The organism is Mesorhizobium sp. M0698 (assembly GCF_040320455.1).
In the GTDB taxonomy this organism is placed as follows: domain Bacteria; phylum Pseudomonadota; class Alphaproteobacteria; order Rhizobiales; family Rhizobiaceae; genus Mesorhizobium.
On the sequence record NZ_JAMYPQ010000021.1, the window covers coordinates 1 to 57,671 of the forward strand.

Annotated in this window: 49 protein-coding genes, 1 pseudogene and 1 riboswitch (1 of these 51 running past the window's edge); of the genes and pseudogenes, 15 read left to right on the forward strand and 35 right to left on the reverse strand. The window is 62.6% G+C overall.

The features are described from left to right. Positions 1–188 (forward strand): annotated as a pseudogene (locus tag NKI16_RS28520) (LysR family transcriptional regulator); the annotation flags it as partial. 161 nt (positions 189–349) lie between these two features. Here NKI16_RS28520 and NKI16_RS28525 read toward each other — a convergent pair. From NKI16_RS28525 to NKI16_RS28560, 8 genes are all read right to left on the reverse strand, one after another. Next, complete coding sequence (locus NKI16_RS28525) at positions 350–1,159, reverse strand: MBL fold metallo-hydrolase (RefSeq protein ID WP_023679475.1); 810 nt, start codon at positions 1,157–1,159, stop codon at positions 350–352. Between the two features lie 184 nt (positions 1,160–1,343). Then, positions 1,344–1,535 (reverse strand): YdeI/OmpD-associated family protein, encoded by a 192-nt coding sequence (locus tag NKI16_RS28530; RefSeq protein ID WP_031212580.1) that lies wholly within the window; start codon positions 1,533–1,535, stop codon positions 1,344–1,346. A 70-nt stretch (positions 1,536–1,605) separates the two neighbouring features. Further along, positions 1,606–2,400 carry a helix-turn-helix domain-containing protein gene (locus tag NKI16_RS28535; RefSeq protein ID WP_352623095.1) on the reverse strand — a complete coding sequence of 265 codons (795 nt, stop codon included), beginning with the start codon at positions 2,398–2,400 and terminating at the stop codon, positions 1,606–1,608. A 75-nt stretch (positions 2,401–2,475) separates the two neighbouring features. Then, positions 2,476–2,820 (reverse strand): hypothetical protein, encoded by a 345-nt coding sequence (locus tag NKI16_RS28540; protein WP_023679472.1) that lies wholly within the window; start codon positions 2,818–2,820, stop codon positions 2,476–2,478. Positions 2,821–2,965: 145 nt separating this feature from the next. Beyond that, complete coding sequence (locus NKI16_RS28545; protein WP_023679471.1) at positions 2,966–3,736, reverse strand: type 1 glutamine amidotransferase domain-containing protein; 771 nt, start codon at positions 3,734–3,736, stop codon at positions 2,966–2,968. A gap of 8 nt (positions 3,737–3,744) precedes the next feature. Continuing rightward, positions 3,745–4,089 (reverse strand): antibiotic biosynthesis monooxygenase family protein, encoded by a 345-nt coding sequence (locus NKI16_RS28550; protein WP_023679470.1) that lies wholly within the window; start codon positions 4,087–4,089, stop codon positions 3,745–3,747. 9 nt (positions 4,090–4,098) lie between these two features. Next, entirely contained in the window at positions 4,099–5,604 is a 1,506-nt protein-coding gene (locus tag NKI16_RS28555; protein ID WP_023679469.1) for an aldehyde dehydrogenase family protein, read from the reverse strand. Further along, positions 5,597–6,241, reverse strand: a complete 645-nt coding sequence (locus NKI16_RS28560) for an NADPH-dependent F420 reductase (protein WP_023679468.1) — start codon at positions 6,239–6,241, stop codon at positions 5,597–5,599. The genes NKI16_RS28555 and NKI16_RS28560 overlap by 8 nt, the downstream gene beginning before the upstream one ends. Positions 6,242–6,622: 381 nt before the next feature. Continuing rightward, positions 6,623–6,738, forward strand: a riboswitch (guanidine-I (ykkC/yxkD leader). 101 nt (positions 6,739–6,839) lie between these two features. Here NKI16_RS28560 and NKI16_RS28565 point away from each other — a divergent pair. From NKI16_RS28565 to NKI16_RS28595, 7 genes are all read left to right on the forward strand, one after another. Beyond that, complete coding sequence (locus tag NKI16_RS28565; RefSeq protein WP_023679467.1) at positions 6,840–7,904, forward strand: putative urea ABC transporter substrate-binding protein; 1,065 nt, start codon at positions 6,840–6,842, stop codon at positions 7,902–7,904. 38 nt (positions 7,905–7,942) lie between these two features. After that, entirely contained in the window at positions 7,943–8,821 is an 879-nt protein-coding gene (locus tag NKI16_RS28570) for an ABC transporter permease (protein WP_023679466.1), read from the forward strand. Next, the gene (locus tag NKI16_RS28575) at positions 8,818–9,627 is read left to right on the forward strand and encodes an ATP-binding cassette domain-containing protein (protein ID WP_023679465.1); all 810 of its coding nucleotides are present in this window, start codon (positions 8,818–8,820) and stop codon (positions 9,625–9,627) included. Before NKI16_RS28570 ends, NKI16_RS28575 begins: the two co-directional genes overlap by 4 nt. Before the next feature lie 10 nt (positions 9,628–9,637). Beyond that, positions 9,638–10,846 (forward strand): agmatinase family protein, encoded by a 1,209-nt coding sequence (locus NKI16_RS28580; RefSeq protein ID WP_352578214.1) that lies wholly within the window; start codon positions 9,638–9,640, stop codon positions 10,844–10,846. A gap of 2 nt (positions 10,847–10,848) precedes the next feature. Further along, positions 10,849–11,400 (forward strand): hypothetical protein, encoded by a 552-nt coding sequence (locus NKI16_RS28585; protein WP_352587442.1) that lies wholly within the window; start codon positions 10,849–10,851, stop codon positions 11,398–11,400. A gap of 34 nt (positions 11,401–11,434) precedes the next feature. Continuing rightward, positions 11,435–12,028 carry a HupE/UreJ family protein gene (locus tag NKI16_RS28590; protein WP_352587445.1) on the forward strand — a complete coding sequence of 198 codons (594 nt, stop codon included), beginning with the start codon at positions 11,435–11,437 and terminating at the stop codon, positions 12,026–12,028. 224 nt (positions 12,029–12,252) lie between these two features. Then, positions 12,253–12,489 carry a thiamine pyrophosphate-dependent enzyme gene (locus tag NKI16_RS28595; RefSeq protein ID WP_352587538.1) on the forward strand — a complete coding sequence of 79 codons (237 nt, stop codon included), beginning with the start codon at positions 12,253–12,255 and terminating at the stop codon, positions 12,487–12,489. A 414-nt stretch (positions 12,490–12,903) separates the two neighbouring features. Here NKI16_RS28595 and msuE read toward each other — a convergent pair whose 3' ends face one another. The 6 genes from msuE to NKI16_RS28625 form a co-directional block, all read right to left on the reverse strand. Beyond that, on the reverse strand, positions 12,904–13,494 hold the full coding sequence (gene msuE, locus NKI16_RS28600) for an FMN reductase (protein WP_352623096.1): 591 nt from the start codon (positions 13,492–13,494) through the stop codon (positions 12,904–12,906). A 72-nt stretch (positions 13,495–13,566) separates the two neighbouring features. Further along, positions 13,567–14,622 (reverse strand): aldo/keto reductase, encoded by a 1,056-nt coding sequence (locus tag NKI16_RS28605; RefSeq protein ID WP_352623097.1) that lies wholly within the window; start codon positions 14,620–14,622, stop codon positions 13,567–13,569. A 19-nt stretch (positions 14,623–14,641) separates the two neighbouring features. Continuing rightward, a complete protein-coding gene (locus NKI16_RS28610) occupies positions 14,642–15,589 on the reverse strand; it encodes an ABC transporter ATP-binding protein (RefSeq protein WP_352641063.1) in 948 nt (315 codons plus the stop codon). Next, positions 15,567–16,565, reverse strand: a complete 999-nt coding sequence (locus NKI16_RS28615; RefSeq protein WP_352621986.1) for an ABC transporter ATP-binding protein — start codon at positions 16,563–16,565, stop codon at positions 15,567–15,569. Before NKI16_RS28615 ends, NKI16_RS28610 begins: the two co-directional genes overlap by 23 nt. A gap of 2 nt (positions 16,566–16,567) precedes the next feature. Beyond that, positions 16,568–17,566, reverse strand: coding sequence for an ABC transporter permease (locus NKI16_RS28620; RefSeq protein WP_352621988.1), 999 nt, complete (start codon positions 17,564–17,566; stop codon positions 16,568–16,570). Beyond that, complete coding sequence (locus NKI16_RS28625) at positions 17,566–18,552, reverse strand: ABC transporter permease (protein WP_352449708.1); 987 nt, start codon at positions 18,550–18,552, stop codon at positions 17,566–17,568. Before NKI16_RS28625 ends, NKI16_RS28620 begins: the two co-directional genes overlap by 1 nt. Positions 18,553–18,867: 315 nt before the next feature. Here NKI16_RS28625 and NKI16_RS28630 point away from each other — a divergent pair, with 315 nt between their 5' ends. The 5 genes from NKI16_RS28630 to NKI16_RS28650 are packed head-to-tail and all read left to right on the forward strand — an operon-like array spanning position 18,868 to position 25,274. Continuing rightward, positions 18,868–20,478, forward strand: a complete 1,611-nt coding sequence (locus NKI16_RS28630) for an ABC transporter substrate-binding protein (protein WP_352621990.1) — start codon at positions 18,868–18,870, stop codon at positions 20,476–20,478. A 59-nt stretch (positions 20,479–20,537) separates the two neighbouring features. After that, positions 20,538–21,722 (forward strand): LLM class flavin-dependent oxidoreductase, encoded by a 1,185-nt coding sequence (locus NKI16_RS28635; protein WP_352621992.1) that lies wholly within the window; start codon positions 20,538–20,540, stop codon positions 21,720–21,722. A gap of 9 nt (positions 21,723–21,731) precedes the next feature. After that, entirely contained in the window at positions 21,732–22,769 is a 1,038-nt protein-coding gene (locus NKI16_RS28640) for an ABC transporter substrate-binding protein (protein WP_352621994.1), read from the forward strand. A gap of 16 nt (positions 22,770–22,785) precedes the next feature. Next, the gene (locus tag NKI16_RS28645) at positions 22,786–24,006 is read left to right on the forward strand and encodes an acyl-CoA dehydrogenase family protein (protein WP_352621996.1); all 1,221 of its coding nucleotides are present in this window, start codon (positions 22,786–22,788) and stop codon (positions 24,004–24,006) included. A gap of 8 nt (positions 24,007–24,014) precedes the next feature. Beyond that, on the forward strand, positions 24,015–25,274 hold the full coding sequence (locus NKI16_RS28650; protein ID WP_352622121.1) for an FAD-dependent oxidoreductase: 1,260 nt from the start codon (positions 24,015–24,017) through the stop codon (positions 25,272–25,274). 31 nt (positions 25,275–25,305) lie between these two features. Here NKI16_RS28650 and NKI16_RS28655 read toward each other — a convergent pair whose 3' ends face one another. Then, positions 25,306–26,397 (reverse strand): rhodanese-like domain-containing protein, encoded by a 1,092-nt coding sequence (locus tag NKI16_RS28655; protein WP_352621998.1) that lies wholly within the window; start codon positions 26,395–26,397, stop codon positions 25,306–25,308. Continuing rightward, positions 26,394–27,755 carry an LLM class flavin-dependent oxidoreductase gene (locus NKI16_RS28660; protein WP_352622123.1) on the reverse strand — a complete coding sequence of 454 codons (1,362 nt, stop codon included), beginning with the start codon at positions 27,753–27,755 and terminating at the stop codon, positions 26,394–26,396. Before NKI16_RS28660 ends, NKI16_RS28655 begins: the two co-directional genes overlap by 4 nt. 181 nt (positions 27,756–27,936) lie before the next feature. Between NKI16_RS28660 and NKI16_RS28665 the strand changes: the two genes are divergently transcribed. Then, positions 27,937–29,361, forward strand: coding sequence for an FAD/NAD(P)-binding protein (locus NKI16_RS28665; RefSeq protein ID WP_352622000.1), 1,425 nt, complete (start codon positions 27,937–27,939; stop codon positions 29,359–29,361). Positions 29,362–29,440: 79 nt separating this feature from the next. On the opposite strand, the gene NKI16_RS28670 is transcribed toward NKI16_RS28665, so the two are convergent. Together NKI16_RS28670 and NKI16_RS28675 are read right to left on the reverse strand one after the other, a co-directional pair. Next, positions 29,441–31,036 carry an ABC transporter substrate-binding protein gene (locus tag NKI16_RS28670; protein ID WP_352622002.1) on the reverse strand — a complete coding sequence of 532 codons (1,596 nt, stop codon included), beginning with the start codon at positions 31,034–31,036 and terminating at the stop codon, positions 29,441–29,443. Between the two features lie 97 nt (positions 31,037–31,133). Beyond that, positions 31,134–32,729: an ABC transporter substrate-binding protein gene (locus NKI16_RS28675; protein ID WP_023679442.1), complete on the reverse strand. Its 1,596-nt coding sequence runs from the start codon at positions 32,727–32,729 to the stop codon at positions 31,134–31,136. Between the two features lie 342 nt (positions 32,730–33,071). Between NKI16_RS28675 and gcvA the strand changes: the two genes are divergently transcribed. Continuing rightward, complete coding sequence (gene gcvA, locus NKI16_RS28680; protein ID WP_023679440.1) at positions 33,072–34,082, forward strand: transcriptional regulator GcvA; 1,011 nt, start codon at positions 33,072–33,074, stop codon at positions 34,080–34,082. A gap of 35 nt (positions 34,083–34,117) precedes the next feature. Here the strand turns inward: gcvA and NKI16_RS28685 are convergent, their stop codons facing one another. The 17 genes from NKI16_RS28685 to metH all read right to left on the reverse strand — a co-directional run. Then, complete coding sequence (locus tag NKI16_RS28685) at positions 34,118–34,978, reverse strand: NADPH-dependent oxidoreductase (RefSeq protein ID WP_023679439.1); 861 nt, start codon at positions 34,976–34,978, stop codon at positions 34,118–34,120. A 69-nt stretch (positions 34,979–35,047) separates the two neighbouring features. Beyond that, entirely contained in the window at positions 35,048–36,124 is a 1,077-nt protein-coding gene (locus NKI16_RS28690) for an LLM class flavin-dependent oxidoreductase (protein WP_023679438.1), read from the reverse strand. A gap of 74 nt (positions 36,125–36,198) precedes the next feature. Further along, complete coding sequence (locus tag NKI16_RS28695) at positions 36,199–37,554, reverse strand: LLM class flavin-dependent oxidoreductase (RefSeq protein ID WP_023679437.1); 1,356 nt, start codon at positions 37,552–37,554, stop codon at positions 36,199–36,201. Then, the gene (locus NKI16_RS28700; RefSeq protein ID WP_352924033.1) at positions 37,551–38,732 is read right to left on the reverse strand and encodes an acyl-CoA dehydrogenase family protein; all 1,182 of its coding nucleotides are present in this window, start codon (positions 38,730–38,732) and stop codon (positions 37,551–37,553) included. The genes NKI16_RS28695 and NKI16_RS28700 overlap by 4 nt, the downstream gene beginning before the upstream one ends. Before the next feature lie 4 nt (positions 38,733–38,736). Next, positions 38,737–39,078: a DUF3088 domain-containing protein gene (locus NKI16_RS28705; RefSeq protein ID WP_023679435.1), complete on the reverse strand. Its 342-nt coding sequence runs from the start codon at positions 39,076–39,078 to the stop codon at positions 38,737–38,739. Between the two features lie 7 nt (positions 39,079–39,085). Next, positions 39,086–40,441, reverse strand: a complete 1,356-nt coding sequence (locus NKI16_RS28710; RefSeq protein ID WP_352622008.1) for an LLM class flavin-dependent oxidoreductase — start codon at positions 40,439–40,441, stop codon at positions 39,086–39,088. Positions 40,442–40,456: 15 nt separating this feature from the next. Then, positions 40,457–41,632, reverse strand: a complete 1,176-nt coding sequence (locus NKI16_RS28715) for an acyl-CoA dehydrogenase family protein (protein WP_023679433.1) — start codon at positions 41,630–41,632, stop codon at positions 40,457–40,459. 24 nt (positions 41,633–41,656) lie between these two features. Continuing rightward, positions 41,657–43,096 (reverse strand): NAD(P)-binding domain-containing protein, encoded by a 1,440-nt coding sequence (locus NKI16_RS28720; RefSeq protein ID WP_023679432.1) that lies wholly within the window; start codon positions 43,094–43,096, stop codon positions 41,657–41,659. Between the two features lie 1,680 nt (positions 43,097–44,776). After that, positions 44,777–45,484, reverse strand: a complete 708-nt coding sequence (locus NKI16_RS28725; RefSeq protein WP_023679429.1) for a GntR family transcriptional regulator — start codon at positions 45,482–45,484, stop codon at positions 44,777–44,779. Between the two features lie 106 nt (positions 45,485–45,590). After that, positions 45,591–46,370, reverse strand: coding sequence for an aspartate/glutamate racemase family protein (locus NKI16_RS28730; RefSeq protein ID WP_031212558.1), 780 nt, complete (start codon positions 46,368–46,370; stop codon positions 45,591–45,593). An 11-nt stretch (positions 46,371–46,381) separates the two neighbouring features. Further along, on the reverse strand, positions 46,382–47,104 hold the full coding sequence (locus tag NKI16_RS28735; protein ID WP_023679427.1) for an ABC transporter ATP-binding protein: 723 nt from the start codon (positions 47,102–47,104) through the stop codon (positions 46,382–46,384). Then, on the reverse strand, positions 47,101–47,880 hold the full coding sequence (locus tag NKI16_RS28740; RefSeq protein ID WP_023679426.1) for an ABC transporter ATP-binding protein: 780 nt from the start codon (positions 47,878–47,880) through the stop codon (positions 47,101–47,103). The genes NKI16_RS28735 and NKI16_RS28740 overlap by 4 nt, the downstream gene beginning before the upstream one ends. A gap of 3 nt (positions 47,881–47,883) precedes the next feature. Further along, entirely contained in the window at positions 47,884–48,858 is a 975-nt protein-coding gene (locus NKI16_RS28745) for a branched-chain amino acid ABC transporter permease (protein WP_023679425.1), read from the reverse strand. 7 nt (positions 48,859–48,865) lie between these two features. After that, positions 48,866–49,732 (reverse strand): branched-chain amino acid ABC transporter permease, encoded by an 867-nt coding sequence (locus tag NKI16_RS28750; protein WP_023679424.1) that lies wholly within the window; start codon positions 49,730–49,732, stop codon positions 48,866–48,868. 83 nt (positions 49,733–49,815) lie between these two features. Then, complete coding sequence (locus NKI16_RS28755; protein WP_352924035.1) at positions 49,816–51,018, reverse strand: ABC transporter substrate-binding protein; 1,203 nt, start codon at positions 51,016–51,018, stop codon at positions 49,816–49,818. Between the two features lie 640 nt (positions 51,019–51,658). Further along, a complete protein-coding gene (locus NKI16_RS28760; RefSeq protein WP_031212556.1) occupies positions 51,659–53,185 on the reverse strand; it encodes an FAD-dependent oxidoreductase in 1,527 nt (508 codons plus the stop codon). Between the two features lie 730 nt (positions 53,186–53,915). Then, a protein-coding gene (gene metH, locus NKI16_RS28765) for a methionine synthase (protein WP_036239289.1) crosses the window boundary here: on the reverse strand, positions 53,916–57,671 show its 3' portion. Its footprint extends 54 nt past the window's final position; 3,756 of the gene's 3,810 nt are visible here — the last part of the coding sequence; its start codon lies beyond the right edge, outside the window; its stop codon occupies positions 53,916–53,918.

A 57,671-nucleotide genomic window follows, 5' to 3' on the forward strand; every position in this document is an offset into this window, starting at 1 on the left:
TCGTCGGTGACGGCGATCCGCGGCTGGTTCGCGTTGCTCAGCCTATCCCCGAACTTGAAACCGACCAATGGATCGTCACCCATCACGAGGAACGTCATTCCCCGCCGGTACGGAAAGTCGCCGACCGGATCGCCGCCTTGATGCGGGCGCACCAGCCGCTGTTTCGCGGCGAGACGCCGATCCGGTAAGCCTCAGGCATCGATCGGCCGCCAGTGGATCAAAATCAGATATTTTGGTGGGCCGGACGATGGCAGCGCCGCCGTTGAGGACGCCGGAGTGCGACGCGCTGCTCGTCGAGATCCTTGCCTTGGGCGAAGAGAGCGGTATAAACCGATCAGCACCGGGCCGCCTATCCGGTCACTCGTCCTCCTGCCGGCTCATAGCCGTATGCTTCGCCCTTACGCAGCACGCGGCCGATGCCCGGCCAGCCAAGGTGCGCGCCGGCGATCCACGTCCCCGCCTCGGCCGCGTCACTGAAAACCTTTAGGCGGGTTGCGCGCGCGGTCAGCTGATCGTCGTCATAGCCCCAACTGAACGCGGGATTGCCGAACTGCAAGGCCGGCACATGAACGACGTCCCCGAAGAATAGGAAACGGTCCTCGTCCGAGTCGAACGCGTAGCCGGTATGACCGGCAGCATGACCGGGCAGGGCGACCGCCCTCAATCGCTCACCCACCTGGTCGCCATTCTGGACAGGCTTCAGCAAGGGCCGGAACTGCGCAAGGTGCGCGTAAGCGAAAAAGCTCCCCACAGCCGCCTCGGGAATAGCGATCGCCTTCAAGTTTGGAAAGAGCACTCGGCCGTCGGGGGTCAAAAGTCCGTGCACATGATCCTGATGGGCGTGGGTGAGCGCCAAGACCGTGATCGAAGCCGGGTCGATCTTGGCTTCCGCCATGGCCTGCTCAAGACGCCCCACTGTCGGAGCCCAGCCCCCTCCTCCGCTGTCGATCAGAACGCCGTCAACGCCTGGACCTGCGAGCGCGAAGCAATTGACAGACAGGCGAAGCGCCCCTGCCAACGCAGCTTGCGGCACCGGATTATCCTGCGGGTCCCGCAGAAGGTCCGCCGGCATCTCGATGTAACCGTCCGAGAGCGACCAGACGCGCCACCTCCCTGACGTGCTGCCGAGCACGTTATTGGTTTGCGATGTCACGATCATATGGCCACCTGCCGCAAACGAAAATGGAGGATAGGTTCGATTGTCACTATTGGCTCCCTGCATAATCTGCGCAAAAGCGTGGGGAAACCGATGAAGATCAATGCGGAAAGCACCCGATCTCGATAGGCCACGGATCGGAAGATGATCGTTGACGGATCTGCTAGCTTCGCGGCGATGCCAGCTCTTATTGCATTCCCATGTAGATTCCTCCCTTCGTAAGCTCGTCAATCATCTGATTTATGCGCTTTCGGCGTGTTTCCGGGTGACGGGCGCGCTCGATCCAATGCAAGTAATCATTGCGCTGATAGGGAGGCCGTTGCTCGAAAGCAGTCATCAGATTTGCGGCCTCGAGCTCTGCACGCAAACTGTCGGGCATCTTAGCCAACGGACGTTTCAGCAACTCACATCTCCGCCATTCGAATCCTGATGCTGGAATAGATCACAAGTCAGCCGTCGCGCCTGCGAGACCGCAGCCGGCCTGGCGACAGCCCTTTCAATCGGGTCACGACGCGATTCATATGGGCCTGGTGAGTGAAACCCGCGTGCTGAGCAATCTCGGCCAGCGGCAGATCGCTATTTTCCAAAAGCTCGACCGCGCGATCAACGCGGCGGCGTAAAATGAATTGATGTACCGGCAATTGCGTCGCCTCGCGAAAGGCGGCGGTGAAGGCGCGTCGTGGTATTCCCGCGATTCCGGCAAGATGGTCGATCGACACCCCCTTTTCCAGATCGCCGTCAATCGCAGCGAGGACCCGGTCGAACCGCTGCGAGGTTAGGACCGGAGACTTCTGCTGCCGCTGGCGTGCATGCCCGAGACGGAGCAGGTTCGCGAAAACCAGGCCCAGCGTCCATTCGCGGACGATCGGGTTGGCTGGCGGGTCGCCTTCGAGGCGTCGGCACAACTCGGCCACCAGCGAATCGCGTATCGGTCGATCGGTCAGGATTGCCAGGTCCTCGGGGGTCCCGCCTGCGGATACCAGGAGCCTTGACGCCAGCGCGGAGTCAACGGTGATCATCGTCAGCTCTCGCGGCTCCTCGATCTTGAACCGCGTGGCACGCTCGGGAAGACTGAGCAGCAGGTCGCCGGGGCGGGTGAAGACGCGCCGCAGCCCGCGGCCAAGATCGATCTCTGCATAGGATGAACCGCTGCGAATCACACGCAGCTGAACGACTCCGGCCGGCGCATGGCGATAGTCGCCGGCAGGAAAGAACAACCTCTTTGCACTTGCCGCGGTCACCATCGTTGTACCGGGCGTCCGGACGCAAGTTCCTCCAGGACTTCGATGATCGATCGCCGCATCCTCGATCCTTGATGCCTACACTTTTGCCCGTTTGACTGGTCCACCAGGCGCATCATTTGCCAGGGCAGTCAGTTCACCAATCCGGGGCACAAAGATGTTGTGCAGTGTCTGGGTCATAATGGTCATTTCACGCTGAACTTGCAGTTCCTGTGCGGCGGGAAACAATGTGTCCTGCAAGAAGAGCTCCAGGCCTGCCTTGTCGTCCCATATCTCGATGATGCGATAACCATCGTCTGTGGCATGCGCGATGTGCTGGTAGATGCCGCCAGCGGGCCGTTTCTCCACGCCGATCCGATCGAGGATGCGGCTATAATCTTCGGCCGTCAGGCCGGCAATATCAAGTGTCGTCACTACGGCCATGGTTCATCCTCGCTGCTGATAGTGGTTGTTTGAGGTGGAGTTCTTGGACGGACCCGGATCCTATTGGGCCGATGTCGTTTGGCATCGCCCGCCCTGACGGCGAGTTTGTCTCCCGAACTTCACCGACAGGAGCGGTCTTTGGTCCTCAGCCACCGAGCGCCTCGATGACAAGACGGGCGGTCGCCGCTCCGGAGAAGTTCTGCTGGCCGGTGATCAAATTGCCGTCGCGCACGGCAAAATCGCGCCACAGCCCGGCCTGAACATAATTCGCGCCGAGCGCACGCATCTCATCCTCGATCCGCCATGGCATCAGATGCGTACCGTGTGGCAGCGCGCCCATCTCCCAGACGGCATTGTCGGCGAAGTCTTCCTCGACATTGGCGAAACCCGTAACAGTGCGCCCTTTGGCCAGCAGCTCGCCGGTTGAGAGGCGAGCGTAGCGCAGCAGCGCGACGCCATGACACAAGGCGGCCGCGACCTTGCCGGCCGCGAAAAAGTTGATGAACAGCCGCTGCAACTCAGTTGCGCCTTCGAAGGTGAACATCGGCGCTTGGCCGCCAGCGACGACGATAGCGTCGAACGCGTCGACCGACAGCTCTGCGATGGGCCGGGTCGTCTCCACCAGCGCCGCCAGTTTCGGCGTCGACAGGAAACCGAGCGAGATCAGATCCGTATCCGAATAGCCGGACGGATCGCGCGGGTCGCTCAACGCATCCGCCTCGCATTTGCCGCCCTCAGGCGAGAAGATCGCGACTCCATATCCGCGCTCGGTGAAGGCGAGCCAGGGATGAGTTAACTCGCTCCACCAAAACCCGACCGGCCAGCCTGTGGTGGTTGACACAGCCGGGTTTGAAAGGACCATCGCGATGTGTTTGGGCTGCAGCGGGTCGAGCGGGTTGGGATCGCGGATCGACATGCGTGATATCAGGCCGGAATGGGAGCGTTTGGGCGCAAAACCGCGTCCTCGACCAGCGGCGGCAGCTCCTCCAACCTGGGCGCGAAGATGTTGTAGAGCGGTTCGATCGTCACCTTTATCTCTCGGTTCAAGCCGATCGCCGCCGCCGCCGGCGCCAACCGCGTCTGCATGAATGCCTCGAATCCCTCGCGATGATCCCACACCTCGACGACGCGATAGCCGCCCTCAATCGGTGCGGTCAAATGCAGATAGATCCCCGGTTCGGGTCGGAGCTCTACGCCCATTTCATCAAGGATTGCGCGGTACTCCTTCGGTGTGATTCCGAGGACGTCGATCGTAGTGATATAAGCCATGATTGGTCCTTATTCTTTGGGGGTGGCAGGCACATGGTCAGACGAGATTCGCCCAAATCGTCTTATATTGGGTGTAGCTTTCCCACGCCTCGCGGCCCTGCTCGCGGCATAGCCGCTCATCTTCAAACCTCCGAACGGCGCATTAGGATGGTACTTGTGCCAGCAGTTCAGCCAGACCGTGCCTGCCTTGATCCGGTCGGCGAGCCGCAAGGCGCGGCCGAGATCGCTGGTCTGGATGCCCGAGGCGAGCCCGTAGCTCGTATCGTTGGCGATCCGGATCGCGTCCTCCTCGCTGTCGAATGGAATCACCGGCAGGACAGGGCCGAAAATCTCTTCGCGCGATATCCTTAGGTCGTTGGTCGCATCGGCGAAGATGGTCGGTTCGATGAAGAGGCCCTTGCCGTTGACCTGGCGGGTGCCGCCGCCCGCGGCCAGTCGCGCGGTGCGCTTGCCCTCTTCGACATAGCTCAAGACCTTGTCATACTCGCCCCGCGATGCGATCGGCCCGATCATCGTCGCAGGGTCCAGCGGATCGCCGAGCGTCGCCGACTTCGCAATGGCGCTCAGCTTCTCGACGACCTCGTCATAGCAGGCGCGTTCAACCAGCAGGCGCGATCCGGCGACGCAGACTTCGCCCTTGTTCCAGAAGATGCCCCAGAAGGCTGCCTGTATCGCGACATCGATATCGGCATCGGCGAAAACGATATTGGGACTCTTGCCGCCGAGCTCCATGGTCAGGTGTTTCATCGTCCCGGCACCGTTGCGCATGATGCCCTGGCCGACGGTGGTCGACCCGGTAAAGGCGATCTTGCCGACGCGGGCATCGTTGACCAACGCGTCGCCGATGGTGCCGCCCGGGCCGGTGACGAGATTGTAGACGCCTGGCGGCACGCCCGCGTCGAGGATCACTTGCGCCAAGGCGAGGGCCGTCAGGGGCGTGTCGGTCGCAGGCTTGTGAACGACCGTGTTACCCGCCGCGAGTGCCGGCGCGATTTTCGAACAGGACAGCGCGAGGGGAAAATTGAACGGGGTGATCGCAGCGATCACACCGAGCGGCTCGCGCCGCGTCAGGATCCTGATATTTGGTTCGTAGCTGGTACGATAGGCGCCGTCCATCGCGCTCATGGCGAGCCCGCCATGAAAGCGGAACAGTCCTGAGCAGTGCGGCATGATGATATCGCGGAAATCGCGATAGGGCATACCCATATCCATCGCCTCGCGCACCGCGAAATCCTCGGCCCGCTCGTCCATTAGATCGGCGATGCGAAACAGGATCTTGGCGCGCTCCTCATGATGCATCCGCGCCCAGGGTCCTTGCTCGAAAGCCCGCTGCGCGGCCGCGACGGCATCGCTCGTGTCGGTGACGTCCGCCTTCGCAATATCGGTGATCGCCGCCTCCGTGGTCGGATCAAAAGTCGTCGAAGTCTCGCCACTGACGGCATCGCGCCATTGGCCATCGATCAGCAGACGTCCTACTGGAATCGCCTTGCGCCGCGCGGGTAGATAATCAGTCATGAGTCCGTCCGTCCTGTCGAATGAGATTGAAGGAAATTGCCGGCCCCATCCCGCGCCGATAGGCGAGCTGGACCAATAGCAGCATCATCGGCTCGATCAGGCGCGAGGCCGTGAGATCGCCGACATCGACCGGTATTGTCGGCAGATCGGCGAGAAGCCGGCAAACCGCCGCCTTGGCATCTGCGTCATTGCCGGCGACATAGCTCGTCACCGGATCGCCGTTGAGACGCGGATCATCCCTGTCAAGCAATTCGGCAAAGGTCGGAATGCACTTGACGACAAGGGCGCCCCGCGCGCGCCTCTGAACCTCCTCGCCTACAGACGTAGTAGTGCCTAGCAGCATCGTGGAAAGGTCAGGTGCGACTGCATTGGTATTGTCCCAGACGATCTTGCCCGACAAATCGCCAAGCGCGTCCATCGCCAGCTCGAGAGCCGGCCATGGCGTCGCCAGGGCAATTACGTCGGCCCATCTCGCTACTTCGTCAGGGGCACCGAAGCCAACACGGAGGGTTGCCGCGATTGCGCGCAACTTGCCTTCGTCACGACTGAAGCTGAGGCGAATTTCGTGCCCGGCGAGGCCAAGACATTTCGCCAAGGCCTTCCCGAGCGAGCCTGGTCCGATGATCGCAACTTTCACAACTGCCTCCCGACACGCGATCGGGCTTGCCTAGCATCATTGCAGTCGCGCTTATTTCACGAATTGCCCTTGCACGATCGGGCGCACTCGTCACATGGGTCGGCGCCAATTGGCATCCGGATCCGCCGCGCGCTCACGCCCTTCCCGAACGTGTCCCTATTGGGCATGTATGTGTGGGCGACCATAGAGCAGGGTGCGATCAGCGGAGGTCCCCAGGGCACAAGCTTGCTCATATTGGTTGACGCTAGATTTTCCTTGCCTAATCCGTCGGCGTTGCGATGACTTTTGTGGCATCAGCATAACGCGATTGCCTGCAAATCCGGGGAAAGGCCGCCTCAGGACGGCTTTCCGGACTGGCACGCCCCTTGCTTCGTTATTCATGTGCAGAGCGTCTAGGGTTCCGGCCGTGTCGATCACGGTGCTGGTCCAAGAGACGCGACCGCTTGAGATGCATTGAGGCATCTGGCGGAACACGGCGGGCCAAAATCCCGGGAGAACCCTGCACGGGTTTGCTGGCGCGAACCTCTCCCGGATGCGCGCTCCGTGAACCCCCCAACAGACGTTCGGACGCAATCCGGATCGCAAACAGGGGTATGTAATGTTTCGCAAACTGGCCACAATCATCCTAGCCGCATCACTCAGCCTCCCCTTCATCTCAGCCGCGCAAGCGGCGCCCAAGAAAGACTTCAAGATTTGCTGGTCGATCTATGTCGGCTGGATGCCGTGGGGCTATCTTTCCGACAGCGGCATCATGAAGAAGTGGGCCGACAAATACGGCATCAATGTCGAGATCACCCGCATCAACGACTATGTCGAGAGCATCAACCAGTACACGGCCGGCGGCTTTGACGGCTGTTCGATGACCAACATGGATGCGCTTTCGATCCCGGCCGGCGGCGGTGTCGACACGACGGCCTTGATCGTCGGCGATTTCTCCAACGGCAACGACGCGGTCATCCTCAAGAACAAGACCGCGCTCAAGGATATTGCCGGCCAGAAGGTCAATCTCGTCGAGCTCTCCGTCTCACATTACCTACTTGCGCGCGCGCTGGAGACGGTGGAGTTGGCCGAAAAGGACATTACGGTGGTGAACACCTCCGATGCCGACATGGTCGCTGCCTACGGCACCAGCGACGTCACCTCCGTCGTCACCTGGAATCCGCTGGTCTCGGAAATCGCTGCCATGCCGGGCGCCCACAAGGTATTCGATTCGACTGAGATCCCCGGCGAGATCATCGACATGATGGTCGTCAACACCGCGACGCTGAAGGACAATCCGGCCTTGGGCAAGGCGCTTGTCGGTGCATGGTATGAAGCCATGGCGCTGATGACGTCGGGTACGCCCGAAGGCAAGGCGGCCAAGGAAGAGATGGCCAAGGCGTCGGGGACGGATCTTGCCGGTTTCGACGCTCAGCTTGCATCAACGGCGATGTTCTTCGAGCCGGCCAAGGCGGTCGCATTCACCAACGGCGCCGAACTGCCGAAGACCATGGATCTGGTGCGCAACTTCCTGTTCAGCCACGGCATTCTTGGTACCAACGCGCCGAGCGTCGACGTGATCGGCATGAGCTTCCCCGACGGCTCGACGCTGGGCGACGTCAACAACGTCAAGCTCCGCTTCGATCAGGCCTTTATGGCAGAGGCGGCGGGCGGAACGCTCTGACGCGGGAGCGCGACATGCTAGCCAGAGGAACCGGCATCATGCAGGCCGCAGCAGGCCCCGAAGTCGCGCGCCTGCAACTTAGCAGGTCGAAAGCGCGGCTTCGCCTCATCAACGCGACGGTCTCGCGCGGCGGAGCGTTGCTGCTTGGGACGCTGCCGTTTGCCGCCGTGGCGATTGCCTATCTCTTCGCTTCGTCGCAAAGGCTGGCGGTCAATCCCAGCGACAAGCTGCTGCCCTCCCCTGCACAGATGTGGTCGGCCTTTTCAGACCTGGCGACAGTGCCGGACAAGCGCTCCGGCGACCTGATCCTGTGGGCCGACACCTATGCCAGCCTGATCAGGCTGTTCGCCGGAGTCGGCATGGCCACGCTGGTGGCGCTCAGCCTCGGCGTCGCCATAGGTTTCATCCCGCGCGTCAGGGCCTTTCTGCTGCCCTTGGTCACAGTTGTCTGCGTCATCCCGCCACTGGCGCTGCTGCCGATCCTGTTCATTGCGCTCGGCCTCGGCGAAACGGCCAAGATCACCTTGATCGCTCTCGGCGTCGCACCGGTCATGGTGCGCGACATCGCCAACCGGGTGATGGAATTGCCGCCGGAGCTCGTCGCCAAGGCACAGACGCTCGGCGGCAACAGCTGGACCATGGTGCTCAGGCTGGTGCTGCCACAGGTCATGCCGCGCCTCATCACTTGCGTACGGCTGGCGCTTGGGCCGGCCTGGCTGTTCCTGATCGCGGCAGAAGCCATCGCCTCCACCGAGGGGCTCGGCTACCGCATCTTCCTCGTTCGTCGCTACCTATCGATGGACGTCATCCTGCCTTACGTCGCCTGGATCACGCTGCTTGCGGTGATGACCGACTGGCTGCTCGTGCGGCTCTCTCACATCATCTCGCCCTGGGCGCATCCGGTGCGGACCAGATGAGCCGGATCCTCGTCCATGGGCTGGAGAAGAGCTACGGCGACGCCCGCGTGCTGGAACGGGTCAATGTCTCCGCCGAAGCGGGTGAATTCCTGTCGCTGGTTGGCGCCAGCGGTTGTGGAAAATCGACATTCCTGCGCATCCTGCTTGGCCAGGAACAGCAAAGTGGCGGCGTGGTCGTCGTCGGCGACCAGCCGATCGTGCCGGAACCGACGCCGCAGCGCGGCATCGTCTTCCAGCGCTATTCCGTGTTCCCGCATCTGACCGCGCTGCAGAACTTGCTGCTGGTCGAGGACTTCCGTTCGGGCGGACCGTTCGGCCGCGTCTTCGGCGCCAGGCGCAAAAGCGCCAGGCAAGAAGCCGAAACCATGCTGGAACGGGTCGGGCTTGGCCATGCGCGCGATCTCTATCCGGCCACGCTTTCTGGCGGCATGCAGCAGCGGCTGGCGATCGCGCAGACCTTGCTCGGCCGGCCGCAGATCCTGCTTCTCGACGAGCCGTTCGGCGCACTCGATCCCGGTATTCGCATCGAGATGCATGAGCTGCTCACCGAGCTCTGGACCGAGCACGGCATGACCGTGGTCATGGTCACCCACGATATCGGCGAGGCATTCAAGCTCGGCACCCGCGTGCTGGTCTTCGACAAGGTGCGCCACGACCCCCAGTTCCCGTCCGCCTATGGCGCGACGATCACCTACGATCTGAAGCTCGACCGCAAGCACCGGGCTTCCGCACGAGACGTGGCCGAAGTGGCCGCGATGGTCGGGACGACCCGACTGGATAGCGCAATCGCGACGACGGCGTCGTGAAGGAGGTTTCATGCACAGAGATAGTCCAGAACGCCGGCATCGTCGCGCCGGGCTCACCGACCACCAGCCACGCCAACGCTTCCACCATCCGAACTTCGAGATCCGCGACATGCAGGGCTGGAAGTCGATCGAGGCGGAAGGAAAGCTGCCCGAGGATGGCTGGCGCAAGGAACAGAAATGGGCACTCGACATGGGCCTGCCCGGATCGGATTCGATCATCGACAAGTCGATCCCGACATTCGCGCGAGGCGAGTTGCCGCATTTCGCCGGCATCAACACCTTCCTCAAGGCGCCCTATGTCGAGAACGTCCGCGATGTCGGCAGATATGACGCTGCCGTCATGGGCATTCCTTTCGACAGCGGCACCACCTACCGGCCCGGAGCCCGCTTCGGGCCGCAAGGCATGCGCCGCATCTCGGCGCTCTACACGCCTTACAATTACGAGCTCGGTGTCGACCTGCGCGAGCAGATGACGCTTTGCGACGCCGGCGACGTCTTCACCATCCCCGCCAATCTCGAAAAGAGCTTCGACCAGATCACCAAGGGCGTCAGCCATGTCGCCTCTTCCGGGGCGCTGCCGATCATGCTCGGCGGCGACCATGCGATCGGATTTCCGTGCGTGCGCGGTATCGCCGACGTGACCTCCAAGCGCATCGGCATCATCCATTTCGACCGCCACATCGACATTCAGGAAAAGGATCTCGACGAACGTATGCACACGACGCCCTGGTACTGGGCAACCAACTTGCCGAACGTCTCGGCCACCAATCTGGTGCAGCTCGGCATCGGCGGCTGGCAGGTGCCGCGCTACGGCGTCGCCGAGGCGCGGAAGCGCGGCACCAACGTGCTGACGATTTCCGATATCGAACAGATGGGGCTGGAGAAGGCGGCGGAGATCGCGCTCGAGCTCGCATGGAAGGACACCGACGCCGTATACATCTCCTTCGATGTCGACAGCATCGATTGCGGTTTCGTGCCGGGTACGGGCTGGCCGGAGCCCGGTGGCTTCCTGCCGCGCGAGGCACTGAAGCTGCTCGGGCTAGTGTCGGCGCCCGGCATCTGCGGACTGGAAGTGGTCGAGGTGTCGCCGCCCTACGACACGTCAGACATCACGGCGCTGTTTGGCGTGCGGGTTGTCGTCGAGGCGCTGGGCTCGATGGTCGCGCACGGCAATCTCGGCAAACACAAATCCATCATCGACAAGCCGACGAGCTTTTGATCATGCACGATGATCATCACCACCACAGCCATGACCATGGCGACGGTCACCATCACGAGCCGAACGGTCATCATCACCATCCCCACCCCGTCGGCCACAACGGGCCGGCCGGCAAGCCGTTGCAATGGCAGACACCGCATCTACCGCACGACCATGCGCCCGAACCCGCCGACGCGCCGGCGACGGATCTCGATCTCCTCGAGATCGCGTTTCTCGAAGGGTTTTCGCGGGCGCCCGACCCCTCCAGTTTCCTGCGCCTCGCCGGGATTCCGTTCGTCGGCGAGACCGCCGACGGCGTGCGGCTGCATCTTCTGCGCGTCGAGACGCAGGACATGGTCGATGTCGGCGCCGTCATGCCGCTGATTGGTGGCGCCGGCGTCACCTATCACCCGCTGCCCGCGAAACTGACGTCGCGCCGGCGCCGCCTAGCCTTCGTCTACCACAACGGCAAGGCACAAACGCCCCTTGACTTCGGCGAGGCGCGGCTTCTGGCCGAGAGGTCCGGCGCCGCACAATTCACCATGCCAGGGGCGGACAATGAGCACCGGCCTTGAACCGATCGCACTCCTATCAAACAGGTCCAGAACCATGAACAGAACGCTTTCATTCTTCGACAGACTCGCCCTGGCAGCCGCCACAACCCTCATCCCCTCATTGGCCTTCGCCCATAGCGGCGGTTTTCATGCCCACGGCTTTGTAGACGGCCTTCAGCACCCGCTGACCGGTATGGACCACCTGCTTGCCATGATGGCTGTAGGCATCATTGCCGCTCGCGCCGGCGGCAAGGGGATCATCATCGTGCCGTCGTGCTTTGTCTCGGCGATGCTCGCTGGCGCCCTGCTCGGTATCGCCGGCATCGGCCTGCCCTCACTGGAAACCGGCATAACGCTATCGCTGGTGGTCTTCGGCGCCATGATGGCGCTTGCCAAGCCGCTTCCGCTCGCTGTGGCCGCCTCGCTGACTGCTCTCTTCGCCCTCTTCCACGGCAATGCCCATGGCCTCGAAATTCCCGAGACGGCCAGCGGCATCGCTTATGCGGTCGGCTTCGTGGTCGCTACTTCGGCTCTTCACGCGACCGGCGCGTTAGCCGCCCTAACACTTCGGCGCTGGCCGCGAGCCATCCGCACGGCAGGGGTCGGCACGTCGTTGGTCGGCGTGGCGCTGGCGGCACAGATCATCTGAACCGCAGCCCATTCATCTGCGATGAACAGGAGGCGAAGGCGTGATCAACCGGCTAACCGTTTGGCAGCGCATCCGAAACGTGCTGTACCAGATCCTGAAGACCCGGTCTGAGCGACTCTGATCTCATCCGGAGATTGAGGCTAGCAGCTTGCCGTACGCCGCGCGCGCGTACGGAGCGGTCCGCCGTGGGTCGCGATTAACTTGCTAGCTGCAGCCGGACGGTCTTGCCTGACGTCGCCGGCCTGTTCCCAGCTACGCCAAATGAACGCCGTCGTGAACTCCGCGCCGGCGAGCGTGACTTGGTCGTCACCGCTGCTGGCGGCCTCCCGGGCGAGGTCATGAAGAACTGGCGTGTCAAAGCGCCGAACACATTCGATCGCGAATTCGGCTTCTCACGCATGGGCTACGAGATCGCCGCAGGGTGGGGTGCGGCGATGGCCGATGTAGCATCCAGACAGTAATTCGAGGTTGATTGCCTACGGGACTATGGGCGGATTTCTATTCCGAACACCGTGCCGGCGTCGTTCAAGCACTTGATAAACGATCCTGACACTCCACCGGCGGCTGGCAACACATCTGCGGCCTCCGGAGGCCCACCATAAGTCAATAAAATCAAACGCTATGGACGGCGGTTCGCCAGTTATTACTTGGCTACCCGAACCAAAACACACCGCTAAGTCATTGATAAATAATAACAATGGTGGGCCCGGAGGATGCATCAAAAGCATTGATTTCATTGACTTTTTCGTGGGCCAAAATCAGAAATCTTCCCGTATCGTTCCGTATGGTTCCGTCGCCGATGTCGGCCAAAACACCGAACGTTCTGCTTATTTGGCCGTCCAAGGCATCCGGCACCTGCTCGAACCCGATATCCGTCAGCCCGAAGCCGCCCGGACCGGTTGGCTCTTCGGCTGGCGCGCTGAAAGCAGGGCAACGAATTGATCCACGGCCTGCCCGGCCCGCGCCAGGACCAGCGGATCCACAAGCTTGCCATCGGAAAAATCGCTGTCGCTGCCGTACACGGCGCTTGGCACGGTCAGCGCCGAGTAGAAGCCGAACAGCGGGCGGAGCTGGTGTTCGACCACCAATGCATGGCGCTGGCCACCACCCGTCGCGCCGATCAGGACCGGCCGATCGACGAGTGCCAGCGGATCGATGAGATCGAACAGATGCTTGAAGAGGCCGACATAGGACCCGTTGTAGACCGGCGTCGTGACGATCAGCGCGTCGGCATGCTCGACAGCCTCCACCACATCCAGCGCCTCCGGCGTCAATTCCTTTCGCGTAAACGCAGCACCCAGACCACGACCGGCATCGACAAGATCGAGGAAATTTACCGTGACAGACAATCTTTCGCGCAGCGCCTTGCCGAGATGATGCGCCAGCGTCCGCGACTTCGACGGCCTGTGCGTGTTGCCCGAAAGCACGACGATGTTCTGGCGCAGCCGTTCGACGTGGAAATTCATGGGCTTCTCATCTGTCCAAAGCAATTGGAAACGCGGGCGGGGCCGCCGGCCCCGCCATTTCGTCGGCGACCGTCAGGCGGCGCGCAGAGGCCGTGTCAGCGGGATCGGCGCGGCCGGCTCCGAACGCGGCACGCGGCCTTCGACCGGATGGCTCGGATCATTGAACCCATGCGTTGAGGCATGGCCGGCGGTGACGAGGCGGTCGACAAAGGCCTCGTCCTCGGCGCTCAGCCTGAAGTCCAATGCCTTCGCATAGCTGTCCCACTGTTCCTCGGTGCGCGGGCCGGCGATCGCCGCCGTGATCAGCCGGTTGTTCAACACCCAGGCCAGCGCGAAATCGGCGGCCGAGACGCCGCGTGACTTTGCGTGCGCCGCGATCTGCCTGGCGATCTCGATCGATTCCGGGCGCCACTCGGTCTCGGCGATGCGCTTGTCGCCACGGCCGGCCCGCGTGTCGGCGGCAGGCGCCTGGTTCGGCTCGTATTTGCCGGTCAGCACGCCGCGCGCCAGCGGGCTGTAGGAGACGACGCCAAGACCGTAATAGGCGGCCGCCGGCAGCTGTTCGGCCTCGGCGGTGCGGTTGACGATGTTATAGAGTGGCTGGCTGGCCACCGGCCGGTCGATGCCGAGTTCATCGGCCAGATGCGCGACTTCGGCGATGCGCCAGCCACGAAAGTTGGAGACGCCGAAATAGCGCAGCTTGCCCTGGCGGATCAGGTCGGCGATCGCCCGCACCGGCTCCTCCAGCGGCGCATCGAAGACGGCGCGGTGGAAGTAGAACAGGTCGATATAGTCTGTTCCCAGGCGCCGCAGGCTGTTCTCGACCGTCTGGATAACCCATTTGCGCGAATGGCCGCCGAGATTAGGCCCCTTGTCATGCGAGTTGACGAACTTGGTCGCCACGACCCAATGATCGCGCGTCGCCTTGATGCCGCGACCGACGACTTCCTCGGACTTGCCGTTGTGGTAGACGTCGGCGGTGTCAATGAAGTTGATGCCTTGCTCGCGCGCCTTGTCGATGATGCGATGCGCGACCGTCTCCTCGGTCGGCCCGCCGAACATCATCGTGCCGAGGCTGAGCGGCGAAACCTTCAGGGCGCTGCGGCCAAGATAGCGGTAGTCGGACATTTTTCTGCTCCGTTGAATTTCAGTTGATGGTTGGTTCGGCGTAGTGGCAGGCGACGTGGTGTCCGGGCGAGATCGCCCGGAATGCCGGCTCCTGCGAACGGCACAGGTCCGTCGCCAGCGGGCAGCGCGTGTGAAAGCGGCAACCGTTCGGGATGTTCTGCGGGCTCGGCAGATCGCCATGGATCGGCGCGGCCTGACGTCGGCGCGCCGGGTCCGGCACGGCATCCATCAGCGCGCGCGTGTAGGGATGCTTTGGCGAGGTCCACAGCGTCGCATTGTCGGCGCTTTCGACAATGCGTCCGAGATACATAACCAGCACCCGGTCGGCGAAATAGCGGACGACCGACAGATCGTGCGAGATGAACAGATAGGACAGCCCGAGCTGCCGCTTCATGTCGACCAGCAGGTTAAGGATCTGCGCCTGGATCGAGAGATCGAGCGCCGACACCGGCTCGTCGCAGACGACCAGTTCCGGATTGAGGATCAGCGCCCGGGCGATGCCGATGCGCTGGCGTTGCCCGCCGGAAAATTCATGCGGGTAGCGGCCGAGAGCATCTCCAGGCAATCCTACACGCTGGACTATGTCCTCGACAATTTTCCGCCGCTCGGCCTTGTTGCCAATGCCATGGACCTTCAGGGGTGCTGTCAGGATGTCGCCGATCATGTGGCGCGGATTGAGCGATGCGAACGGATCCTGGAAGATCATCTGGATATTACGGCGCGCCGCCTTCAGCCGGCGCGCGTCGAGAACGGTGATGTCGGTGCCGTTGAACTCGATCCTGCCGCTAGTCGGGTCGACCAGCCGCATGATGGTCTTGCCTAGCGTCGATTTTCCGCAACCGCTTTCGCCGACGAGACCAACCGTCTCGCCGCGTCCGACTTCGAGGGATACGCCATCGACGGCGCGCAGCGTGCCGCCCTGGGCGTGGAAATGGGTGGAAAGGTCAGAGACCGAGAGCAGCGCCATGCGCAACCTCCGGAATGAAGCTGTAGGGGCAGGCGACTAGACGATCCTCGCTCACCTCGACGAGGGCGGGTACGAAATGGGCGCAGCTGTCGCGCGCCACCGTGCAGCGCGGGCGGAACGGGCAGCCCTTTTCGCCAGCGGCCGAGACGATGCTGCCGGGAATCTCGGTCAGCCTGGCGTCGCGGTAGTGGAGATTGGTCTTCAGCCTTGGCGAAGCGGCCAGCAGGCCGCGCGTATAGGGGTGAAGGGGTGTTCTGAACAGTGCGTCTGGCAGCGCCTGTTCAACCTTGCGGCCGGCATACATGACGACGACCTTGTCGGCCCATTGTGCGACGACACCAAGATCGTGGGTGATGAGCACGACAGCCATCGACAATTCGCGGCGCAGCGTATCGAGCAGGTCGAGCACCTGCGCCTGGATGGTCACGTCGAGCGCCGTCGTCGGCTCGTCGGCAATCAGCAGGCGTGGTCGGCAGGCAACGGCGATGGCAATCATGACCCGCTGGCGCATGCCGCCGGAAAGCTGATGCGGATAGTCGTCGATGCGCCGCTGCGGATCGGGAATACGCACCAGATTGAGAAGCTCGATGGCACGGCTCCGCGCTGCCCTGCCGCGTATGCCTTCGTGCAGCGTCAGCACCTCGGTGATCTGCCGGCCGATGGTCAGCACCGGATTGAGCGACGTCATCGGCTCCTGGAAGATCATGGCGATCTCGCGTCCGCGCAGGTTCCGCATAGCCTTCTGGTCGAGACCGAGCAGGTCCTTGCCGGCGAATTCGATCCGGCCATTGGGGATTTTCGCCGAGCGCGGCAGAAGCTGCATCAGGGCGAGCGCAGTCAGCGACTTGCCGGAGCCTGATTCACCAACGATCGCCAGCGTCTCGCCCTCACCGACCTCGAAGCTCAGCCGGCTGACCGGCTCAGTGTTCGGGAAGCGAACCGTCAGATTGTCGATCCTGAGCAAAGGAGCCGCCATCTCTAGCGCTCCTGTGAGAAGCGCGGGTTGAGCGCGTCGTTGAGGCCGTCACCGATCAGGTTGAGCGCCAGCACGGTAAAGACGATCGCCAGTCCCGGAAGCGCTGTCAGATACCAAGCGGTGCGGATCAATTCCCTGCCCGCTCCGATCATCGAGCCCCAGCTGACGACGTTGGGATCGCCGAGGCCCATGAAGGACAGCGCCGATTCCATCAGGATCGCGGTCGCCACCATCACCGACGAGGTCACGATCAACGGCGGCAGCGCATTGGGCAGGATCTCGCGGAAGATAATGCGGGCATGGCCGTAGCCGAGGCTGCGGGCGGCCATGACGAAATCCTTCTCGCGGATGGCCCGGAATTCGGCGCGGGTCAACCGCGCCACCGTCGGCCAGGTGATGACGGCGATCGCCACTGTCACGACGGGCGCGGTCGGCTGCGCGATCGCCACCATGACGACCAGAAGCACGAAGCTCGGTATGGTCTGAAAGATCTCGATCAGGCGCACCAGCAGATCGTCGATCCAGCCGCCGAAGTAGCCGGCGGCGGCGCCGACCAGGATGCCGAAGCCGAGACCGAGCGCGGTCGCCACCAGGCCGACGAACAGCGAAATCCGCGCACCATGCAGAATGCCAGAAAGCACATCGCGGCCCATGGAGTCCGTGCCCAGTGGGAAGGCTGGGTTCTGGCCCGGCCACAGGAAGGGCCGCGCCACCATCGATAGCGGATCGGCCGGATAGAGGACTGGTGCTAGCAGTGCGGCCAGCACGACCAACGACAGGAACACCACGCCGAACATGGCGTTGGGATTGCGCAGGAAAACCTTCAGCGCACGCCCTCCAACGGCTATCGGCACCGACGCTGCCGAAGCGGAGCGTGCGTCGGGCGCGTGGAGATTGCTCCAGCTCTTTGCCTCGGGTTCAGGCGGTGCCGCGGGCCCGCGGGCATCGGCATGGAGACGGCGGGAACGGGCATCGCCCGCGGCGAAATCGGTGGAAGCCATCAGCGTACTCCGATGCGGGGATCGAGCCAGGCGTGCAGAAGATCGACGGTCGCGTTGGCGATGATGACCAGCAGCGACGACAACAGAAGGATGCCGAGCAGCACGGTGAAATCGCGGCCCATGACCGCTTCGAAGGCGAGACGCCCGAGGCCGGGCCAGGAATAGACGGTCTCGACAACCACGGCGCCGCCGAGCATGCCGCCAACATGCATGCCGGCCATGGTGGTAATGGGGATCAGCGCGTTGCGCAGGACATGGCGAATGGTGATGATGGCCGGCGGCAGGCCCTTGGCTGCGGCGGTGCGCACGTAGTCCTGCGACTGGACCTCCAGCATCGCCGCTCGTGTCAGCCGCGCATAGATCGCCACGTAGAACAGCGCCAGCGACAGTGCCGGCAGGATCATGTAGCGCGCCCTGTCCCAGAGCCCGGCAAGGCCGGTCAGGTTGCTGCCGATGGTTCCCGAGCCGCCGCTCGGCAGCCAGCCGAGCTTGACCGAAAACAGCACGATCAGCATCAAGCCTATCCAGAAACCCGGGATTGAATAGAACAGCAGCGAAATAACGGAGAGCACACGATCCGGCAGGCGCCCGGCAAACACCGCCATCACCGATCCAAGGGCGAGGCCGAGCACAATGGCGACGGCCAGAGCCACCGCCATCAGCACCAGCGTGCCGGGCAGCCGCTGGCCGATCAGGTCGGCGACCGGCATGCCGTAGCGTGGCGAAAAGCCGAGGCTGAAATGCGCCAGATTGTAGAGATAGTTGAACAGCTGGACGAGAAGCGGATTGTCGAGCCCGAAGCGCTGGCGAAGCGCCGCCATCGTTTCAACAGTGGCCGAGCCAGCCTCGCCGGCCATGACATCGGCGGCATCGCCGGGCGCGAGCTGCAGCAGGAAGAAGTTCAGGATGACGATGCCCAGAACGGTCGGCACCGCCTGGATGGCGGTGCGCCGGAAGGTTCTGCCAATGCGCGTCAGGGTCGACATCGTTTTCGCTGTCCCGGCTGTGGCTGACGATGCGGGTTTGCTGTTTCCCGGAAAGTTCCGTGCTTTTTAGTTGACAAGATTTATAGACATTGTCAAACCTGATTTAAGAAATTTTATCCTGCAAACGGTTACATTGCAGAATAGAATTTTATTTCATGCTACAAAGTTAGCTGTTTGAAGTATGAAATCTTAAGCGCGGGAGCTGGTTGGCCAAATCTTTTCGCAAACGGGCCCGCTCTTGGAACAACGGATTTTCAACTCGGTGGCCGACGATCGGCCGATCGGGGCCGGCAGCAAAAAAAGGACTAGGGCGCGATGTCTCATTTCCTCATTCCGAACCGCCGCAGGTTCCTCGGCATCTCGGCAGCCGCGCTCGGAGCGACCCTGTTGCCTGCATCGCGCAGCGCCTACGCCGCCGAGCCGAAACAGGGTGGAATGGCGACGCTGGTGCTCTCGGCTGAGCCGCCTGTGCTGACGACCATCGCCCACACGGCATTCAATTCGGTCTACGTCTCGGCAAAGACCACCGAGGGCCTGCTGACCTATTATTTCGATCTCACGCCGCGCCCATCCCTGGCCAGACAATGGTCGGTCAGTGACGATGGGCTGCAATACACCTTCAAGCTGCGCGAAGGCGTGAAGTGGCATGATGGCCAGCCGTTCACCGCCGCCGACGTCGCCTATTCGATCACCACGATCAGAGAGGTTCATCCGCGCGGCCGCAACACCTTCCTCAACCTTGTAGACATCCAGACGCCGGATCCGCTGACCGTGACGCTGGTTCTGTCGAGGCCGGCGCCTTACCTGATCACGGCCTTGGCCGCGGCCGAAACGCCGATCGTGCCGAAGCACCTCTATGACGGCACAAAGGCAGCCGAAAATCCGGTCAACGTCGCGCCGGTCGGCACCGGCCCTTTCGTCTTCAAGGAATGGGTCCGCGGCAGCCACATCGTCTACGAACGTAATCCCGACTATTGGGACGCGCCGCGCCCCTACCTTGACCGGCTGATTGTCCGTTTCATCCCTGACGCTTCGGCGCGCGCATTGGCGCTGGAGACAGGCGAGATCGATCTGGCGCCGGCCACGCCGATTCCGTACAGCGATTTGCAGCGCTTCGAAACGCTGCCGCATATCGGCTTCGAGAAGCAGGGTTATCAGTATTCCAATGGCATCAGCCGGGTCGAGTTCAACCTGGAGAAACCCTATTTCCAGGATGTTCGCGTCCGCCGTGCCTTCGCCCATGTTATCGACCGCAACGTCATCCGCGACACGATCAACTATGGCTATGGCGCGACCATTCCAGGCCCGATCAACCCCAATCTGAAGAAGTGGTACGTCGCCGACCTGAAGACCTATCCGGTCGACATTGCCACTGCCGAGAAACTGCTCGACGAAGCAGGCTTGCCGCGCGACGCCAACGGTACCCGGCTCAAGCTTGTCCACGACTATGTCCCGAGCGGCGAAACCTACAAGCGCGGCGCCGACTACATCAAGCAGGCATTGGCCGCGGTCGGGATCGAGGTCACCGTGCGCAGCCAGGATTTTGCCACCTACACCAAGCGCATCTACACCGACCGCGATTTCGACTTCACCTTCAACGGCATGAGCAATCTGTTCGACCCGACGGTAGGCGTACAGCGGCTCTACTGGTCGAAGAATTTCAAGCCCGGCGTGCCGTTCTCCAACGGTTCGAAATACAGCAATGCCAAGGTCGACGAACTTCTTGAAGCGGCCGCCGTCGAGGTCGACCACGAAAAGCGCTTCGAGCAATGGGCCGCGATCCAGCAGATCCTTGTCGAGGACCTGCCCGACATCGGCATCGTCAGCCAACCGGAAATCACCCTCTACAACAGGCGCATAGCCGGTCACACGGTGGGCGCCGAGGGCAATGCCGGCTCCCTCGCAACCGCCCATATCGTCGCCTGAGCCTGACCCGTGCGCGGTCCTTCGCACGGGTTCCCTTCCTCCACCCGAGAAAGTTCGCCATGACGCTCGCCCACAAGCCTGGTTCCATCGTCGGCACGCCCTTCTTCAAGGCGCCGACCGACTATCCGGACAGCCCGCTGTCGAAAGCACTTCAGCAGCCGGTGCTGCTCGGGCTGTTCCTGCCGATCCAGGCCGGTGGCTGGACCAACTCGACGCTGCCGCGCTCGACCGACTGGCGCTTCGACTACAATCGCGATCTGACGTTGAAGGCCGAGGAGCTTGGCTTCGACCTCGTCTTCGCGCTCAGTCAATGGCTGCCCAAGGGCGGCTATGGCGGCGTTTTCAACGGCCAGGCGCTGGACAGTTTTGTGTCCGTGGCGGCCATGGCCGCGATCACCAAGAAGATCATGCTGATTTCGACCATGCATGTTCTCTACGGCCCGTGGCATCCGCTGCATCTGGCGAAGTTCGGCGCCACGCTCGACCACATCTCCGGCGGCCGCTGGGGCATCAACGTGGTCACCGGTCATCGCGCTGTCGAACATGAAATGTTCGGCTGGAACCGCATCGAGCATGACCGCCGCTATGAACTCGCCGCCGAATTCGTCGAAGTGCTGCAGCGGCTGTGGCAGGATGATGAGAATTTCTCCTTCTCCGGAGAATCGAGCTGGAAGCTCAATGGCGGCTTCGTCACGCCGAAGCCGAATTACGGCAGGCCGATCCTGGTCAACGCCACTGGCTCCGATGCCGGCATTTCCTTTGCCGGCCGCTATTCCGACATCGTCTTCGTCACCAGCCCGGCCGGCTCCGACATCGCCAGCGCGCTGGAGGCGCTGCCGGCGCATACGGAGAAAGTGAAGGACGCGGCCCTTGGTGTCGGCCGCACCGTGCGCACTCTGCTCAATCCGCTGATCATCAGCCGGCCGACCGAGAAGGAAGCCTGGGCGGTCGCCGATGAGATCGTCGCCCATGCCGACAGCCGCACGCCGAAAGGCTTCCAGACCTTCAACAGCGACGCCCAGGCCTGGAAAGGACGCGAAGGCCGCGACGACCCCTACGCCAAGGTCGGCGGCAACATCTACCTCATCGGCACGCCCGAACAGATCGTCGACCAGTTCGTCAAGTTGAAGGACGCCGGCATTGACGGCCTGCAGCTGTCCTTCTTCGATTTCAAGCCTGACCTCGAATTCTTCGGCGAGAACATCCTGCCGCTGATGAAGCAGGCTGGCCTGCGCAACACCTAAGGAGCCATCATGACCGCGACTGGGATCTCCGAAATCTGGTACACACGCTGCCCGGTGCCGACGCCTGTCGGGCTCGCCGCACAGCTCGGGCTTCTCGACGAGACCTTTCGCAAGGAGGGGATCGAATTGAAGTCGATCATCGATTCGCCCAATCGCGACATCCGCCAGAGCCATTTCAACCACACGCTCGACTGGTCGTTCCGCCACGGCGGCAACGTGCCGCCGATCCGCGCGCGGTCCGAAGGGCGCAAGACGCGTCTCGTCGGCATCACTTGGACCGACGAATTCCAGGCAATTATCGCCCTGCCCGGTTGCGGCATCAGGACAACCCAGGACCTGAAAGGCCGCCGCTTCGGCATCGCCCGGCGCCCCGAAGGCATCGTCGACTTCATGCGGGCGACGGCGCTGAAGGGCCTGGTCTCGGCCCTCTCGCTCGAAGCCCTCAGCCATGGCGACGTCGAGATCGTCGACATAGCGTTGGCCGACAGCGTTCTCGACAGCCAGGAAGGACCGTCGCTGTTCGGCCTCAAGCGCAAGCAGGCCTATGGCGAGGAAGCCGCAGCCCTGATCCGGGGCGAGGTCGACGCCATCTATGTGAAGGGCACGGCCGGCATCAACGTCGCCAATCTGATCGGCGCCATCCAGGTCGCCGAATTCGGCTTCCACCCCGACCCGAACATCCGCATCAATTCCGGTTCGCCGCGGGTGTTGACCGTCGATGACCTGCTGGCCGAGAAACGCCCCGATCTGGTCGCGCGACTGATCGAGACCATCCTGCGCGCCAGCGCCTGGGCCGAGGCGCATCCGGAAGAGACGAGGCGCTTCGTCGCCCGCGAAGCCGGTGCCACCGAGGAGCAGGTGCTGGCCGCCAACGGCCCGGATGTCCACAAACATCTCGGCCTCGGACTGCAGCCTGAGCTGGTCGGCGCGATTTCCCACTACAAGGATTTCCTGCGCGACTGGGGCTTCCTCGCCGGCGACTTCGACGTCGAGGCCTGGGTCGATCGACGACCCTTCGATCTGGTCGATACGCGCGCCGCCGCCTGACAGGAAAGCCAGCATCATGACCTCCACGATTTCAGGATTTCCGGAACTCCTCGACAGAGTGGCCAGCCTTGCCGACAATCTCGCGCTGACCGCCGCGCATCACGACGCGACCAGGGAATTCCCATTCGCCAATTTCGACCGGCTTCACCAGGCGGCGCTGCTTGGCCTGGTCACGGCGCGCGAACATGGCGGCTTCGGTGGCGGGCTGACGGAAGCACAGGCGGTGATCGCCGAGATTGGCCGTGGCGAGCCGTCGACGGCGCTGGTGCTGGCCATGCACTACAACAGCCAGTATGCGATGCGGAAATCCGGAAAATGGCCGCGCCATCTGGTTCAGCGGATTGTCGAGGCCGGCCGTCTTGGCCCTGCTTTGATCAACGCCGCGCAAGCCGAGCCGCGGATTGGCTCGCCCGCCCATGGCAAGCCGCCCGAAACCATTGCCCGGCGCGACGGCAATGTCTGGCGGATATCCGGCCACAAGAACTACGTCACCGGCATTCCTATTCTGAAATGGGTGAACTTGCTGGCGCTGACCGACGAGCCGCAGCCGCGTCTGGCTTCATTCCTGGTGCCGACCGACGCGCCCGGATTGCGCGTCGAAAAGACATGGAACGCCGCCGGCATGCGGGCGACGGCCAGCGACGACATCATTCTGGATAATGTTGCGGTTCCTGCCGAAGACATCACCGAGGCGCAGCCGGCATCCGAGCCGCTGAGGCGCGAGGAAGGCGCGACGGCGTTCTTCTTTTCGCTGATCGGCGCTGTCTACCACGGTGCCGCCCGTGCTGCCCGTGACCGGCTTGTCTCCTTTGTCAGCACGCACGCGCCGGCAAGTCTTGGTGCGCCGCTGTCGACCGTGCCGCACATCCAGACAGGGCTGGGCGACATAGAGGTTCGGCTTGCGAGCAGCGCGCGGCTGCTGCGTTCGCTCGCCGAAGATGTCGACGCCGGCCGGCCTGTGGGCACCGACGGCATGACGGTCAGGCATGTCGTCATCGACAATGCCGTTGCCGTCACCTCGCTGGCGCTGGAGCTTGCCGGCAATCCAGGCCTTAACAGAGATTTCCAGCTTGAACGCCACCACCGTGATGCGCTGACCGCCCGTTCCCACGCACCGCAGAACCACATGATCCGCACGATCGCCGCCAAGGCGGCGCTCAGCCGCCATGCTGCCCGTCACGTGGCCGAGCCGCCGGCTGTTGCCGCTGTCAAACCCAGGCTCAAGGCGGTCGGGTGAGCGACGCCATGATCTCCGAACATGTCGAAGTCGCTATCATCGGCGCAGGCCCCGGTGGCCTGACACTGGCGCAGGGCCTGAAGAAGGACGGCGTCAGCATCGCGGTCTTCGAGAAGGATCGCGCTCGCACCGACTATGTCCAGGGCTTTCGGCTGCGCATCCGCCAGCGCGGCATCGGTTCGCTGATCGCCAATTTGCCGCCGGAACTCTACGAGGCTTTTGTCGCCACGCTCGGCCAGGCGCCGGACCGCAACATCCTGCTCGACGAGAATTTCGAGACGTTGGGCGAGGACGCCTGGGGCGGCAACGCACTCGGCGAGGCCGACGACACCCATATCGAAAAATCGGTGAGCCGCATCACGCTGCGCCAGGTGCTGCTGTCGGGCCTCGACGGCATCGTGCGCTACGGCAAGATCTTCTCCCGCTACGAGGAGCAGCCGGACGGTTCGGTAACGGTGCATTTCGAGGATGGCTCTTCAATTCATGCCGACGTGCTGGTCGGCGCCGACGGCGCCCGCTCGCGCGTGCGCCAGCAACTGGTGCCGCATGCGCGAAGCTTCGACACCGGCGTCAGGCGCCTGGCCGGCAAGATGACGCTGCATGCCGCAGCCCTACACCAGATTTCGCCGCTGCTGCTCGACTACAATGCCGGCGTCAGACCGACGGAAGGTCATGGGCTGATGGTCACCAGCCACCGGGTCGATGTCGAGGCATTTCGGAAGCATGGGCTGATCGGGCTGGACGACGACACCCACAAGGATATTTCCGGATTCCATTTCAACAACACCACCAGCTATGTCTGGTGGAACACCGCATACGAGAAGGACGAGCTCGCCACGGATGACGCGCTGGCAAAGCTTTCCGGTTCAGAGCTGCTGGACCTGCTGATCTCGAAGATCGGCCACTGGCATCCGGAGATCCTCAACCTCGTTCGCTACACCGACCCGTCGACGGTGGCGCTGCTGCATGTCCACAGCTCAGAGCCTGTCGATCCCTGGCCGACGAAACGAGTGACACTGCTTGGCGACGCCATCCACGCCATGACCTATTTCCGCGCACTCGGCGGCAACACTGCGATCTACGACGCCGGGCTGCTGGTGCCGGAGCTTGTGTCCGCCAGACGCGGCGAGAAGCCGCTTGTCGAAGCCTTGTCGGATTATGAGGCGAAGATGCTGGAACACGGCGGCAATGCAGTGCGCTCTTCACTGACGGCGATGCAGAAGAATGTCCTCTCAGGCCGCCGCCGTCAAAAGGAAGCCGCCGAATAGCGGCCTCCAAAATCACCCGACAGTTCTTCCTCTACGCCGCTTCAACCAGGCTGGCCGACTGGAAGTCATGCAGGAGGATGGCGATCTCGAAGCCGCGGCGCTGCAGCCAATGCGCCGTCGTCGCCGCGCGGACACCGAGCAGATCGTCGATCAGCACGACGCGGGCGCCGCGCACGGCGATGGTGCGATAGGCGACACCGAGCAACTGCCCGCCCTCAGACGCGATCGACCCCGGAATATGCGCTTCGGCGAACTCGTCGGGCGTGCGCACGTCAAGCAGGTAGGTCGTCCGCTTTTCGTCCTTCGCCCAGTTCGCGGCCGTGGCCGCATTGATGCGGGGAAAGCTGTCGCCTTCGGCAAGCTTTGCGATGTGCTCCCCGGCGAAACGCTCGGCATCCTCGCTTGCCGGACCATAGATTGCGGTCTTGCCGGTTTCGAGTGCAAGACCGGCCTCGCGCCATGCCTTGGTGCCGTCGTGCAGATAGGCGACCCGGTTGGGCACGCCGGCATCGATCAGTGTCTGCGCCCCGATAATGGCGCGCGGCAGGCCGGCGCAGGAGACGACAACCTGCGTGTCCGGCGACGGCACTAGGTCGGCGAAGCGCAGCACGAGTTCGGCACCAGGCACGCTGATGGCGCCCGGCACATGGTCCTTTTCGAACTCCGCCACCGTGCGGCTGTCGAGCACCACCACGTCGGCGCCTCGGCCTCTGAGCACTGCGAGCTCTTCAACGCTGACGACCGGGGTCCCCTTCTCGTCGCGGATCGCCAGCGAAAAATCGACGCCCCGTGTATCGAAGGTCGGCGGGTCTTCAAAGCCGCTTTGCGTCCATTCCGGAATTCCACCGTTCAGCGAAAACAGCTGGGTACGGCCATACCCCACCAGTCGTTCGACAAGTTGCTCGGCAACGCCGCTGCCGTCGTCCGCCAGCACGGTGCGCACCGATTTGCGCGGGATGAAGCGGTCGATCTCGGCCTCGACCTGAGCCGCGGGCAGGTTGGTGGCGAACAGCGGCGATGCGTTTCCGACAGTCGCGCTGTCGCGAATGTCTAGCACCGCCAGTTCTTCGCCATCCGCCAGCCATTGGCGAAACATTTTCGAATCGATCGTCCTGTCGCTCATGATGCTTTCCTCTCTTGCTGTTCAGCGGCGCCACGGATCGGACGCGCAAGGCCGAGGTTCTCGCGCAACGTCCCGCCTTCGTAAGCAGTCCGGAACAGACGCCGCCGCTGCAGCTCCGGAATGACGAGGTCGACAAAATCGGTGAGGCCCGTCGGCAGGATCGGCGGCATGACGTTGAAGCCGTCCGCCGCGCCACCGGCGAACCACTCCTCCATCATGTCGGCCACATCCTTTGGCGTGCCGACGATCTGGAAATGGCCGCGCGCGCCGGCAACGGCGAGATACAATTGGCGGATGGTCAGGTTCCGGCTCGCGGCCAATTCGGAAACGACTTTCAGGCGGCTCTTCACGGCATCGGAACTGCCCAGTTCCGGCAACGGTCCGTCGAGTGAATGGCCGGAAAGATCGACACCGCCGAGCAATCCTGAAACCAGCGCCACACCAACCACTGGATCGACCAGGCGCTGGATCGCATCGAACTTGCCCTCGGCCTCCGTGCGTGTCGGCGCGACGACCGGGAAGACACCGGGCATGATCTTCAAGCTGTCGGCGGAGCGGCCAAACGAGCCCAGCCGGCCTTTCAGTTCGCCGTAAAAGCCGCGCGCCGATTCGATGGTCGGGTGGGCGGTGAAAACCACCTCCGCCGTCCGCGCCGCCAAGTGCTGGCCGGCATCGGACGAGCCCGCCTGGACGATGACGGGATGGCCCTGCGGTGGGCGAGCGACGTTGAGCGGTCCCTTGACGCGGAAATGCCGGCCGGCATGGTTCGGGGCGTGGATGCCGCGCCGGTCGATGGCGATCCCCGAAGCCTTGTCGGCGACGAAGGCATCGTCGTCCCAGCTGTCCCAAAGCTTCTGCGCGACAGCGACGAATTCCTCGGCGCGGGCGTAACGGTCGGCATGAACGGGATGCTGGTCGAGGCTGAAATTCGCCGCCGCCGGCGCATCGGCTGAGGTGACGACATTCCAGCCTGTCCTGCCGCCGCTGAGATGATCGATCGAAGCGAACAGCCGCGCCAAGTGGAACGGCTCCCAATAGGTGGTCGAGGCGGTCGCAACGAGCCCGATCCCTTGCGTGATGGTCGAGAGCGCCGACAAAAGCGTCAGCGGCTCGAAATGCACGACATGGCCGGTGCGCTCGAAGGTCTCGATCGGCTGCTCGCCATTGCGCGCGCTGAGACTGTCGGCCAGAAACACCATGTCGAACAGGCCACGCTCGGCAGTGCGCGCGGCGTCCGCATAGTGCTGAAAGCTCAGGCCCGGATTGGCAGGCACATCGGGATGGCGCCAGGCAGCGACATGATGGCCCGGTCCGCGAACAAAGGCTCCAAGCCTTATCTTTCGATTTTCAGTCATCAGCGGTTCTCGGGCTGGTCGCAAAGGGCGTTCCTATCTAGCGCCTGCCAAACCCGCTGAGTGAAAGAATGCCTTTCGCCAGCTGGCAATTATTGTTTTTTGACATCGGGTTACGGGAAAGCACGATGATCGTTGCCGGGGCGATGGGCTAGAGCCACGACCACCGGCGTCGCAAAGGTTCTTGATGCTTCATACCCCTTCCTCCCCTCGCTCAATCATCATTGTCGGCGGTGGCTTTGCCGGTGCGGTCACAGCGATCAAATTGCTTGACCATTCGACCGAGCCGCTGGCGGTCACCATCATCGAGCGCCGGGCCCAACTCGGCCGCGGTGTTGCCTACAGCACCTGCGATCCGAACCATCTCGTCAACGGCGCGGCGCGCATCTTCTCGCTGCATCCGGACGATCCCGATCACCTCGTTCGCTGGCTTATGGCGAATGGGCCGGAGCACGGCTGGACACCGCCCGAGGATGTCCCGGACTCAAGCCCGCCGCGCTGGCTGTTCGGCAGCTATGTCCAGTCGGAACTGACGAGAGCGATCAGAGAAGCAGACCCGCGTTCGTCGCTGCGCCACATCAACGCATCCGCCGTCGACATGCTGACCGGCCCGTCAGGGGTATGCGTCGGCACCAGCGATAGCCAGCAATTGCTGGCCGATGAGGCGGTGCTGGCAACCGGGGTGTTCCAGAGCCAGCCGTCCACCACGGAAGCAGCCGTCGTCAGCGATCCCCGTTACGTCGCCAATCCCTGGGATTCGGCGGCGCTCGATCGGCTCGCCGGCAGCAAGGAACTGCTGCTGATCGGCTCCAGCCTGAGCATGGTCGACGTCGTCGCCAGCATGGAAGCGCGCGGCTTCAAGGGCGGTTATCGCGTCGTGTCGCGGCGCGGACAGATCGTCGAACCTCGGCGCAACACGGAAGCGTGGCGCGATTTCCTCGCCGGGCGGCCGCTGCCGAAAACCACCAGGGCGCTTCTCGCACTGGTCAAGGCCGAACGCCGGGCAATCGAAACCACCGGCCTGGACTGGCAAGGGCTGCCGCTGACGATCCGGCCGTGGATCCTGGCCTTGTGGCAAGGCGCCACCGACAGGGAGCGCTTGAAGTTCGCACGCCATCTGCGCGCCTTCTGGGATGTCACCGCGCACCGCGCGGCGCCACCGAGCTTTGAGCGCGTGGCACTGGCGCGAAGCCAAGGCCGTTGGACGGGTGGAGCGGGACGGGTGCTGGCACTCCATCCGCAGGCAAATGGGATCGTCGCTGAAATCCGCTGGCGCGATACCGGCGCGGTCGAACGGCTGCGCTTCGACGGCGTCGTCAACTGCCGCGGCCATCAGGAGCATGACTGGCGGCGGATCGCCGATCCATTCGTCCAGAACCTGCTCGAAAACGGCATCGTCAGGCCGCATGCGATCGGCTTCGGCATCGACGCCACGCATGACGGCCAGGTGATTTCCTGTGATGGCGAGACCCATGGCAATCTGTTCGCCATCGGCCATCCGCTGCGCGGTGTCGCCTGGGAATCGAGCTCAATCGGCGAACAACTGGCGCAGGCCATAGCCCTTGCCGGCCTTCTGGTCGGCGCCAGCCCAAGGCTGCGTGCTTTGGCCTGAAGTTACCGGCTTTGCGAAATGGAAGAAACGAAAAGGCCGCAGCTCGATGCGGCCCTTCTCTCATGATTGCCCGGCAGATTTAGGCGTTCGGGTCGAGATAGGCGTCGGCGAAATTCGCTGACAGGCCTTCGGCGCCAGGCGCGTAGTTCTTGACGGTTTTGCGGGCGATGATGATGGTCGGTGGCGCGATCAGATTGATGATCGGCAATTCATCGGCGATGATCTCCTGGAACTTGAAGAAGAGCTGCTTGCGCTTGGCCTCGTCGAGCTCGACCGATGCGGCTTCCAGCAATCGGTCAACCTCCGGGTTCTCATAGTGCGCGCCGTTGGAGAACGGCAGCCCTTTCTTGATGTTCTTCGACCAGTAGAGCCGCTGCGCGCCGGCGCTCGGATCGAAGATGTTGCCGCAGGATTCCGTCGACAGGTCCCATGTGCGGTCGGTGTAGATGGTTTTGACATAGGTGCCGAAATCGAATTTTTCGATCTCGGCATCGATGCCGATCTTGGCTAATGCCTGCTTGAGGAAGTCAGCATAGCCCCACGGGTTGTAGGGATTGTTGGTGAGCCTGAGCTTGAAGCGAATGCCGTCCGCTCCCCGCTTGAAGCCGGCCTCGTCGAGCAGTTTTTCCGACAATGCCGTATCGACGGTCGCGGCCTTTACGTCGGGGTCGAAATACTTCTTGTTGACGACGCTGATCGGCGTCGGCGAGACTTGGCCATAACCGTAAAACACGATTGCATTGACCGCGTCGAGGTCGATCGCGTGCGCGATTGCCTGACGGACCTTCTTCTCCTTCAGGATCGGGTTTTCGAGGTTGATGATCAGTTGGTGCAGCGGGCCGCTATAGGTGAAGACCGTGCTGTCGACGACGAATTGCGGCAGCGCGTTGAAACGCTCCAGATCGGCGAAGGCCACAGGGTTCGGTCCGATGTCGACCTCGCCCGTTTCGAGCGCCGCGGCGCGCGCGCCCGGATCGGTGATGAAGCGGAAAATGATCCGGTCGAGATAGGGTTTAGGCGCATCCCAATAGGTCGGGTTCTTTTCGACGAGGATGTGGCTGCCCTTCACCCATTCCTTCAGCACGAACGGCCCGCTGCCGATGATCTGCTCGAAGGACGGATCGTCAGCCGGCTTCAGCTTCTCGTAAATGTGTTTGGGCACGACAGGCGATTCCGTCGCGGCCAGCCCCGAAATCAGGGCGGCGGACGGCTTCGACAATTTGATCTTTACGATATACGGGTCCGACGTGTCGATGTCGGTGACGTTCTGGAAGGTGATGCGCCCGCGCGGATGCGCTTCGCGCAGCCGGGAGATCGAAAAGGCCACGTCCTCGGAGGTCAAATCATGGCCATCGCTAAACTTCACCCCCTGGCGCAGCTTGAAGACGTATTCGAGCCCGTCGTCGCTGATCGACCATTCGGTGGCCAGTTGCGGTCGCGGATTGAGATCGTAGTCGTAGGCGAGCAGGCCGTCGAAAATCTTCGGACCGATGGTGGCCGGTCCGCCAGCGCTGGTGTTGATGGAAACGATCTGGTTGGGCTCGGGATAGTAGACGAAGTTGAGCGTGCCTCCGGCCACCGGCTTTGCGTCTTCTGCGAATGCCCCGGCGGGAAGTGCTGCACTCGCGCCGGCCAGCAGCAGGAACTGATTGAACAGGCGTCGGTTGATGGTCATGGTCGGTACTCCGAATTGGCGCGATTTATCTTTCATGGAGAAAAGTCGGGATCGTCGTTTTCACGCGCCGGTCCCAACCAGAGGGCTTGCAGAACGCTTAGGCGTTTGGCGCGAGCCATATCTGCGCGAAGCTGTTGTTGATCCCCTGAGCGCCGGGCGCAAAATCCCGGACCTTCTTGTTGGCGACGATCTGGGCGCCGGCGGCGACCAGATCGACCGACACCACGTCGTCATGGATGATGTGCTGGAATTTGTGCCAGAGCTCGCGCCGCTTGGTCTCGTCGGGCTCGATTGCCGCGGCTTCGAGGATCTGGTCAACCTTGGGGTTTGCATAGTGGCTAGCGTTGGAGAAGACGAGGCCGATCTTGAAGTTCTTCGACCAGTAGGCGCGCTGGACGCCGAGCGTCGGATCGAAGGTGTTCGACAGCGACTCGACCACCAGGTCCCAGGCGCGGTCGGTGTAGACGGTCTTCAGGAACGTCGACAGGTCAAGCTTGAGGATCTCGGCATCGATGCCGACCGTCGCCAACGACTGCTTGATGAAATCGGCATAGGACGCCGGCAGGAACGCGTTGTAGGCAAGCCGGAGCTTGAAGCGCGTGCCATCGGCGCCACGCGGATAGCCGGCGTCGTCGAGCAGCTTCTCCGCCAGTTTGGTATCGGGCTCGCGCGCCTTGATGCTGCGGTCATACCATTTGGGCAGCGCCGTGCTGATCGGGCTCGGCGATACCTGCGCATAACCGTAGAGCGCGATGTCGACCAGCTTCTGCAGGTCGATTGCGTGGGCGATGGCAAGGCGCACATCGCGCTTGGTCAGGATTTCGTTCTCGTAGTTGAAGAACAATTGCTGCTGTGGGCCGGAATAGGCGTAGGTGTTGGTGTCGACGACCAGAGCGGGGTTTGCCTTCAGCCGTTCGATGTCGGCCAGCGGCACGGGATTGGCGCCGATATCGATCTCGCCGGTTTCAAGAGCCGCCGAACGTGCGGCCGGGTCGAGGATGACGTGCAGGACGATGCGGTCGAGGTAGGGCCGAGGCGCGTCCCAATAATCCGGATTGCGGTCGAAGATCAGATGGCTGCCGGGCACCCATTCCTTGAGAATGAAGGGACCGGTGCCGATCGTCTGTTCGAGCTTCGGCTGTTCCGCCGGCTTGAACGTTTCGTAGACGTGCTTCGGCACAATCGGTGATTCCGAGCTGCTCAGTGCCGTGATCAGATAGGGCGCCGGCTTTGAAAGCACGATGATGGCGGTGTGCGGATCGGGCGTCTCGACCGCGGTCACGTTTTGGTAGGTGATGCGGCCGCGCGGATGCGCCTCCTTCAGCCGGAAGATGGTGAAGGCAACGTCTTCCGACGTGAAGTCCTTGCCGTCATGCCATTTGACGCCCTCGCGCAGTTTGAAGGTGTAGCGCAGGCCGTCATCGCTGATCGACCACTCCGTCGCCAGCAGCGGTTTCGGGCTGAGGTCATAGGCGAAATCAAGCAGACCTTCATTCACCTTGGGACCGATCGCCTGGCCGGTGCCCGACGAGGTGTTGATTGCAATCAGCGACGTGGGGTCGGGATAGTAGGCCCAGTTGAGCGTGCCACCCTGGACCGGCGTTCCTTCGGCAGCGAAGGAAACCCCGGGCAATGCGAAGCTCGCACCGCCAAGCAACAGCAGCTGGTTGAAATGACGACGATTGACAGACATGGCCTTGAGCTCCGGAAAACGGCTTCGATGGCATCCGGCGGCCGAACACACTCCGGCGCCTCGACGCGATGATCTCTGCCACGCCGCAAAACCGGAAGAATGATTTTCTATCGTCTGCCGAAAGCACCGCTTCGCACGACCGTTTCATTCCAGGATCTGGCAACGCTGCTCGACGCCCAAATCAGCGCTCCGATCTTATTTCTACAAGAATTGTAGACATTACGATTTTTTAGATTTCCGTTCCCGCTGCCGCGACGCTGCGGCAAACGAAATTTTCCACCGAGCACTTTAGCGCAAAGCCCGCCCTCGTCGCGCCCGGCCTGAACGTGTTGAATGCGCTCTATGGTCGATCTCATTCGCGCAAAATCAAGGAAGCTGCGGCCGACGTTGGCGAGGCTTCCGCCGCTGACGTCGCTTCGCGCTTTTGTCGCAACCGCCCGCCACCTGAGCTTTACGCGGGCGGCCGAAGAACTCCATGTGACGCCTGCCGCCATCGGCCAGCAGATCCGCCTGCTCGAGGATCACCTCGGTCAACCGCTGTTCCATCGCAACCGCGGCGAGCTTCTGCTGACGTCGGCCGGCCAGGCGCTGATGCCCGGCCTCACCGAGGCTTTCGACGTCGTTGTCGAGTCGGTCGCGCGGATTTCCGGCGACGAGGAGGATGCGCCGATCAAAGTGTCGGTCGCGCCCTCCTTCGCCAGCAAATGGCTGATCCCGCGCCTCGACGCACTGCGCGACGCGGTACCCGGCCTAGAAGTGCTGGTCAACGCATCGACCAGGCTTGCCGACTTTGCCAGCGAAGACGTCGACTGCGTCATCCGCTACGGGTCGGGCGCCTATAGCGGCCTGCTGACGGAACGGCTTTTTTCGGAAGCGGTGCTGCCCGTCTGCAGCCCGGAATTTGCTCGCATGCACGGTCTCTATCGCGGGCCGGAGGGCCTGCGTGAAGCGCCGATCCTGCATGAGGACGGACCGGAACGCGATCCAAGCTGCCCCGACTGGAAGGGCTGGCTGAGATCCAACGGCCTGTCCGGCCGGCTTGTCGAGGGCGGCATACGGCTTAGCCAGTCCTCGCTGGTTCTCGACGCCGCTGCTGCCGGCAAGGGCATCGGTCTTGGCAAATTTCGGCTGGCCGAACCCGACCTTGCCGCGGGGCGTCTGGTCAGCCCATTCGGCTCGCCGCAGCCGGTCGAGTTTTCCTATTATTTCGCGACGACGCCGCACAAGGCGAAGCTGGCGACGGTCGAGCGCTTTCATGCCTGGCTGAAGGCCGAGGCGCGTCGGCTTGGCGCGCTCGACTTCACGCCGCCGGTGCCGCTGCCGGCTCGCATCGCCATCGTCGCTGCGGAATAGTCTCACCTCGGTCTCTCGCGAGCAGGCGCGCGCCCCTATTTGAGTTTGAAGCCGAGCGCTTTAAGCGCTTCGCCCAGGCGATCACGGCCTTTCAGCGCTGCTTTGCTGCCGATGCGGTTCGACATCAACTCCGTCCAGTCGACCACAGGCATCGCCTGCTCCTGCTGGAATGAACGAAGCGTCCGGTTGTAGGTTGCAAGATCGTCCGGATCGAGGTCTGACTGATAGCGCTCGCGGTGCAGCACCACAGCCTGGGGCAGTCTGGGCTTGATGTCAGTCGCAGCCAGGAGATCGGGATAGCCGACGGTCAGGCCGAACACCGCCACGGTTTCCGGCGGGAGGCCGAGTTCGCGCGCCACCTCCTGCGGATGATTGCGCATCGCGCCGATGTAGCAGGAGCCGAGCCCGAGCGCATCGATCGCCACCACCGCATTCTGTGCGGCAAGTGCGGCGTCGATCACGGCCAGCAGAAGACTCTCTTGGTAGTCGAGGCCCTCGCCCACCCGTCCGTTTGCCTCGGCAATAGCGCGCAGGCGCGACAGGTCCGCCAGCCAGACCAGCACCAGCGGCGCCTGCTCGATATGGCGATTGACCGCCGCCAGTCCGGCAAGCCGCGCCTTGCGCGCCGGATCCTCGACTGCGATGACGCTCCACGCCTGGAGATTGGAAGAGGTCGGGGCCGACTGGGCGGCAGCGACGATCAGTTCGAGCGTGCCATCCGGCAGCGGCTCGACGAGATAGTTGCGGACCGAGCGATGCGAAAGGATCGCCTCGAGGGCTTCGTTCCAGTTGCCGGTATGCGCGCTTTGCGGCGCTCGATAACGCCGCCGTAGCGCCGCTTCACCACGTAGGTCGGCGTCGGAAGGGCGGATGCTGAAGGCGGCCGGCTGTGACATTTTCTTCCCTATTTGGCAATCTGGCTTATTCGGTGTTCTGACGACCCCAGGTCATTCAAGAAGCGCGGCTTAGGCCCCATTGCGCAATAGCGGAAGCAACTGATCGCCTTGCCGCTTGATCTCGGAAAGATACGGCGTGTCCGAGAGCACGAAGTGTGTGATGCCCAGATCCCGGTACCTGCCGAGCGAGCGGGCGACGTCGGCGGCCGAGCCGACCAGCCAGGTGGTGCCGGCGCCGCCGCCGCCGTACTTGCCCGGCGCCGTATAGAGGTTGTCGTCCAGCACCTCGCCGCGCGCGTGCAGATCGAGCAGCCGCTGCTGACCCACCGCTACCGCCCGACCGTGATCGTTCCAGCCGGCGCCCTTGCCCTTGGCTATCTCGTCGACCTTCGCCTCGGCGTCCGCCCAGGCCTGCCCGGTGGTGTCGCGGACCAGCGTGGTGACCCGCAACCCGAATTCCAGAGGCGGGAGGTCTCGGCCAAGTTCCCTGCTCAAGGCTTTGAGCCGCTCGATCCGCTCCCGGACGCCGTCGAGCGGCTCTCCCCAGAAGAGCTGGACATCCGCCTCGCTGGCCGACACCCACTCGGCCGCCTCCGACGCGCCGCCGAAGTAGAGCTTGGGATGGCGACGATCGCCACAGACATGGATGCGGGGCATGACGGTCGACCCGGTGACCCGGAAGTGCTCGCCCGCAAAGGTCACGTTCTCTTCGGTCCAAAGTCTGCGAACCAGCCGCATGAACTCTCTGGTGCGGGCATAGCGATGTATCTGGTCGCCTTCGCTATCTCCATATGCCGCGAGGTTGTCCTTGCCTGACACTATGTTGATACGCACGCGACCGGCGGTCAGCTGGTCGAGCGTGGCTACGGCGGATGCGAAGTGCGCCGGCCGCCAGTACCCCGGGCGGATCGCGATGAGCGGCTCGAAGGAGGTGGTCCGCGCGGCGAGGGAGGCCGCGACAGTAAAAGTGTCGGGCCGACCCCAGCCGGTACCGATCAGCGCGCCCTTCCAGCCATGCTCCTCAAGCGCCTTCGCGTGGCTGGTCAGCGTCTCCAGGCTGTTGTGGTCCTCGACGGCCGGCTCGCCGCGGTGACCGGGATCGACCTGGTTCGGGATGTACCAAAGAAATTCGGTATCAGCGCTCATTGTCGGGCCTGTATTTTGGCCGGGCATGGAGGTCAATGGCAGGACCTTCCGCTCCGTTGTATTTTGATGATCACTCAAAGGGCTGCCCCTAGCAGCCCTGGCGCCTTGCTCGGCTGCGGTGCAAAGCGGCTTTCGGGCCGGGCAAGGCCGAGATGGTCGCGCAGCGTGCGCCCTTCATATTCCGTTCGGAACAGCCCTCGCCGGCGCAGGATCGGCACCACCGTATCGACAAAGACCTCCAGTCCGGTCGGCAGCACGTCCGGCATCAGGTTGAGGCCGTCGGCGGCGCCGGCGACAAACCATCTTTCGATATCGTCGGCGATCTGCTCCGGCGTGCCGACGATGGTGCGGTGGCCAGTGCTGCCGTTCAGCGCCCGGATCAGCTGGCGAACCGTGAAATCATTGCTGCGGGCGAGCGCGAGCGTGGCCTTGAAGAAGGTGTGGCCGCCGTTGGGGGGCAGTTGAGTCCCTTCCGGCAACTTCTCGTCCAGCTTCAATCGCTCGCGGTCGATGCCGAGCACGCCGGACAGCCGCCCAAGGCTGTAGTCGAGCGGAATGCGATCCCACAGCTCTTCTTGCCGCCGCTCCGCTTCCGCCTCTGTGCTGCCGATGATGGTGGCTAGGCCGGCGAGGTTGAGCGGCACGCCGCCGGTGCGGCCATAGGCGACGGCACGCGCCTTAAGTTCCCGCGCATAGCCGAGCGCTTCCTCGAAAGATTGCGATGCGGAAAACACGGCTTCGGCGTGGCGGGCGGCGAGGTCCTTGCCGTCATCGGACCCGCCGGCCTGGACGACCACCGGATGCCCTTGCGGCGAACGCGGCACATTGTGCGGCCCGTGCACCGAGAAATGTGCGCCCTTGTGGTCGATGGCGTGAACCTTGGTGGCATCGACGAAGCGCCCGCTGGCGACATCACCGATGAAGGCATCGTCCTCCCAGCTGTCCCACAATGCCTTGACGATGTCAGCGAATTCCGCCGCCCGCTCGTAGCGCCGGCCGTGATCGATGGCACCGTTGAGGCCGAAATTGCGGGCCGAGGCGGGATCGGCCGTGGTGACGATGTTCCAGCCGATGCGTCCGCCGCTGACATGGTCGAGCGTCGCGAAGCGCCTGGCGATATTGTAGGGCTCGTTGAAGCTGGTTGAAGCGGTGGCGATCAGGCCGATGCGCTCGGTTGCGGCGGCTACCGTCGCCAGCACGATGGTCGGCTCCAGCGACGTGATCGGACGATAGTCAATGCGGTCCGATATCGCCGCCTGGTCGGCAAGGAATACGGCGTCGAGCTTTGCGCGCTCTGCGATCTTCGCCACCTGCACATAGTGGTCGACGGTGAAGGCGGCATAGGGGTCGACGCCGTCCATCCGCCATGCCGCCGGCGAGAAGCCGGCATGCAGGATGTTGACGTTGAGATGGAGCTGCCGGCCGCTCATCGAAAGACGCCGGGCTCGGGATAAGCGCCGGTCAGATACCAGGTGCCGACGGTGCGGGTCTTGTATTCGGCAGGGTTGTGCAAGGTGTGAATGCGTGCGTTGCGCCAGAAGCGGTCGAAGCCGTATTTGCGCACTGCGGAGCGGGCACCCATCACCTCGAATATCTCGGTCGTGACTTCGAGCGCGACATCGCCTGCCAGCACATTGGCCGCGGCGACGGCAACCGCCGCCTCACCGCGTTCTTGCTCGGTCAGCGCCTTGCCGCGCGCGATCGCATGATCGATCGCCGCCCCCGCGCGATCGGCCAGCGCCGTCGCCGCCCGCGTCTTGACCCAGAGCTCGCCATACTGCCGCTTGATCCATGGATCGTCGATATGGCGCTCGACGCCGGAATACATCCACGGCCGCGAACTGTTGAGCGTATAATCTCGCGCCGCCAGCAGCGCGCCCTGGGCCGTGCCGACAAAGACATTGAGCAACACGCTCTGCTGCTGCAGCGGGCCGATAGTGCGGATTGGCAACGACGCGTCGACCCAACCGCGCACCAACTCGCTGTCGTGGATCCTGACGTCCTTGTAGGCGACCTTGCCGCTGCCGGTCTGCGTCTGGCCGATGCCGTCCCAGTCGTCGAGAACGGTGATGCCTTCGCGGTTCGCCGGGATCGCCGCGAATTTCCTCTCGCCGCTGACCTCGTCTTCCCACGAGGTCGAAAGATAGTCGGCGACATGCGAGCCGGAGGCGAAGGGTTTGAAGCCGTTGACGATCGTCCACTCGCCATCTTTGCGGCCGAACAGCGTTTTGGAAAAACTGTTGCCGGTGTTGCCCCAGAACCAGTCGCCGGCAGCCCAACGCCGCAGCAGATCGGCTGAGCGCGGTTCGTCCGAATTGAGCCTGGCGGCGATCAGTGCGCTGAAATGGTAACCGTAAATATGGCCGATCGAGCCGTCGACCTTGGCGAACTCGCGCCCGATCTTCAGCGCTGTCGAATAGGGTTCGCCGGCGCCGCCGAATTCCTTGGGAATGACGATGGTGAGCAGGCCGCTGTGCTTGAGCATCCGTATCTGTTCGACGGGTCTGCCGCCAAGCTGGTCGCGCTCGACCGCATCGCGGGCAAAGATGTCGCGCAGCTCGACCGCCTTGGCAATCCATGGATTGGACGTATCGGGATCGAAGGTCATCGTCTCACTCATGCAGATGAGCGAAGCCGTGGCGCTCGGCAAGCAGTGCGAGAATACGCCTAGTATCGTCGACGAAGACCTTGCCTTTGGCCGTCGGCAGGCCGGCGGGCGGATCGCTGCCGATGATCAGCACCGGCAGCGACTGGTGCCGTTCGCCGAGCGCATCGATCACCTTGCCTCTCGGCCTCGAAAACGGCACGCGCTCAACGTCGAGCCTGGCGGCGAGATCGGGAAAGGCTGCGAGCAATCCCTCAACCTGGTTGCAATAGGGGCAGACGAACGTCTGGCCCGGCTGCTTTGGGTCGGCGAAACCCGGCTGGATGAGAAAGAGCGTGTCGCGCGCCATTGCCGGCCTACTCCGCAGCCGCCGCGGCATGCCGCGAAAAGCGGTTTGCCGGCCGCTTCAGGCCGAGATTGTCGCGCAAGGTGCTGCCCTCATACTCATCGCGGAACAGGCCACGGCGGCGCAGTTCCGGCACCACCAGCTCGATGAAATCCTTCAGGCCGCCGGGCATGATCGGCGCCATGATGTTGAAGCCGTCGGCACCGTAATTCTCGAACCGCTCTTCCATGGTGTCGGCGATCTGTTGCGGCGTGCCGACCACTTGCCAGTGGCCGCGGGCGCCGGCGATGCGCAGATAGAGCTGCCGGATCGTCAGACTCTCGCGTCGCGCCAGATCGATCACCAGAGCCTGCCGGCTCTTGCCGGCATTGGTCTCCGGCAAATCCGGCACCGGCCCGTCGAGCGGATAAGCGCTGAGGTCGAAGCCGCCGGCCAGCGCCGAGACCAGACCGAGGCCGACTTCCGGCTGGATGAGATCCTGCAGCTGTTCGAACTTCTCCCGCGCCTCGGCTTCGGTGCGGCCGACGACCGGGAAAATGCCTGGCAGGACTTTCAGGTCATCCTCCGAGCGGCCATATTTGCCGAGCCTGCCCTTGACGTCGGCATAGAAGGCGGTGGCTTCGTCGAGCGTGATCTGCGCCGCGAAAATCGCTTCCGCGGTACGAGCCGCCAGCTCTTTGCCCGGACCCGACGCCCCGGCCTGGACCACGACCGGATGGCCTTGCGGCGTTCGCGGCGTGTTCAGGGGACCACGCACCTTGAAGTGCTGGCCCTTGTGGTTCAGCACATGCAGTTTGTCCTTGTCGAAATAGCGCCCGCTTGCTCTGTCGCGCGGGAAGGCGTCATCTTCCCAGCTGTCCCACAGGCCGAGCACGACATCGGCGAATTCCTCGGCGCGGTCGTAGCGCTCGCCATGCTGGATATGCGTCTCGTGACCGAAATTGAACGCTGCCTCCGGATCGGACGAAGTGACCAGATTCCAGCCGGCCCGCCCGCCGCTCAGATGGTCGAGCGACGCGAACTGGCGGGCCAGATTGTAGGGATCGGAAAAACTGGTCGACGCCGTGGCGATGAGGCCGATATTCCTGGTCACAGCCGACAGTGCCGACAGCAGCGTGATCGGCTCGAACGGATAGACGCCGCTATGCGCCTTGCGACTGGCGGCCTCCAGATCCTTCAGCCGCGCCGCCACGCCGTCGGCAAAGAAGATGGTGTCGAACTTGGCCGCTTCCGCCAGCCGGGCAAGTTCGACATAGTCGCCGAGGCTGGTCCCCTCGCCTGCCGCCGGATGGCGCCAGGCGGCCACATGATGGCCGGTGAAAAGAAGAAACGCTCCGAGCTTTAGCTTGTCCTTGCGCCTGGCCATTTTTTTCCCGCCTCCTCAGCGGTACAGTCCGCCGGCCGGCAATTCCCCGGTCAGCAACCAGGTGCCGATCGTGCGCTTCTTGTATTCGGCGGGGTTGTGCAGCGTGTGCGTGCGCACGTTGCGCCAGAACCTGTCGTAGCCGTTGGCCTTGGTGGCCGAACGGGCGCCCATCACCTCGAAAACCTCGCTCGACGCATCGAGGCCGATTTGTCCGGCGTAGACATTGGCGGTGGCGAGATCGATCGCCGTCTGCCCGCGCTGCTCCAGGGTCAACGCCTCGCCCTGGCCATAGGCGGCGTCGAGGCTTCGCGCCGCAATATCGGCCAGTTCGGCCGCGGCGAGCGTGCGGATATAGAGGTCGCCATATTTGCGTTGCACGAACGGATCGTCGGTATGTTTCTCATAGCCGGAATAGACCCAGGGGCGCGATTGCGAGATCGTATAGTCGCGGCCTTCGCTCAGCGCTCCTTGCGCGCTGCCGACGAACAGGTTGAGCAGGACCGCCTGCTGGAACAGTGACGTCAGCGTCTGGAACGGCGTCAGCGGCACCGCTGGCGAGCCGATCAGTTCGTCGTCGCCGACATGCACGTCCTTGAATGTCACCTTGCCGCTGCCGGTCTGCCGCTGGCCGACACCATCCCAGTCATCCTCGATGACGATGCCCTCACGGTCAGCCGGGATTGCGGCTGCCAGCCGGTCCTGACCGTCCTCCCAGGCGACCTGGATATAGTCAGCGATGTGCGAACCGGAAGAGAACGGCCTGAAGCCGCTAAGGATCCAGCCCTTGCCGTTGTGCCTGGCCGTCGACGTCTTCGACATGGCGTTGCCGGAATTGCCCCAGACCCAGTTCTCCCTTGCCGAGCGTGTCAGCAGCCGGTCCTTCTGCGCCTCCGTGCCACGGAACAGCACGCCATTGAGCGGCAGATGATGGTATCCGTAGAGATGGGCGAGCGAGCCGTCGGTGCGGGCGAATTCGCGCACGACGCGCAGCACCGACAGCCAGGGTGCGCCCTTGCCGCCATAGCGCTTGGGAATCTGCGCCGACGGCAGGCCGCTTTCCTTCAGCAGACGGATTTGCTCGACCGGCCGCCCGCCGGCCTTGTCGCGCGCCACGGCATCCCGATCGAAGATATCGCGCAGTTCGACCGCCGTGGCGACGAACGGGTCGGAAAGGTCAGGGCTGAAGGTCATCGGCGTTTGTCCATGGAAATGCGTCTATTCCGCCGCGATGGTCCGCGCCGGCCGCCAGACGGAAGCGGCATAGGCGTCTTCGCCGAACTCGGCCGGATGGCTCCCGGTTATGCGACTCTCATGGCTGTCGAGATCGGCGAGGAAGAGATCGCGGCTGATGCGCGCGACCACAGCCGGCACATCGCGCCTGATCGACGGCACATCGCCGATCGGCAGGCCGAAACTGACAAAGCCGCCGGGATTGAAGACATGGATATTCCTCAGGAATGGCGCCTCCCCCGGCGCCTTCTCGAGAAATTCATGGCCGAGGCCGAGATAAGGATGGGCGCCGAAAAACTCATCCCGCTCTGCTTCCGACGGCGCGTACTGGTCGCGCCATAGCCGGATGGCGGTGGCGAAATCGGCAAGTTCCGGCTTGCGGGTCGGGTCGGCAAAATAGCCGGTACTGGCGATGACGAAGTCGAAGGCAAATGTTTCGCCGGCGATCTCGGTGACGACCTTGCCGTCTTCGACATCCGCATTTGTCCAGGGGGCACCGAGATGGAGATGAAAATTCTGGTGCCGCACCGCCCGCTCCACCGCATCGAGCGGTGGCGTCGAACCGGCCTCGCGGAAGCGCAGCGCCTGGCGCCAGCGCACCGCAACGGGCAGCAGCGGATAATTGTCATAGGCCCCGGGATAGCCGCGCACGCGGTTGATCGGCACGCTGGCGATGCTGGTGCGTCTGGCGAACAGACGCACCGATTTCGCGCCGGCCTCAAGGGCAGCTCCGGCCGCATCGAATGCCGAAGCCGCCGACCCGACGACAGCGATTGCCTTTCCCTTGAGCGAGGCAAAATCGATTGCCGCCGAACTGTGTGCGACAAGGCCCTGCGGCAAGGCGGCAAGTACCGCCGGTATCACTGGACCGCCGCTGCCGCCAAATCCATTGGCCAGAATGATCTTGCGCGCCGTTTCGACCGATGGCGTGCCGTCGGCTTCGAGGTGGAGGCGAAAATGCCCGCCAGCCGGCTCGATGCGAATGAGACGTGTGCCGTAACGAATGCCGATGCCGAGAAAGTCGCGATACCATTTCAGGTAGTTCGCCCAATCCGTCCGTACGATGCGGTCGAAACCGGCATAGGCTTCCGCACCGTGGCGGGCTTCGTACCAGGACTGAAAACTCAAGCCCGGCAAGCCGAGTTCCGGCCCCGGCAAGCCCTTTGGCGTTCGCAACCGGTTCATCCGCGCATGGGAGAGCCAGATGCCAGCCTTGCTCTCGTCCGGCGCGGCATCGATGACCGTAACCTTGCCGATGCCGGCGCGCCTCAACGCGAAGGCAAAGGTGGCGCCCGTCTGCCCGCCGCCGACGATGAAGACATTGTGGTTGATGCCCTCGCGGTCCGGCACCCAGTTCTGCGGATCAGGGCCGATCAGCCGAAGTGTTTCATGGGCGTGGAAATCTGGATCGGATGGTAAAGCCATTTGGGCTCCGGCTGAAGTTCAAGCGTCGCGCCAAACTCCGCCCCAGTCGGCAAACAGTCCAGAAATGTCTGCTTTGATTGCCCGGTAGTTTTTTTCACTTGCATCCGATTTCACAATCGGGAGCGCCATCGGGCAAATGGAGATCGGAGCTTCCAGGAGACGCGATACTACCCGGCCAGCGGATGACCGGGCCGCAGCCGCGGTCTACGGACCGCCGCGGCCGGTGCAATTGGTGCCGGTATTCCGCTCGCGACTGGAGCGGCGATTGGCGAAGGGTCATGAACCTGCAAGCGGATGGATCCACACTTTGCTCCGCACAAGGGCATTTTGAGACTACGGCCGAGTTCAGAACCCGCCTAATTGCACGTCGTTGCCGCCGATTGCCGTACGCATCGCTGAAGGGTCTTTTGAAGCCGGGAGTGTTGAGCTACCTGTGACGGGTGCCATCAACGAGACGGAGAAAATCGACGAACGGGCCCAAAATCATTTCGCTAAAAGTCACGGATTTACCCGACAGCGCTCAATTCAAACCCGAAGAATTAAGCGTAACATATTGATATGTAATAATATGGTGGGCCCGGAGGATGTACCAAGATTGTTGATTTCATTGGCTTTTTCGTGGGCCAAAGTCGGAAATCTTCCCGTATCGTTCCGTATGGTACCGCGACAGCCAGACAGTCGAACATCGCGGCCCTATCCCGCGGGCTGCCGAACATGTCACAACCGCTTCGTCAGCACCAAATGGCACAGCGCGCGCCAGTATTCCGCGGCCGCCCGGTGAGGCATCATGAGAAGCTTCTTGCAGCACTTGATAAGCGCGACAGCGCCGAGGCGCGCGCAGCGATCGTCAACGACATAGCAGATGCGGCAGCCCGAATTAAGCTGCATGGCGGACTAGCTTGAGGCCCTGTTTGGGAACTGCCACACGGTAGCTCCCATAGCCCACCTTCACGAGCAAGCTTTCCTTGCACATGCGGGCGAGGTAGCAGCGAGGAACGCCGATGTCGGTCAGGTCTTTTGTCCGGACTTCGCCGTTCTCAAGAGCGAGCGAGACGGCGCGTTCCCTCAATGTCGGCTTTGGGCCACCGGCAAGCCGGATCCGCTCGGCGCGGTCGCGATCACGCTTCCGCATCCTGACGGAGGGCTCTGGCGTAGCTTTGAGGGCAATCTGCAACACATAAGTTCGCGGTTTCGTTCAGCACGGCGAGCCCCGCCTTTTCTACGCCATGACACGATGCTGCGCGCCGGCATCCGATGTTTCCCTACGCTACGATCCGCTTCGATCCTGCCCGCTCACTCTCGGTCATTCTGTCCGCAAAAAAGTCCACCACTTCAGTCATTTAGCCTCTTCAATTGGAGTAATCGCGTCACATCGAGGTAAGCCTGCGCAGGGACCGAACCTTTCCCTTCATTGAAGTGCCCTCTTCCCAAGCTTAGTCAATGAAGCAATTGGGGGCGGAATACATCTGGGCACTGGACTTGGTCGGCGACCTGAACTACCGCCATCTCACGAGCCTGGACTATGCTAGCGCGGAGCGCGCTTGCCAATCCGCTTCTTTCGATCCGTTTCCTTGGGCGTCACTCCACTGCATCAAGCGCCGAAAACTCGTGAGACCATAATCCGGGCAGCGCCGGCAATTGGCGCTGTTCGGGTACAGCAGTGCTGTGTCCTCTCCTGTTCTACGGACGAAGCAAATCCGAGAGGTTGTCTGACTTTTCTATTTTGTCTGTGAGGTCGAGCCCCGACAGGAGGGCGACCAGATGGCTGGTCATCAGGTCGGCCGCTTGGGAACTACGCCCTGCTTCGATTGCATCGACCAGAGCGTGATGGGCGTGTTTCTCACAGGTCGCGTCGCGCCGTTTCCAGTAGAGTGCGATGATGAGAGAAGAATGAGAGACAAGGTCGCGAACGAATTTGGTGAACACCGAATGTGCAGCGATTTCGGCGACGCCTACGTGGAAACGTGCCGACAGCATGATCGCCTCACTGTCCCGGCCGGCGTGAAGTGCTTCATGCTCCCTCTCGAGATGCTGCCGCAACTGCGCAATGTCGGATGGCACTGCTGCCTTCGCGGCAAGCCAAGCCACCTTTGGTTCAATCAGCGCTCGTGCCTCGAATACCTCTCGCGCTTCCACCGTCGATGGCTGGGCCACGAAGGCGCCGCGGTTTGGCTCCAGCCGCGCCAACCGGTCATGAGCCAGAGCTTGCAGGGCGGCACGAATGACGGTTCGGCTCACCGAATAGATCGACGCCAGCTCATCTTCCGGCAGCTTGGTGCCAGGGGCGAGACGGTGGCTGACGATGGCATCTCTCAGACCATAGTAAATCGGCGACCAGCGGGCTGCCGGTTTTTCGTCGCGGTCTTCTTCTCTGAGCACTGTCAACATGCTTCTCAACGCGCAGGCACGATACTGCCTGATTCATCCCAAACAGCTCAACGGTCGATGCAATCTAGTATCGCTTACGTGGCGGTCAATCCCGGGACATAGTATCTCAATTTGTGGGGCCAGGCGCGTTCTGGGTCGGCGGTATAGCTGCCGCAGCGCCCGCCGGAGACAGCGATTCATAGATGCCCGAAAACCGTTTGCCGCGGGGAGCAGCGTAGCCACCAATCTTCGATGTCCTCAGACCGACTCTGAAAAGGCTCTCTGCCAAGGTGACCGCGCAGGCGACACCGTCGAGTACGGGAACGCCGTGTTCCTCCGATAGGCTGCTTGCCAGATCGGCCATGCCTGCGCAGCCAAGAACGATCGCCTCCGCCCTGTCCTCGTTGATGGCGCGCGCGATCTCGTCCGAGATTCTGGCCCTGGCGTCCGAGCCCGGCAGTTCGAGATCGAGCACGGCAACTTCCGACGACCTGACTTTCGCGCAGCGCGACGCGAGGCCGTATTTCGCCAGGTTGTGCTCGATCGCGGGGACGGAGCGGGCGAGCGTCGTCACGACGCTGAACTTGCCGGCGACGAGACTAGCGAGGTGGAAGGCGGCCTCGCCGATGCCGATGACCGGGGCCTCGGCGGCGCAACGTGCCGCGTCCAGCCCGGTATCGTCGAAACATGCGATGACATAGGCATCGATAGCGGCCGCCTTGCTCATTTCGGCGACGATACCCGGAATAGCGAAGACTTCGTCGTAATAGCCTTCGATGCTCGGCGGACCATCGCCGGGATTCACCGAGACGATTTCCGTCCCGGCAGAAGCGACGCTCGCCGCGACCTTGCCGATCTTGGCGGTCATCGATGCGGTCGTGTTGGGATTGATGACGAGTATGCGCATGCCGATCAGCCTCAAATCTCGCCGCCGAGATAAAGATGCTTGACCCGTTCGTCGGTCAGCAAATCAGCGGAGTTCCCACTCAGCGCAACGCTGCCGGTAGTCAGCGCATAGGCTCTCTGGGAAATGCGCAGCGCCATGCGTGAGTTCTGCTCGACCAGCAGAACGCTGACTTTCTCGTCGCGATTGATCGCCACGATCGAGCGGGCAAGGTCCTGGACGAGCTTGGGCGCGACGCCCAGCGACGGCTCGTCGAGCAGCAGCAGACGCGGCTTGGCCATCAGCGCGCGGCCGATGACCAGCATCTGCTGCTCGCCGCCGCTCATCGTGCCGGCGGCTTGCGAATAGCGCTCCTTGAGGCGGGGGAAGCGGCCAAGCACCATTTCCAGCGAGCCTGCGATCTCGGCCTTGTCGGATCGGGTGAAGGCGCCCATAAGGAGATTGTCCTTGACCGACATGTAAGGGAAGACACGGCGTCCCTCCGGCACCATGGCGATGCCCATCTTGACGATCGCATCGGGGGCGGCGGCGTCGATGCGCCGGCCATTGTAGTGGATCTCGCCGGACTTGATCTTGCGCAGCCCAGTAATGGCGCGAAGGATCGACGACTTGCCGGCGCCATTGGCGCCGACCAACGCGACGGTCTCCCCCTCATTGACTTCCAGCGACACGCCCTTCAGCGCGTAGACGTGATCATAGTAGAGTTGGACATCAGCAAATTTCAGGATCTGGTTCATAGCCCGATGGCCTCGTCTTCGCTGCCGAGATAAGCCTCGATCACCTTGTCATTGTTCTGGATTTCCGCTGGCGTTCCCTCGGCGATCTTCTGGCCGAAATTCAAGACGACGATGCGGTCAGAAATCTTCATTACGGCAGGCATGTCGTGCTCGACGAGAAGGATGGTGAGGCCGCGCTCGCGCAACCGTCTGACCATCGCCACCATTCTCATCGTCTCGTCGTGGTTCATCCCGGCGAAGGGCTCGTCAAGCAGCAGGATCGACGGGCTCGTGGCGAGGCCGATGGCGATGCCGAGAGCCCGCAAGTGACCGTGCGGCAAGTTTCGGGCGATTTCGCCGGCGAGCGACGACAGGCCAAGCAACGCCAGAATCTCGTCGGCTGATGCGCCAAAGGCTGCCTCGTCAGCCTTAGCCGTGCCAGTACCGAGGAAGAAGCCAAGCAGGCTCGCGGTGGAGCGCAGATGGTGAGCGATGATGACGTTGTCGCGCACGCTCATGTTTTTGAAGATCGTCGTTTCCTGAAACGTCCGGACGACGCCTTTGCGTGCGGCTATGTGCGGCGCGAGATCGGAGATGCGCTCGCCCTTTAAGCGCACTTCGCCCGATGTCGGCCTGAGGAACGACGAGATCAGCTTGAATAGCGTCGACTTGCCGGCGCCGTTGGGACCGATGACCGACAGAATCTCCTTCTCGCGCACCGAAAAGGAGATGTTGTTGACCGCGACGAGACCGCCGAAGCGTTTCGTCAGAGCCGAGACCTCAAGCAGATCGGCCATGGCTCAACCCTTCTTCCGGGTCGTGGCCGCAAGGCTGAGCAGCCCATTGGGCAGAAACAGCATCAGCACGATCATCAAGGTCGAGTAGATCAGAAGCTGGAACCGGCCAGTCTGGAACAGGAGGTCCCAGCCGAAATAAAGCACCAGCGTGCCGAGCATCGGCCCGAATACGTAGCCGAGCCCGCCGAGGAAGCAGTTCAGCATGAAGTTGACAGAGTCGGTGACCGTGAAGCTCGACGGATAGATCGACTGCGAGATGGCGGCGAAGATCGCACCGGCGACGCCGCCGAAGAAGGACGAGACGGCATAGGCTATGACGCGCAGATAGGCGATATTGACGCCGATCGACGAGGCCAGATCTTCGTTCTGCTGGAGCGACTGGCAGAGCTTGCCGACGCGCGAATGAACCAGCCGGTACACCACCGCGAAACAGACCAGCATAAGCGCGACCGCCAGCAGGTAGAAGGCCAGCCGAGAATTATGCAACGTGGCGAAATCCGGGATGATGGTGAGGCCCAGAATCGTGAGCGCCCCAGGCAGCGGGATGCTGACCATGCCCTTGGCACCGTTGGTGATCGGCAGCGCCAGCGCCAGAAGCCGCGCAACCTCGGTCAGCACCAGCGTCACCATGGCGAAGTAGACGCCGCGCAGGCGCAGGATCGGCAGGCCGATAAGCACGCTTGCGGCCGCGCAAAACAGGCCGGCGACCGGCAGCGTCAGCCAGAACGACCAGCCATAGGTCACCACAAGTATGGCCGAGACGTAGCCACCCATCAGCGCATACGCGCCCTGGCCGATATTGATCCGGCCGATGTAGAAAGTGAGCCACACGCCGGCACTGGCGATGCTAAGCAACGCCACCGAGGTGAGCGTGTAATAGAGGTCGATCCGGCCGCTGGCCGAGATCAGAACCGGCACGGCGATGAAGACGATCGCCAGAAAGGCGGCAACCGGGGCGATTTTCACGCTACGCGTCATGGCACCATCAACCCCACGGCTTGCCCATCAGCCCGTTGGGGCGGATCGACAGGAACACCATCAGCGCGGCGAAGATGACGAGGTAAGTGACGTCGCCATATTGGCGCAGCACGGTGAGGCCGACCGACTCCATCATGCCAAGGATGAAGCCGCCGGCGATCGCACCGCCGACAACGCCGGCGCCGCCGATCATCACCATCATGAAGGCCTTGATCGAGATCGGCCCGCCGATGCCGGAATTGACGCCAGTGATGGTGACCAAAAGACCGCCGACGATGCCCGCCAGCATGGCGCCCATGGCGAAGCCGATCATCGAATAGCGGTCGACCTGAACGCCCATCAATTGGGCGGCGACCCGATCCTGGGCCAGCGCCCGCATGGCTCGCCCGACCCTGCTGTACTGCATGTAGAGGACAAAGGCCGCGATGAAGACCAGTGCGAGCACGCCGACGACCATACGGTCATAGGGCATGATGATGCCGCCCTCGTTGAACACGCCCTTGACGATCTTGGGGACACCGCGCTGTTTTTCACCGAACAACAGCAGGATGACCGCGTCAAAAAAGAATGCCGTTGCCGCCGCGAGCAGCATTGTGCTTTCTTCGCGTAGACTTCGCCTGATGACAGTTCGGAAGAGGAATTTCTCCATCAGCGCGCCGACGACAGCGAGCGTCACGCCGGACGCCAGCAGCGCCACAACAAAAGGCAGCCCGAGTTGTCCATAGATTGTGTAGGTGATGAACCCGCCCAGCACATACATCTGCCCATGGGCGAAGTTGAGCACGTTCATCAAGGCAAAGATAAGCGTGAGCCCCAGTGCGATCAGTGCATATTGGGCACCGAGGTAGAATCCGTTGGCGATGACCTGTTCCATTGACGCCTTCGATCTTCCGAGGGACCCGGAACATGCTCCGGGCCCCCGGCAACGCGGGAGGAAATAACCGCAGGAACCTAACCCTAATCAACCGAGCCGACGAACAGGGTCTGGAAGGCGCCGTCCTTGTACTCATTGACAACCATCGGCACCGCGAGCTGACGCTTCTGGCCGAAAGAGGTCGTCCCAACATAGCTCAGCTTGGCGTCGCCTTTCAGGTAAGGGTTGGGAGCCGAGAAGGTGTCGATGGTCTTCTTGAACTCCTCGACATTGTCGATTGCCGCCGGATTGGCCTTCAGCGTTTCGAGGATGTATTCGAGCGCATAGACCTTGGTATTGGACTCGTCATTGTATTCGCCGAACATCTTGGTGTAGCGGTCGACGAATTCCTTCATCGTGTCGGAGGCGATTTCCGGCGTGGAGGCGCCACCGACGGAGATGAAGCCGTTGGCGTACTCGCCAGCGCCCTCCTCCAGAACCTTGGCGTCCTGCGCCGTTTCGGTCGAGATCAGGCCCTCGAAACCGAGCTCACGGGCGGCGCGGATGAGCAGCGGCGCATTGGCGGGCGCGACGCCGGATAGCACCAGCAGGTCGGGCTTCAGCGAAACGATCGGCGTGAGCACCGGCGTGAAGTCGCGCGTGTCGTTCTGATAGGTGTCGTTCTGGGCGACAATCTCGAGGCCCAACGCCTTGGCTGCCTCGACGCCACCATCGCGCTGGCTCAGCGGATCCGATTCATTGGCGGCAACGAAGGCGATCGTCTTCACCCCCTGTTTTTCCTTGAGATATTTGTAGATCGCCGGGCCCGATTGATAGTTGGCGATCATGCCGAGCACGGCATTCGAGGCAGGCTTCTGATAAAGCGCCTTCGGGAAAGCGTACGGGAAATAAATGATGCCGTTGGCCTCGGCGACCGGACGCACGGCGGCGGCACCGTCATCGACATTCGGGCCGACCACATAGTGGATGCCCTCCTGAGCCATCTTCTCCATGCCGGCGATGGCGCGCTTTGGGTCTTTCTGATCGTCGAAGGTAACGATGTTGACGTTGTAGGTGCTGTCACCGATCTTGACGCCGCCGGTTTCGTTGAGCCAGGCGGCACGCGTCTGCATTGAACGCACATTCGATGTGCCCCAGGCGGCGGCGGAGCCGCTTGTGACACCGACGAATCCGATCTTCAGTTCCTTGTTCTGGGCCTGCACGGACGGGATACCCATGGCGGCGATGGCCAGGGTCGAGACGGCGCCAAGCGCCATCGGTTTGAGAGTCGCGCGTCGGTTGATCATTCTGCATTCCCCTTCTGGTTATCGCGCTTTGTGTTTTGCTCATCGGCTGCGCGGATGCCTTAAAGGGAAACCTGGATTGGAAAATTGTCAACATTATTCTTCATTTTCGTATACAATCGTGCGCAAGGTGTGCGAAGGAACGCTTGCGGATTTAGCGTCCGATGCTGTCGTACTGTCCACCACCCGCACCCTCGTCGCGCTATGCCGACGTCGATTTGCCGTCGAGGAGACCAACAGGGTCTCTTGCGACTCTCCCGCCCGGAGCGGCGGCGACTCTGATTTCCGCCTAGGTAGAGAGGAAGAGGTGGCGAAGCCGAGCGAACGCAGCGCGCGGATTAGGTCGCGAGCGATTGCAGAACGCCGGGGTCGGGAGGAGATGCTGCGGCTGACGTCCATCGGAACGAGCGAAGCGACGGGTCGTCAACGTTCTCAAGGAGATGATACCGCTGAGATTGCTGTTCGCTTCGTTTCCGACCTGGCCAGCGTTACACGCTCGGCCCAATGATGCGATCGTTGCTGGCGATCCCCAGGAGATCATTAAGGTGATCGATGCGTGGACGTTCGCCTGTGATATCCTCGAGGAAGCGCAATTGGATGTTGATCGCCACGGAAGGCGGATAACAGCTTGCACTTCGCTAGGTCATTGGCGCTCCATTTCCACCTCTGTCTCTAGACTTTCGATGTCGCGGGAGATCGAAGCGACAGCCAGCGTGCGCCCTTTGCGCTTGAAGCGCAGCAGGCAATCTTTGGCAATGATGTCTCCATCGACCGCGATCTCGTCCCATTGTCCGGCATGACCGACATAGTTGATGGGAATATCGTAATGCTGGCTCCAAAAGAACGGCACGGCGACGAATTTCTCGCGATGGCCGAGTATGTTGAGTGCTGCGGTTTGCCCCTGCCTCTCTGCTACCACCCAATGCTCGACCCGAATGTTCTCGCCAGTGTGAGGATCGGGCCACCGCGCAATGTCACCGGCGGCGAAGATCCCTGGCGCGCTCGTCTCCAGAAACGCGTTCACGACGACCCCGTCGTCAACGGTCAGCCCTGCCTTCTCGGCAAGCCCAGTCCGCGGTCGCACGCCGATGCCGACGACGACGAAATCTGCCGTCAACGTATTGCCACTACTTAGTTTCACGTTGGTGCCGTCGATGCTGCTCGCGGTATCTTCGAGACGGAATAAGACACCATTCTGCTCATGGAGGGCGCGGATGAAGTCGCCCATTTGCGGACCAAGGACCCGCTCCATGGGCCGTCTCTCCGGTGCCACGACATGAACTTCGATGTCGCGCAAGCGCAGGGCCGCGGCAACTTCCAGGCCAATGAAACTGGCGCCAAGCACGACGGCGCGGCGCGCAGTCGTGGCTCGCTCGATGATCGCCTTGCAATCTGCGAGCGAGCGCAGCGTGTGAACCTGTGGCTGGTCGGCGCCGGGGATAGTGAGGCGGACCGGTTCGGCTCCGGTCGCAAGCAGCAGCCTGTCATAGGGGGTCCGGGCGCCATCAGCGAGTACAACCTCGCCAGAACGTGCATCGATGCTGACGACGTCCGCATTGAGATGCAGATCGATATCGTTCTTTGAGTAGAAGCTCTCCCGGCGGAGCGGGATCCAATCCTCCGGTGCTTTGCCGGCGAGGTAATCTTTGGAAAGATTGGGCCGATCAACGGGTGGCGCTTCGTCGTTGCTGAGCATGACGATGCTGCCATGATAGTGTTCGCGCCGCAGTTTTTCGGCCGCTGCGAAACCGGCCGCGCCGCCGCCGACAATGACGATATTCTCGGGAACCTGGCCGGAGCCTCTATCGCGCTGCTTCGGTGCCGTCCGCTTGCGCTTCTCGCCCACAAATATCCGTTCATCGCGTAGTTCCACCGACCAGCATGCGATTGGATTGAAGGCGGGGGCATGCAAGGCCTCGCCAGTGCGCAAATCGAAGCACGCGTGATGCCACGGACACCGGACAGTATCCCCCACCACAAGACCGTCGACGAGCGGCCCACCGTAATGTGTACATGCCGCCCCGATGGCGAAGACCTCAGCCCCGCGGCGCACCAGCAGTACCTGCTCGTTGCCACAATGGCCGACGAACTTGCCGCCATCGGGAAGATCGGCGAACGCGACGCCCTGGACCAGATCCGGCCCTTCTAATTTGGAATGACCTTCAGCCATTTTCTTCTCCCTTGGCGATACAGTGTCAAATCGCCTGGACGGCTAAGAAGCGGGAAATCTTCAGGTCCGCCGGCCTCGGAATACTTTCCGCCTGGCTAGTGCGCCTTCAGGTGCCCGACACCGCTTGTGCCCAAACGTCCGACCACATCATTTGTTGCCAGTGGGCGGCATGCACGCTTGAATTTCCGATCTCGTGCCCTTCGGCGACGAGCTTGCGGCAGCGCCTTTGTCGTCCTTGTGGGTCTGAAGGCCGTGCGCAGCCTAATAGATCGTCTGGCGTGAGGCGCGGCCCGCCAATCGAGCCAGCTTTGGGATGGACCTATCTATGGCGCGTGTAGGGAATGGGGTAAAATAAGCCGACAGCGGGCTCCGAAGGGTCGCAGTTGTTGTGAGTCTCAACGGTCGGAAAGTGCGAGCCAAGTTCAGATGTGTGAGCAGGGATTTGCATAAGTTCGTCCGTTGACTGGAAGACTGCACGAATGCGCCACGCTCGCGCAGCAAATCGATCGGCAGTCCTCGGGAGCCTACCATAAATCAATAAAATCAACGCGATACACCGTGGTTCGCCAATATTGACTTGGCCAACCAAACCAAAATATGATGCTAAGTCATTGATAAATAACGACAATGGTGGGCCCGGAGGATGCGCCAAAAACATTGATTTCATTGGCGCGCCCGGCAAGGCTTGAATACAGGACGAATTCCACTTTGAAGCTGGTACGCCGACAATCTATTCAGCGGCCTCAGCGACCTGCACTGGGATGTAATTCAGGATGGGCCCGAGCCACTGCTCGACCTCCGAAATTGACATGTCTTTGCGCCGTGCATAGTCCTCCACCTGATCGCGCTCGATCTTGGCCACCCCGAAATAATAGCTTTCCGGATGGGCGAGATAGATGCCGGAGACCGACGAGCCGGGCCACATGGCATAGCTTTCGGTCAAGGTGACCCCTGCGTTGCGTTCGCCGTCGAGCAGCCTGAACAGCGTCGCCTTCTCGGTATGGTCGGGCTGCGCCGGATAGCCGGGCGCCGGCCTGATGCCGCAATAGGGTTCGCCGATCAGATCCTCCGGGGCCAGGTTCTCGTCCGGCGCATAGCCCCACAACTCTTTTCGGACACGCTCGTGCAGCCGCTCGGCGAAGGCTTCGGCGAAGCGGTCGGCGAGCGCCTTCACCATTATCGAGGAATAATCGTCATTGGCCCGCTCGAAGCGCTCGGCGATCGCCACTTCCTCGATGCCGGCGGTCACGATGAAGCCGCCGAGATAATCCGCCTTGCCACTTTCGAGCGGCGCGACGAAATCCGACAGGGCGACGTTGGCCTTGCCGTCGCGCTTGGTCAGTTGCTGGCGCAGCGTGAAGAAGGTCGCCAGCTCTTGCGAACGCGTGTCGTCGGTGAAAAGCCTGATGTCGTCGCCGACGGCATTGGCCGGCCAGAAGCCGATCACGCCCTTCGGTGCGAACCATTGTTCCGCGATGATCTGCTTCAGCACCGCTTGTGCATCCTCGAACAGCTGGCGCGCCGCCGGCCCCTGTGCCTCGTCTTCGAGAATCTTCGGATAGCGCCCCCTCATCTCCCAGGTCTGGAAGAACGGCGTCCAGTCGATGTAGCGGGCGAGTTCGGCGAGGTCCCAGGTCTCGAAAACCTTCAGCCCAAGGAAGGAGGGGTTTTGCGGGACATAGCCCGACCAGTCGATCTTGTGGGCGTTTGCCCTTGCCCTGGCGAGCGGAAGGCGCAGCTTGTCGGCTTCACTACGCGCATGCGCGTCCGCCACCTTGCGGTACTCGGCGCGTACCATATCGACATAGTCGCCCTTTGCCTGGTGGGACAGCAATGACGAGACGACGCCAACGGCGCGGCTGGCATCTGTGACGTAGACCGTCTGGCCGCGCTCATAGCGCGGGTGGATCTTGACCGCCGTGTGAACGCGGCTGGTCGTCGCCCCGCCAATCAGCAACGGAATGTCGAAACCTTCGCGCTCCATTTCGGAGGCGACATGCGCCATCTCGTCGAGCGACGGCGTGATCAGGCCGGAGAGGCCGATGATGTCGACGTTTTGCTCGCGCGCCGTCCGCAGAATCTTAGTCGCTGGCACCATGACGCCTAGATCGATGATCTCGTAGTTGTTGCAGGCGAGCACGACGCCGACGATGTTCTTGCCGATGTCATGGACGTCGCCCTTGACCGTCGCCATCAGGATTTTTCCGGCGGTCTGGCGTTCGCCGGTGTCGATGCCGTTGGCGGCGTTGGCCAGCTTCTCGGCTTCCATGTGCGGCAGCAGCCCGGCGACCGCCTGTTTCATCACGCGCGCGGACTTGACCACTTGCGGGAGGAACATCTTTCCGGCACCGAACAGGTCGCCGACGACGTTCATGCCGGCCATCAGCGGGCCCTCGATGACATGGAGCGGCCGCTCGGCGGCAAGCCGCGCCTCGTCGGTATCGGCGTCGATGAACTCGGTGATGCCATTGACCAGCGCATGCGAAATGCGCTTGTCGACAGTCCACTCCCGCCAGGCGAGATCGCGTTCCTTGGCCTCCTTGCCGGCGGTTCCCTTGAAGCGCTCGGCAAGTTCCAGCATCCGCTCGGTGGCGCTGCCGCCGCCCGCCGGCTGGCGGTTGTTGACGACGTCCTCGCAGGCTTCGCGCAGTTCCGGATCGATCGATTCGTAGACTGCAAGTTGGCCGGCATTGACGATGCCCATGTCCATGCCGGCCTGGATGGCGTGGTAGAGGAACACGGCATGCATGGCCTCGCGCACCGGTTCGTTGCCGCGAAACGAGAAGGACAGGTTCGAGACGCCACCCGAAATGTGGACGTGAGGTAGGGTCTGGATGATTTCCCGCGTCGCCTCGATGAAGTCGACCCCGTAATTGTTGTGCTCGTCGATGCCGGTGGCGATGGCGAAGATGTTCGGGTCGAAAACGATGTCTTCCGGCGGGAAGCCGGCCTGCTCGGTCAGGAGCTTGTAAGCGCGGGTGCAGATGGCGACTTTTCGCGCCTGCGTGTCCGCCTGGCCTTCCTCGTCGAACGCCATGACGACGACCGCCGCGCCATACGCGCGGACGAGTTTCGCATGGTGGAGAAAAGCTTCCTCGCCTTCCTTCATCGAGATGGAATTGACCAGCGGCTTGCCCTGCACGCATTTCAAGCCAGCCTCGATGATCTCCCATTTCGAACTGTCGATCATCACCGGCACGCGGGCGATATCCGGCTCGGCGGCGATCAGGTTGAAATACTCGACCATCGCCTTCTTCGAATCGATCAGGCCCTCGTCCATGTTGATGTCGATGATCTGGGCACCGTTGGAGACCTGATCGCGCGCGATGTCGAGGGCGGCAGGGTAGTCGCCGGCGGTGATCAGTTTCCTGAATTTCGCCGAGCCGGTGACGTTGGTGCGCTCGCCGACATTGACGAACGGAATTTCCTTGGTGAGCGTGAAGGGTTCCAGACCTGACAGGCGCATTTTGCGCTCGATCTCCGGAATGGCGCGCGGCGGATATTTCCTCACTGCCGCTGCGATGGCGCGGATGTGATCCGGCGTCGAGCCGCAGCAGCCGCCGACGACATTGACCAGTCCCTCGCGCGCAAAACCCTCGATCTGCGCCGCCATGAATTCCGGGCTCTCGTCGTAGCGGCCGAACTCGTTGGGCAGGCCGGCATTGGGATAGGCACAGGTGAAGGTGTTGGCGACGCCGGAAATCTCGGCGACATGTGCGCGCATGGCGTTGGCGCCGAGCGCGCAGTTGAGGCCGACCGTGAACGGACTGGCGTGGCGGATCGAATGCCAGAAGGCCGTCGGTGTCTGGCCCGACAGCGTGCGGCCCGACAGGTCAGTGATCGTGCCTGAGATCATGACCGGAAGATGCACGCCCTTTTCGAGGAAGATCTCGTTGCAGGCGAAGATCGCCGCCTTGGCGTTCAGCGTGTCGAAGATCGTCTCGATCAGGATGATGTCGGCGCCGCCGTCGATCAGGCCGCGCAACTGCTCGCCATAGGCGATGCGCAGATCGTCGAAGTTGACGGCGCGATAGCCGGGGTTGTTGACGTCCGGCGACATCGAGGCGGTGCGGTTGGTCGGTCCCAGCGCGCCGGCGACGAAGCGTCGCTTGCCGTCTTCCTGTTGGGCGCGAATGCACGCCCGCCGCACCAGACGGGCACCGTCCCGGTTCAGGTCATAGACCGCATCCTCCATGCCGTAATCGGCCTGGGCGATCGACGTGGAGGAGAAGGTGTTGGTCTCGATGATGTCGGCGCCGGCAATCGCGTACTGGTAGTGGATTTCCTCGATCGCTTTCGGCTGCGTCAGGATCAGCAGGTCGTTGTTGCCCTGTTGATGGCAGGCGCAGCCGACGAACTTGTCGCCGCGGAACTGTTCCTCGTTGAAGCCATGCCCCTGGATCTGCGTGCCCATCGCGCCGTCGAGGATAAGGATTCGTTCGCGCGCGGCCGATTCCAAGGCAGAACGAATCTCCGATCCATCCGC

What these genes read in the sequence shown, in the direction of transcription:
- NKI16_RS28525 (WP_023679475.1), bottom strand. Translation starts at nt 1,159, where the DNA reads ATGATCGTGACATCGCAAACCAATAACGTGCTCGGCAGCACGTCAGGG.
- NKI16_RS28530 (WP_031212580.1), bottom strand. Translation starts at nt 1,535, where the DNA reads ATGCCCGACAGTTTGCGTGCAGAGCTCGAGGCCGCAAATCTGATGACT.
- NKI16_RS28535 (WP_352623095.1), bottom strand. Translation starts at nt 2,400, where the DNA reads ATGGTGACCGCGGCAAGTGCAAAGAGGTTGTTCTTTCCTGCCGGCGAC.
- NKI16_RS28540 (WP_023679472.1), bottom strand. Translation starts at nt 2,820, where the DNA reads ATGGCCGTAGTGACGACACTTGATATTGCCGGCCTGACGGCCGAAGAT.
- NKI16_RS28545 (WP_023679471.1), bottom strand. Translation starts at nt 3,736, where the DNA reads ATGTCGATCCGCGATCCCAACCCGCTCGACCCGCTGCAGCCCAAACAC.
- NKI16_RS28550 (WP_023679470.1), bottom strand. Translation starts at nt 4,089, where the DNA reads ATGGCTTATATCACTACGATCGACGTCCTCGGAATCACACCGAAGGAG.
- NKI16_RS28555 (WP_023679469.1), bottom strand. Translation starts at nt 5,604, where the DNA reads ATGACTGATTATCTACCCGCGCGGCGCAAGGCGATTCCAGTAGGACGT.
- NKI16_RS28565 (WP_023679467.1), top strand. Translation starts at nt 6,840, where the DNA reads ATGTTTCGCAAACTGGCCACAATCATCCTAGCCGCATCACTCAGCCTC.
- NKI16_RS28570 (WP_023679466.1), top strand. Translation starts at nt 7,943, where the DNA reads ATGCAGGCCGCAGCAGGCCCCGAAGTCGCGCGCCTGCAACTTAGCAGG.
- NKI16_RS28575 (WP_023679465.1), top strand. Translation starts at nt 8,818, where the DNA reads ATGAGCCGGATCCTCGTCCATGGGCTGGAGAAGAGCTACGGCGACGCC.
- NKI16_RS28580 (WP_352578214.1), top strand. Translation starts at nt 9,638, where the DNA reads ATGCACAGAGATAGTCCAGAACGCCGGCATCGTCGCGCCGGGCTCACC.
- NKI16_RS28585 (WP_352587442.1), top strand. Translation starts at nt 10,849, where the DNA reads ATGCACGATGATCATCACCACCACAGCCATGACCATGGCGACGGTCAC.
- NKI16_RS28590 (WP_352587445.1), top strand. Translation starts at nt 11,435, where the DNA reads ATGAACAGAACGCTTTCATTCTTCGACAGACTCGCCCTGGCAGCCGCC.
- msuE (WP_352623096.1), bottom strand. Translation starts at nt 13,494, where the DNA reads ATGAATTTCCACGTCGAACGGCTGCGCCAGAACATCGTCGTGCTTTCG.
- NKI16_RS28605 (WP_352623097.1), bottom strand. Translation starts at nt 14,622, where the DNA reads ATGTCCGACTACCGCTATCTTGGCCGCAGCGCCCTGAAGGTTTCGCCG.
- NKI16_RS28610 (WP_352641063.1), bottom strand. Translation starts at nt 15,589, where the DNA reads ATGGCGCTGCTCTCGGTCTCTGACCTTTCCACCCATTTCCACGCCCAG.
- NKI16_RS28615 (WP_352621986.1), bottom strand. Translation starts at nt 16,565, where the DNA reads ATGGCGGCTCCTTTGCTCAGGATCGACAATCTGACGGTTCGCTTCCCG.
- NKI16_RS28620 (WP_352621988.1), bottom strand. Translation starts at nt 17,566, where the DNA reads ATGGCTTCCACCGATTTCGCCGCGGGCGATGCCCGTTCCCGCCGTCTC.
- NKI16_RS28625 (WP_352449708.1), bottom strand. Translation starts at nt 18,552, where the DNA reads ATGTCGACCCTGACGCGCATTGGCAGAACCTTCCGGCGCACCGCCATC.
- NKI16_RS28630 (WP_352621990.1), top strand. Translation starts at nt 18,868, where the DNA reads ATGTCTCATTTCCTCATTCCGAACCGCCGCAGGTTCCTCGGCATCTCG.
- NKI16_RS28635 (WP_352621992.1), top strand. Translation starts at nt 20,538, where the DNA reads ATGACGCTCGCCCACAAGCCTGGTTCCATCGTCGGCACGCCCTTCTTC.
- NKI16_RS28640 (WP_352621994.1), top strand. Translation starts at nt 21,732, where the DNA reads ATGACCGCGACTGGGATCTCCGAAATCTGGTACACACGCTGCCCGGTG.
- NKI16_RS28645 (WP_352621996.1), top strand. Translation starts at nt 22,786, where the DNA reads ATGACCTCCACGATTTCAGGATTTCCGGAACTCCTCGACAGAGTGGCC.
- NKI16_RS28650 (WP_352622121.1), top strand. Translation starts at nt 24,015, where the DNA reads ATGATCTCCGAACATGTCGAAGTCGCTATCATCGGCGCAGGCCCCGGT.
- NKI16_RS28655 (WP_352621998.1), bottom strand. Translation starts at nt 26,397, where the DNA reads ATGAGCGACAGGACGATCGATTCGAAAATGTTTCGCCAATGGCTGGCG.
- NKI16_RS28665 (WP_352622000.1), top strand. Translation starts at nt 27,937, where the DNA reads ATGCTTCATACCCCTTCCTCCCCTCGCTCAATCATCATTGTCGGCGGT.
- NKI16_RS28670 (WP_352622002.1), bottom strand. Translation starts at nt 31,036, where the DNA reads ATGACCATCAACCGACGCCTGTTCAATCAGTTCCTGCTGCTGGCCGGC.
- NKI16_RS28675 (WP_023679442.1), bottom strand. Translation starts at nt 32,729, where the DNA reads ATGTCTGTCAATCGTCGTCATTTCAACCAGCTGCTGTTGCTTGGCGGT.
- gcvA (WP_023679440.1), top strand. Translation starts at nt 33,072, where the DNA reads ATGGTCGATCTCATTCGCGCAAAATCAAGGAAGCTGCGGCCGACGTTG.
- NKI16_RS28685 (WP_023679439.1), bottom strand. Translation starts at nt 34,978, where the DNA reads ATGTCACAGCCGGCCGCCTTCAGCATCCGCCCTTCCGACGCCGACCTA.
- NKI16_RS28690 (WP_023679438.1), bottom strand. Translation starts at nt 36,124, where the DNA reads ATGAGCGCTGATACCGAATTTCTTTGGTACATCCCGAACCAGGTCGAT.
- NKI16_RS28695 (WP_023679437.1), bottom strand. Translation starts at nt 37,554, where the DNA reads ATGAGCGGCCGGCAGCTCCATCTCAACGTCAACATCCTGCATGCCGGC.
- NKI16_RS28700 (WP_352924033.1), bottom strand. Translation starts at nt 38,732, where the DNA reads ATGACCTTCGATCCCGATACGTCCAATCCATGGATTGCCAAGGCGGTC.
- NKI16_RS28705 (WP_023679435.1), bottom strand. Translation starts at nt 39,078, where the DNA reads ATGGCGCGCGACACGCTCTTTCTCATCCAGCCGGGTTTCGCCGACCCA.
- NKI16_RS28710 (WP_352622008.1), bottom strand. Translation starts at nt 40,441, where the DNA reads ATGGCCAGGCGCAAGGACAAGCTAAAGCTCGGAGCGTTTCTTCTTTTC.
- NKI16_RS28715 (WP_023679433.1), bottom strand. Translation starts at nt 41,632, where the DNA reads ATGACCTTCAGCCCTGACCTTTCCGACCCGTTCGTCGCCACGGCGGTC.
- NKI16_RS28720 (WP_023679432.1), bottom strand. Translation starts at nt 43,096, where the DNA reads ATGGCTTTACCATCCGATCCAGATTTCCACGCCCATGAAACACTTCGG.
- NKI16_RS28725 (WP_023679429.1), bottom strand. Translation starts at nt 45,484, where the DNA reads ATGTTGACAGTGCTCAGAGAAGAAGACCGCGACGAAAAACCGGCAGCC.
- NKI16_RS28730 (WP_031212558.1), bottom strand. Translation starts at nt 46,370, where the DNA reads ATGCGCATACTCGTCATCAATCCCAACACGACCGCATCGATGACCGCC.
- NKI16_RS28735 (WP_023679427.1), bottom strand. Translation starts at nt 47,104, where the DNA reads ATGAACCAGATCCTGAAATTTGCTGATGTCCAACTCTACTATGATCAC.
- NKI16_RS28740 (WP_023679426.1), bottom strand. Translation starts at nt 47,880, where the DNA reads ATGGCCGATCTGCTTGAGGTCTCGGCTCTGACGAAACGCTTCGGCGGT.
- NKI16_RS28745 (WP_023679425.1), bottom strand. Translation starts at nt 48,858, where the DNA reads ATGACGCGTAGCGTGAAAATCGCCCCGGTTGCCGCCTTTCTGGCGATC.
- NKI16_RS28750 (WP_023679424.1), bottom strand. Translation starts at nt 49,732, where the DNA reads ATGGAACAGGTCATCGCCAACGGATTCTACCTCGGTGCCCAATATGCA.
- NKI16_RS28755 (WP_352924035.1), bottom strand. Translation starts at nt 51,018, where the DNA reads ATGATCAACCGACGCGCGACTCTCAAACCGATGGCGCTTGGCGCCGTC.
- NKI16_RS28760 (WP_031212556.1), bottom strand. Translation starts at nt 53,185, where the DNA reads ATGGCTGAAGGTCATTCCAAATTAGAAGGGCCGGATCTGGTCCAGGGC.